Source organism: Pannonibacter sp. I15F10I1 (assembly GCF_900185665.1).
In the GTDB taxonomy this organism is placed as follows: Bacteria; Pseudomonadota; Alphaproteobacteria; order Rhizobiales; family Stappiaceae; genus Pannonibacter; species Pannonibacter indicus.
Map to the genome: position 1 here is coordinate 229,267 of NZ_FYAN01000026.1, position 57,266 is coordinate 286,532.

The following is a 57,266-nucleotide window of genomic DNA, read 5'->3' on the forward strand; positions in this document are numbered from 1 at the left end:
GCGGCTCGGGCGGGCCGGAAAATTCCAGCCCGAGTTCCGTATCCGTGCGCCAGACAACGCGCACGGGCCGGCGGATATTCTCGCTGTCGATATAGAGCAGCAGCTCGTCCGGGATGAGATGGGTGTTATCGACCTTCACCATCACGCCCCCTTCAGACAGATTGCGGATCATGCCGTCGAAAACCCGGTCAAGATTGCCGAAGACCAATCTGGCCGATTTGAGCGCCCGCCGCCGCGGGCTGCTGCGCTTTTCCTCGTTCATGCGGATGCTCCCAGCCAATGCCCTTTGTTGGGTGCGTGTATCTGCTTGTTATATTTCAAGAATATTTCATTCGCTTCACATTGGAAAGGACAGTCTGCGAAATTGATGAATGACGTAAGGAGAGAAAAGCGCTGGTGAATTTCTGAAGTGTGCGTTTTACGCGTGTTTCACCTTGGATTGAGCTCTGCCTCGTCAGCCGGCCAAAAGAGAGCGTGATTCCGGATACGTTGCCCTTCAAAAAGCCGGATTGGCCGGATCTCGCCTCACTTGCGCCATCAAGCCATTGAAAAGAGCCGGATACAGGCGTTTGCCACAGGGCCGGTGACACTGTAATGTGGCGCCGCCTTGCGCGGGGTGTAAGGCCTCACACACAAGTCCAGATGTTTGCAGGAAGCTCGAACGCATGTCCGACATTTTCCGGGAAGTCGACGAAGATATCCGTCACGAAAAATTCCGTCGCCTTTGGGACCGTCTCGGCGTTTGGGTGATCATCCTGGCAGTTGCGATTGTGGCCGGAACGGCCGGATACCGCGGCTGGCTGTACTGGCAAGGCCAGCAGTCAATGAAGGCCGGTGATGCCTATATCGCGGCTGTGCGCCTGGCGCAGGAGGGCAAGGCCGAGGAGGCGGAAGCTGCCTTCGCCGCCTTGGGATCTGCCACCGGCGGCTATCCGGTGCTGGCAAAATTCCGCCTCGCAGAGAGCCTTGCGGCCTCCGGCAAGGCGGATGAAGCCGTCGCCGCCTATGATGCGCTGGCTGCCGATTCGTCCGTTGAATCGGTTCTGCGTGGCCTGGCTGCGGTGCGCGCCGGCTACATTGCCCTCGATACGGCTGATCTTGCGGCGCTGAAGGCACGGCTGGAGCCCCTGACGGCCGAAAACAATTCCTGGCGGTTTGCGGCCCGCGAAATCCTTGCCTTCGCGGCCTGGAGCGCAGGCGACATGGATGCTGCAACCGAATATGCCAGCCAGATTACGGACGATGCCGCTGCGCCGCGCGAAATTGGGGCGCGGGTTTCCATTCTCACCAAGGTGATCCGTGGCTCACAGCCCAGCATTGCCGACAAGGGAGAGACGAACTGATGTTGCGTATGACCAAGCCCTCCCGGCAGTTTGCCAGCGTTTTTCTGGCTGCCACGCTTCTGGCGGGCTGCTCCTCGGTGTCTGAATATACCGATGCCATCAATCCCTTTGCGACCAAGCAGAAGATTCTTCCCGGCGACCGTCAGCCGCTGTTTCAGGGTGCTGATCCGTTGGAGCAGACCGCAAACCGCTCCGCCAGCATCGGTTCCGCCACGGGCGGTCAGGACTGGCCGCAGGCTGGCGGCAATGAAAGCAATGATCCGGGCAATGTTGCCGTGTCCTTCAGTGGCCAGCAGGCCTGGCGCGCCTCGATCGGCAGTTCCGGCGGCGGCCTGACGTCTTCGGGCATGCGCACGGCTGCAAGGCCTGTGGCCTCTGGCGGGCGTCTGTTCGTCTACAAGCCTACGGGTGAGGTGATTGCCATGAGCACGGGCGGCGCCCGTGCCTGGACGAAGAACCTGCGTCCGGCCGACGAGAACGGCATTGCCTCCGGCGGCGGTGTTGCCGTTTCCGGCAACCGTGTCTTCGCCGCAACCGGCTATCGCTCGCTGGCTGCGCTGGACGCCGGATCGGGTCAGGAATTGTGGTCCGTCGAACTCAGCGCCCCGGCGCGCGGCGCCCCGGCGGTTGGCGGTGGCCATGTCTTCGTCGTGACGCAGACCAACGAGGTCTATGCGGTCAAGCAGGACGATGGCACCGTGGCCTGGACCTATTCCGGCATTCAGGAAAACGCAGGATTGCTGACGGCCGCGTCCCCGGCCGTTTCGGGCGGAACCGTGGTGGTGCCGTTCTCCTCCGGCGAGATCATGGCCTTCGACATCCGCAAGGGCGAGCCGATCTGGGCTGAAGGCGTTTCGCGTGCCTTCCGTACGCTGGCGGTGTCCACGCTGACGGATGTTGCCGCGAGCCCGGTCGTCTCCGGCGGCACGGTTTATGCCACGGGCGTCGGCGGCAAGATCGTCGCTGCCTCGCTCAGGACGGGTGAGCGCCAGTGGGAGCAGAACGTAGGATCGGTGCACACGCCGGTCGTCTCCGGTAATGCCATTTTCATGGTAACGCTGGATGACAAGATGGTTGCTCTTGACCGCAAGACCGGTGACGCTCTATGGCGGGCAGATCTGCCGCAGCTTGACAACAAGAAGAAGCGGCGCAACTGGGCGGGCCCGGTGCTGGCGAACGGCACATTGGTGGCCTTCTCCAACGATGGCCGCATTGCCCTTGTGGACGCTGCCAGCGGCCAGATCCAGAGCGTGCGTGACATTTCGGCCAAGGTCTTCGTGACCCCGATTGTTGCCGGCGGCCGGATCGTGGTGCTGGAAGGCGACAGCGGCATCGCCGGATTCAACTGATAGATGGGCCGCAGGGATTGCGGCCTGAGGAGTAAGGGGCTTGGGCGCTACCGTAGCCATTATTGGCCGTCCGAATGTGGGCAAATCGACGCTGTTCAACCGGCTGGTCGGCAAGCGCCTGGCGCTTGTCGATGACACGCCGGGCGTCACCCGCGACCGGCGGCCGGGCGAGGCGCGCCTGGGCGACCTGCGCTTCACCATCATCGACACCGCAGGCCTTGAGGATGCGGACGCAACGAGCCTTGAAGGCCGCATGCGCGCCCAGACCGAAGAGGCCATCGCGGAAGCTGATGTCGTTCTGTTCGTCATCGACGCCCGTGCGGGCGTAACGCCGCTTGATGCGCATTTTGCCGCCGTTGCCCGCAAGAGCGAGACACCGGTGATCCTGCTGGCCAACAAGGCGGAAGGCCGGGCAGGCGAGGGCGGTCTCTACGAGGCTTTCTCGCTGGGTCTTGGCGAGCCGGTGGCCATCTCCGCCGAACATGGCGAGGGTCTGGCCGGTCTCTACGAGGCGCTGCTTCCCTATGTGGAGCAGGTCGAGGAAGAAGAGCAGGCGGCCAAGGACGAGGCAGACTTTTCCGTTGAACTGGACGAGGACGGCAATCCGCTTCTGCCGGAAGCAGCTCCCGCGGGCACCAGCGAGCGCCCGCTGCGGGTGGCCATCGTCGGGCGTCCGAATGCGGGCAAGTCGACGCTGATCAACCGCATGCTGGGCGAAGAGCGCATGCTGACCGGGCCTGAAGCCGGCATCACACGCGATTCCATCTCCGTCGACTGGCTGTGGCGCGAGCGCCATCTGAAGCTGTTCGACACGGCGGGTATCCGCCGCAAGGCGCGTGTGCAGGAGAAGCTGGAAAAGCTCTCCGTTGCCGACGCCTTGCGCGCCATCAAGTTTGCCGAAGTGGTTGTCGTGGCGCTGGACGCGACCAATTCCTTCGAGAAGCAGGATCTGCAGATCATCGAGCTGGTGGCCCGTGAAGGCCGCGCGCTGGTGATCGCCATCAACAAGTGGGATCTGATCGAGGACCGGGAAGCGGCCTGGGCCGCCATCAAGGACGCGCAAGACCGCTATCTCAACCAGATCCGCAACGTCCAGATCGTCACCATGTCCGGCCTGCAGGGGCAGGGCATCGACCGGCTGATGGAAGCGGTGTTCAACGCCTATGAGGTCTGGAACTCCCGCATTTCAACTTCGCGCCTCAACCGCTGGCTCCTGAAGATCCTCACCCACCATCCGCCCCCGGCGGTGCAGGGACGCCGCGTCAAGCTGCGCTACATGACCCAGGCGAAAACCCGTCCGCCGCATTTCGTTGTGTTCTGCTCGCGCCCCGAAGAGCTGCCGGAAAGCTACACCCGGTATCTCGTGAACGGCCTGCGCCAGACCTTCGACATGCCGGGCACGCCGATCCGTCTCAGCTACCGCAAGGGCGAAAATCCCTATGCGGGCAAGAAAAAGAAAACCCGTTAGGCCCCGGCAAGGGCCCTTGCGAGGCCGGGGCATCCGCTCCGGCCTTTTCTGTGACCTCTTTCCTCTCCCATCGGGGCGCCTCAGCCCCGCACACCATCTGCAACCGAATGACATGGGGACCGCGATGACGACGACGCAACGCATGGAGTTTGCCGTTGGCCTCGCCCGCCGCGCAGGCGCGCTTGGCCTTGACTATTTCCGCAAGCTGGAAACGCTGACCATCATCAACAAGGGCCATCAGGACCTTGTGACGGAAGCCGACCGTAACGTGGAGACGCTGGTGCGCGACGAGATCGCAGCCGTCTTCCCGGGCGATGGCATCGTCGGCGAGGAGCATGGCCGCGTGGAAGGCTCGTCCGGCTACACCTGGGTGATCGATCCGATCGATGGCACGGCGAATTTCGTTGCCGGTATTCCGCAGTGGTGCGTCATCATTGCCTGCGTTCACAACGGGGAGACCGTCATCGGGGTCATCCATGATCCGGTGTCGGGTGAAATGTTCGCCGCTGAGCGCGGCAAGGGGCTGACGGTCAATGGCCGCCCGGCGCGGGTCTCCGCCAGCACCAGCCTCAAGACCGGCTCTGCCGGTGTCGGCTTCAGCGGCCGCAACAAGGTCTGCGGCGCCGTGCAGCTGATCGATGCGCTGGTGGACCGGGGCGGCGTCTTCTTCCGCAATGCCTCCGGCGGGCTGATGCTGGCCTATGTGGCCGCCGGCCGCCTCATCGCCTATGGCGAGTCCAAGATGAACGTCTGGGACTGCCTCGCCGGTCTCCTGATGATCGAAGAAGGCGGCGGCAAGGTCACGGGATTTGACGTGGATGCGTCCATCGCCACGGGCGTGCGCGTCATCACCGCTTGCCCGGGTGTCTATGACGAATGGTCCGGCATGTGTGAGGCAGTCTTCCCGCCGCTGGCAGCGCACTGAGGGCCAGCTTGAACGAAAAAGGCCGGAGCGATGCTCCGGCCCGAAAGATCTCTCCGCATTCGTCATGCCATGACTTGATCATGGCATCCACTCTGTAGCCTGTCCGCTCAGGCAGCGCCTCCGGAACGCTTGCTGCATCATCCCGCTCCTCATGTGATGAGATGATGCGGCATGGATGCCATGATCAAGTCATGGCATGACGGAGGAAGGGGTAAGGCAGTAGATATTCCAGCTGCTTATGGCGTGCCTGCGCAAAGTTTTTGAAGCTGCGCATGAGGGTGATCTGAAAGCAACGAGGCCGGAGCGGTGCTCCGGCCTGAAAAATCTCTCCGCATTCGTCATGCCATGACTTGATCATGGCATCCACTCCGTAGCCTGTCCGCTCAGGCAGCGCCTCCGGAACGCTTGCTGCATCATCCCGCCCCTCATGTGATGAGATGAAGCGGCATGGATGCCATGATCAAGTCATGGCATGACGGAGGGAAAGGGTGAGGCAAGAAGCAGAAAGCCCTCCGTTCCAATCCCTTACGATGCGACCTGCACAAAATCCTTGAAGCTGCGCGAGGGGTGGTCGTAGAGGCGGCCGCCGTCCGTGAAGGTGGGCAGCGTCAGCGGGATGATCGCCTTGGCCACGTCTTCGGGATGCGGCAGGGTCGCGGGGTCTTCGCCGGGCATGGCCTGTGCGCGCATGGACGTGCGGACGGGGCCCGGATTGACGAGGCTGATCTGCAGCGGCGTCTGGCGCGTCTCGGCGGTGTAGGTGCGCACCAGAGCTTCCAGCGCGGCCTTGGAGACCGAGTAGGGCCCCCAGTATGCCTTGCACTTGTGGGCGGCGCCCGAGGACAGGAACACGGCGCGTCCGGCGTCGGACTGGCGCAGCAGCGGATCGAGCGAGCGGATCAGGCGCCAGTTGGCGGTGACATTGGCCGCCATCACCTTGTCCCAGGTCTTGATGTCCACATGGCCGAGCGGCGACAGGGTGCCGAGCACGCCCGCATTGCCCACCAGAATGTCCAGCTTCTTCCACCGTTCGAAAATGGCAGCGCCCAGACGGTCCAGCGCGTCATAGTCGGTGACATCGAGAGGCACGAGCGTGGTCTGGCCGCCTGCGGCCTTGATCTCGTCGTCCAGCTCTTCGAGGCCGCCTACGGTGCGCGCCACGGCGATCACATGGGCGCCGAGGCGGCCGAGTTCCCGGGCGATGAAATAGCCGATGCCGCGCGAGGCGCCGGTGACGACCGCAATGCGGCCGTCGAGGATCTTGTCAGTCATTGTGCCTTATCCAACTTCCACCAGACGCGGCGGCTTGCGGAACTCCACGTCATCCGACAGGTCGGTCAGCGGCGTCGGATAGTCACCGGTGAAGCAATGGTCGGTGAACTGCGGGTTCTCGTTGTCGCGGCCTTCAAGCCCCATGGCCTTGTAGATGCCTTCGATCGAGAGGAAGGCGAGGCTGTCGGCGCCAATGAAGGCGCGCATCTCTTCCAGATTGTAACGGGCGGCGAGCAGCTTTTCGCGCACCGGCGTGTCGATGCCGTAGTAGTCGGAGTAGCGGATCGGCGGGCTGGCGAGGCGGAAATGCACTTCGCGCGCGCCGGCATCGCGGATCATCTGGACGATCTTCAGCGAGGTGGTGCCGCGCACCAGGCTGTCATCAATGAGGATGACGCGCTTGCCTTCGATCTGCGCCCGGTTGGCCGAATGCTTCAGCTTGACGCCGAGGGTGCGGATCGACTGGGTGGGTTCGATGAAGGTGCGGCCCACATAGTGGTTGCGGATGATGCCCAGCTCGAAGGGAACGCCCGATTCCTGGCTGTAGCCGATGGCGGCGGGGACGCCGCTGTCCGGCACCGGAACCACAACATCAGCGTCCACGTGGCTTTCGCGGGCCAGCTGTGCGCCCATCTGGCGGCGCACGTCATAGACCGAACGGCCGCCGACGACGGAGTCGGGCCGGGCGAAATAGACATATTCGAAGATGCAGGGGCGGGCCGGGCGGCGGCCGAAGGGGAAGTAGCTCTCGATGCCGCCGGAGGTGCAGACGATCACCTCGCCGTTCTCGATCTCGCGGATGAACTTGGCGCCGATGATGTCGAGCGCGCAGGTTTCGGAGGCAAGGATCGGAGCACCGTTGAGGTCACCCAGCACCAGCGGGCGGATGCCCAGCGGGTCGCGGGCGCCGATCAGCTTCTTGCGGGTGAGGGCCACCAGCGAATAGGCGCCTTCCATCTGCTTGATCGCCTCGATGAAGCGGTCGACGATCTTCGGCTGGCGGCTGCGGGCGACGAGCTGCAGCACCACTTCGGAATCCGACGTGGACTGGCAGATGGCCCCGTCGCGGATCAGCTGGCGGCGCAGCGTCAGGCCATTGGTGAAGTTGCCGTTGTGGCAGATGGCGAAGCCGCCGCCATCCAGCTCCGCAAACAGCGGCTGCACGTTGCGCAGGGCCGGTTCGCCGGTGGTGGAGTAGCGCACGTGGCCGACAGCAGCGGAGCCTGCGAGGCGCTTGATCGTCTCGGCGCTGGAGAAGTGATCGCCGACGAGGCCGAGATGGCGCTCGGAGCGGAACTGCTCGTTATCGTCATAGGTGACGATGCCGGCCGCTTCCTGTCCGCGATGCTGCAGGGCGTGCAGGCCAAGGGCGGTCAGCGCGGCGGCATCTTCATGCCCCAAAACGCCGAACACGCCGCATTCTTCACGCAGCGTGTCCCCGTAGATGTCGTCCGTATCATCGGAACGGAACTGTTTCCCTGCGCCCTGGAAGTCGGTCAGACCGGACATGGCGAAGCTCCTTGAGAGGTTGTGCGGCCAGCCTTGCTGGCAAAAAGATCAGTTTCCGGTGCCGCTGGTCGTCAGCTGGTCGATGCCCTGACGTTCCGCGGCGCTGTAGCCGGTATTCTCGTTGCCGCCCTGAGGTTGGCCCTGAGCTTGGCCTTGGGGCTCATCGGCATTGCGGCGGCTGGAGCGGTTGAACTCCTGGATCGTCTTTTCCGGATCCTCCGGAAGGGCGGCCTGCAGCTGCTGGCCGATCGAGGTCAGCAGGTCACGGGACTTGGCCTGAACCACCCACTGGGGCTGGCGCTCCGCCGGAACGAACCAGTTGAAGAAGGCAAGACCGACGACAACGAGCAGCATACCGCGTGCGGCGCCGAAAACGAAGCCGAGCGTGCGGTCCAGCGCGCCGATGCGGCTGTCGAGCACGAAATCGGAAATGCGCATGGTGATGTAGCTGACGATGATCAGCGTCAGCAGGAACACGCCCGCAATGGCAGCGCCGAGGGCGACATAGTCATTGCTGATGTACTGCTTTGCATAAGGAAGCACGTATCCATAGAGCATATAGGCCGCGACGGCTGCCGCCACCCATGAACCAATGGAGAGAACTTCACGGACAAAGCCGCGCACCATCGCCAGAACGGCGGAAATCAGCATGATGACGAGAAGAATTCCGTCGAGGAGCGTGATTGGCATCGTCCGGTTTTACCCTTGTAGCCCGCAGTCCCGGCAGCCGCTTGCGGCGCCTTGCTGCTGTCAGTCGTTCCGCACATCCCGGGCCCCGCCGCCGGCCCGCCCGCTGCCCTTGGCAGCAATCTTGGCGATGAAGGCGCTCAGGTCCTGTATTCCTTCCGCGCTCAGCTCCGGCCCGGTCCCATCCTTGATGTTTCCGGCCGGGCAGATGGCGCGGTCAAAGCCGAGCTTCTGCGCTTCCTTCAGTCTTGCCTGTCCCTGGGCCACCGGCCTGACGGCGCCCGAGAGGCTTACCTCGCCGAAATAGACGCAATTCACCGGCAGGGCAAGCCCGCTGAGTGAAGAGACCAGTGCAGCGGCCACGGCAAGGTCTGCGCCCGGCTCGTTGATCCTGAGGCCGCCGGCCACATTCAGATAGACATCGTGCTGCGAAAAGCGAACCCCGCAGCGCGCTTCCAGCACGGCCAGGATCATCGACAGGCGGGCGCTGTCCCAGCCGATCACGGCGCGGCGGGGCGTGCCGAGCGGCGAGGGGGCGACGAGCGCCTGAATTTCAATCAGCAGCGGGCGCGAGCCCTCAAGCCCGGCAAAGACCACCGAACCCGGTGCATTGGACGAGCGTTCGCCGAGGAAAAGCGCTGAAGGGTTGGCCACTTCCTGCAGGCCCGCGCCTGTCATCTCGAACACTCCGATTTCATCAGTGGCACCGAAACGGTTCTTCACCGAGCGCAGGATGCGGTACTGATGCGCGCCGTCACCTTCGAAATAGAGCACCGCGTCGACCATGTGCTCCACCACACGGGGGCCTGCGATCTGGCCGTCCTTGGTGACATGGCCGACGAGCACCATGGCGGTGCCGGATTTCTTGGCATAGCGGACCATGGCCTGCGCCGAGGCGCGCACTTGCGTCACCGTGCCGGGAGGCGAATCCGCCAGCTCCGTCCACAGCGTCTGCACGGAATCAAGGATCAGCAGCGCAGGGGGAGGACCGGCTTCCAGCGTCGCCAGAATGTCCTCGACGCTGGTTTCGGAGGCGAGCGCTACGGGCGCATTGGCAAGGCCGAGGCGTTCGGCGCGCAGCCGCACCTGATCGATCGCCTCTTCGCCCGAGATATAGACCGAGCGCAGGCCCTTGTTGGCGAGTGCGGCGGAAGCCTGGATCAGCAGGGTGGACTTGCCGATGCCCGGATCACCGCCCACCAGCAGGGCCGAGCCCTTGACGAAGCCGCCGCCGGTCACCCGGTCCAGCTCCTTGATGCCGCTCTGGAAGCGCGGGGCTTCCTTGGCCTCGCCCGAAAGGCAGACCAGCGGCACGACGCGGCCACGGGTGACCTTGCCCTTGGAGGGGCCGCCGCCGACGCCGCTGCCTTCGGCCTCCTCGACGATGGTGTTCCATTCGCCGCAGGATTCGCAGCGGCCGGTCCATTTGCCCGTGATCGCACCACAGGCCTGGCACACAAAGGATGAGCCGCGGCGGGCCATGTCAGTCTCCGGTCGTCCCGCCGTCCAGCGGCCCGTAGATGCGCGCGTGGCGGCTTCCAAGGCCCGTCAGCAGTTCATAATCAATCGTTCCGGCCGCCGATGCTGCCGCCTGAAGGCTGGCGTTGGGGCCCAGAAGCTCCACATAGGTGCCCCGGCGCAGCTTGTCTGCCGGAACATCGGTGGCATCCACAGCCAGCATGTCCATGGAGATCCGGCCAAACAGAGGCAGGACGTGACCATCAACCCAGGCCGATGCGCCCGGCTTGCCGTCGGCGCTGCCTGCGCCCCTGAGGAAACCGTCGCCATAGCCGCAGGACAGCATGGCAATGCGGCTGTCGCGCTCCGCCGTGCGGGCAAGGCCATAGCCGACGCCTTCGCCAGCCGGGACCTTGCGGACCTGCAGCACGCGGGCCTCAAGACGGATCACCGGTTCAAGCTTCAGGGGCGGATGGTCGATGATCTGGCCGCCGTAGAGCGCAATGCCGGGGCGCACCAGATCGAAATGGAACTCCGGTCCCAGAAACACGCCCGCCGAATTGGCCAGCGAGCGCGGCACGCCGGGGAAATGCGCGCTCATCGCCTCGAAAGCGGCAAGCTGCGCCTTGTTCATCGGATGGGCCGGTTCCGGCGCACAGGCCAGATGGCTCATCAGCAGCGACGCGGTGAAAGCTTCCAGCAGCGTGCCATCCGCCGCCAGCCGCTCGCATTCGGGGGCGTTGAGGCCGAGCCGGTTCATGCCGGTGTTGATGTGGATGGCCGCTTCCAGCTTCACCTTGCGCTCGCGGCAGAACAGCGCCCATTCCTCGATTTCCGGCAGGGACCCCAGCACCGGCCGCAGCCTTGCCTCGGCCAGCAGGGGAGCTGCGCCCGGGAACAGGCCGTTGAGAATGTAGATGACGGCGCCGGGCGCTGCCTGACGGGCAGTGACGCCTTCCTGCGGCGTAGCCACGAAGAAGGTGGAGCAGCCGGCCTCCGCCAGATGCTTTACCGTGACGGCAAGGCCACAGCCATAGGCATCGGCTTTCACGGCGGCGGCGCACTGGGTGCCGGGCGTGAGCTGGTCCTTCACACGGCGCCAGTTGCGCGCGATGGCGAGCGGATCGATCGTCAGACGGCTGCCGGCCGGGATGACGGTTTGCCCGTGACTGGAGCTTGTCATGCTCTGCGGGTCCTGTGTCATGAAGCCAAAAGCAAGGCAGAGCCCTCACGCAGCGGTTTCCACGCGGAGCGGCGAATCGGGACCTTGCCCATATCTGCGGCCATCATAGACCGGCTGGCGGGCTTTTTTCCAAGTCTTCGGACGCATGTGCCGGATGCGTCCTGTCTGGACATCGCACCGGGAAACGCCCGTATCCGGTGCTTGCGAACGAAGGGGCGCCCTCCAGTTCTCTCGGGCGTCACCCCGGGCCGAACGGAGTGAGGACCCGGGGACCACTCATTTCCAGAGAGATGCCGTTTTCCTGAGGCGGGCCAGCTGTGGTGTTCCGCACAAGCCTTTGGACAGCGCCTCAACCTTGCCGCTCAACCTTACCGCTCCGGGAGCGAGTGGTCCCCGGATCTCAGCTTCGCTTCGTCCGGGGCGGCGGCCCAGGTGTGTGGTGACGCTGTGCCAACATCTGCCTCTGAGTGGCTTGCCGGACGGGTTACTCCATCCGCTCGGGCATATAGTCTTCCTGCGCCAGATCCGAGAAGCGGGTGAATTCGCCCTGGAAGTGCAGCTGTGCCGTGCCGGTCGGGCCGTGACGCTGCTTGGCGATGATGACTTCCGCCTTGCCCTTGACGCGCTCGAACTTGTCCACCCAGGCCTCGTATTCGGGCGTGCCTTCCTCGGGCATGGTCTTGGACAGGTAATATTCCTCGCGGAACACGAAGAGCACCACGTCGGCGTCCTGCTCGATGGAGCCCGATTCGCGCAGATCCGACAGCTGCGGGCGCTTGTCTTCACGCGATTCCACCTGACGGGACAGCTGGGAGAGGGCGATGATGGGAACGTGCAGTTCCTTCGCCAGCGCCTTCAGGCCCGTCGTGATTTCGGTGATTTCCTGCACGCGGTTGCCGCTGTTCTTGGACGAGCCGGAGAGCAGCTGAATATAGTCGACGATGAGCAGGTCGAGGCCGCGCTGGCGCTTGAGGCGGCGGGCACGGGCCACCAGCGAGGCGATGGAGATGCCACCGGTCTGGTCCACGTAAAGCGGCACGGTCTGCATGTGTTGGGCAGCGGCTGCCAGTTTCTCGAAATCGGCCTCGGAAATGTCGCCGCGGCGGATCTTCGAGGAGGAAATCTCGGTTTGCTCGGAAATGATACGGGTGGCCAGCTGTTCGGCCGACATTTCCAGCGAGAAGAAGCCGACGACACCGCCATTCACCGTCTTCAGCGAGCCATCCGGCTGCTCTTCGGCCTGATAGGCCTGGGCGACGTTATAGGCGATGTTGGTGACGAGCGAGGTCTTGCCCATGGCGGGACGGCCGGCGAGCACGATCAGATCCGAATGCTGCAGGCCGCCCATCAGCCGGTCAAGGTCGGTCAGGCCGGAGGAAATGCCCGACAGGGCGCCTTCGCGGTTGTAGGCCGCGTGGGCCATGTGGATCGTTTCGGTCAGCGCATCGCCGAAGGTGACGAAGCCGCCTTCGCTGCGGCCGGTTTCCGCCAGTTCGAACAGCCGCCGCTCGGCGTCGTCGATCTGCTGGTTCGGCGGCATGTCGATGGGCGCGTCATAGGCGATGTTGACCATGTCCTCGCCGATGCGGATCAGGTTCCGCCGGACGGCAAGGTCATAGATGATGCGGCCATAATCTTCCGCGTTGATGATCGAGGCGGCGTCGGCGGCAAGGCGCAGCAGGTACTGCGTCGCGCTCAGATCCGCGATCTTGATGTCGGCGGGATAGAAGGTCTTCAGCGTGATGGGCGAGGCGGTCTTGCCTGCGCGGATCAGCTGGCCGATCTTCTCGTAAATGTCCTTGTGCGGCGGCAGGAAAAAGTGGTGCGGCTCCAGAAAGTCGGAGACGCGGTAATAGGTCTCGTTGTTGACCAGAATCGCACCCAGCAGCTGGCGCTCAGCCTCCGCGTTATGCGGAGCGACGCGCACGGTCTCGCTCGCGGTTTCGATCTTCTGGATAGTGCCCTTCATGTGGTCCCCCGGTCGCGGTCATATTTCGTTTACCGGGGTTAAGGGCGCAGGAAAAGGCCGCAGTTCAGGGGAGGCAATTATCCTCAGCCTGCGCAAGATCAACGGGGACAAGTCATCTCGCGCCTTGACTGGTGCATGTGGACAAGGGCTGGGGGCAGGCTGTGGATATCCTGCGCACATATTGGCCGGAAGCCGCGTCAGCGCGCCCATAAAACAGGCAAAGAAAAAGGCGGCGCCCCGGAAGGCACCGCCTGATCTTGCGCCGGGCAAACCGGGCCGGAGAGGATTACTCCTCGTCTTCGGCCTCGACTTCACCTTCTTCGGCTTCTTCGTCTTCCTCGAACTCGAAGCTGTCCTGCTCGCGCAGGGTCAGGTTCTCACCGGCTGCCTGACGCTCGGCTTCGTCAGCGGAACGGGCAACGTTGATGGTGATGGAGACTTCGACTTCCGGGTGCAGGGCGATGGCGACCGTGTGCAGGCCGATCGTCTTGATCGGCTCGGACAGGTGCACCTGGCCGCGGGAAACGCTGAAGCCGCCAGCGGTCGCCACGGAGGCGATGTCGCGGGTGGAGACGGAGCCGTAGAGCTGGCCGGTTTCGGCAGCCGAACGGATCACGATGAAGCTCTGGCCGGCCAGCTTTTCGCCAACGGCCTCGGCGTCCTTGCGGCGCTCCAGGTTACGGGCTTCGAGCTGAGCACGCTCGGCTTCGAACTTGGCAAGGTTTGCCTTGTTGGCGCGCAGCGCCTTGCCCTGCGGCAGCAGGAAGTTACGGGCGTAACCGTCGCGCACGCGCACCTTGTCGCCCATCTGGCCAAGCTTGGCCACGCGTTCCAGAAGAATGACTTCCATGGGATTTCTCCAGTCGGTCTGTCCCGCCTCTCGGGCGGTTAGAAGCCGGTCCACAAACCCGCCGGCCCCAATCCGGGATGCCGGACCCTCAAGAGTCCGGCGCGGCCCGCAGCAGGTGCTGGCAGGCCGCGTCTTTCAGATCAGGCGTGAGCCGTGATCTCAGCTGATGACGAAGGGCAGCAGCGACAGGATGCGGGCGCGCTTGATGGCGCGGGCCAGCTCACGCTGCTTCTTCGCGGAGACCGCGGTGATGCGGCTCGGAACGATCTTGCCACGCTCGGAAATGTAGCGCTGCAGCAGACGGATGTCCTTGTAGTCGATGACCGGAGCACCCTCGCCCGAGAACGGGCAGGTCTTGCGGCGGCGGAAGAACGGACGGCGCGTCGGGATCTGTGCGATTTCAGGCATGTCAATTACTCCGCTTCTGCACGGCGGGGAGCGCGTTCGCTCCGCTCACCACGGGGCTCACGGGCCGGGCGGTCGCTGCCGAACTTGTCGTCGCGGCGGCGGCGGTCATCACGGTCGCGCTTCTGCATCATGGCAGACGGCTCGTCATCGTGGGATTCGACCTTCAGGGTCATGAAACGAAGGATGTCTTCGTTGATGCCCATCTGACGCTCCATTTCGGCAACCGCGGCATGCGGAGCTTCGATGTTCATCAGGGTGTAGTGGGCCTTGCGGTTCTTCTTGACCCGGTAAGCCAGCGCGCGCAGGCCCCAGTTCTCGATCTTGCCGACCTTGCCACCGTTGGCTTCGATCAGACCCTTGTACTGTTCAACGAGTTGCTCGACCTGCTGGGTCGAGATGTCCTGGCGCGCCAGGAACACGTGCTCATAAAGCGGCATGTGTGTCTTGCCTTTCTCTAGCGTCTATCCGGGAAAACCTGGCGCAAAGCCTCAACGTGCCTACGGAAAGGTACGTAAAGTCCTACGAGAGCGGAGACACGGGAAGACGGGAGTTTGACGCCCCTGATGCTTGCGCATCCTTCCGTTCAGCCACCAGCCAAGGTTCCGGATAGTGGCGCTGTATATAGAAGGCGCCCGCAAATGCAAGCGCAGACTGCATCAAATCACAGCCGGCGAACGGAGCGGAGCAGGGCGCCGGCTGGCCTCTCGTCAGCGTTTCGGCCGCATGCTGCGGGCAGTTTCCCACGGACTTTGGCCGCTTTCGCTGCGGTGCGGGGGGCATATGCTCTTGACATGGCCCTGTCTGCCAGACCATAGCGGCGGATCATTTTGCCGCAAGAGGGCGGCGGGGACATATCGAATGGCGGGTTTCTCCGCCCGTCTGTCTTCCCGTCCCTTGCATCATGAGTTGAGAACAGCCGGCCGCTCCAGAGCCGGTGCCAAGCGACGGAGGCCGCGCATTATGGGCGTTGCATTCATTTTCCCCGGTCAGGGCAGCCAGGCCGTGGGCATGGGCAAGGAACTGGCGGAAGGCTCCGCCGAGGCACATGCCGTCTTTGCAGAAGTGGATGAGGCGCTCGGCGAGAAGCTCTCCGAACTCATGTGGAATGGCCCCGAGGACCAACTGACTCTCACGGCCAATGCTCAGCCCGCGCTGATGGCCGTCAGCCTTGCGGCGCTGCGCGTGATGGAAGCGCGCGGCATCGACCTCAAGGCCTCTGCGTCTTATGTCGCCGGTCATTCGCTCGGCGAATATTCCGCTCTTGCGGCTGCTGGGAGCCTGTCCATCGGTGATGCGGCCCGTCTGCTGCGCCTGCGCGGTCAGTCCATGCAGGCTGCCGTGCCGGTGGGCGTTGGCGCCATGGCGGCGCTGCTCGGCCTTGATTTTGATGTTGCCCGCGAAGTTGCGGCGGAAGCCAGCGCTCCGGGCGAGGTCTGTGAGGCGGCCAATGACAATGCTCCGGGGCAGGTTGTGGTCTCCGGCCACAAGGCGGCCGTGGAGCGGGCGCTTGAAATTGCCAAGACCAAGGGCGGGCGCCGCGCCGTGCTTCTGCCGGTGTCCGCGCCCTTCCATTGCTCGCTGATGCAGCCCGCTGCCGATGCCATGGCTGAGGCGCTGGCGGGCGTGACCATTCATGCGCCGAAGGTGCCGCTGGTTGCCAACGTGCTGGCGCGCCCGGTGACGGATCCGGCGGAAATCCGCAGCCGTCTGGTGGAGCAGGTCACCGGTACGGTGCGCTGGCGCGAATCCATCGAGTGGCTTGCGGGCGAGGGGATTGATACTTTCGTCGAGATCGGCGCAGGCAAGGTTCTGACCGGCATGATCAAGCGCATTGCCAAGGATGCGGGCGGCCTTGCCGTCAACACGCCGGGCGATGTGGATGCCGTGCTGGAGCGCCTGAACGGCTGACAGCGGATCATATGCGGCGCTGCCGTGGCCTTTGGCCGGGCTGCACCGCTGACAGGAAACTGGAAGGAAACATCACGATGTTCAGCTTGACCAACAGGACGGCTCTCGTCACCGGCGCCACCGGCGGCATCGGCGAGGCCATTGCCCGCGCGCTGCACGCACAGGGCGCCACCGTGACCCTGTCCGGCACGCGCGCTGAAAAGCTGGAGGCGCTGGCCGCCGATCTGAAGGAGCGGGTGCATGTCGTCCCCGCAAACCTTTCCGACCGCGCCGCCGTGGAAGCGCTGGTTCCGGCAGCGGAAGCAGCCATGGGCCAGATCGACATTCTGGTGAACAACGCCGGCATCACCCGCGACAACATCTTCATGCGCATGAAGGATGAAGAGTGGGATCAGGTGCTGGAAGTGAACCTCACCTCCAACTTCCACATCTGCCGTTCGGCCATCAAGGGCATGATGAAGCGCCGCCATGGCCGCATCATCGGCATTGCCTCCGTGGTTGGCGTCACAGGCAACCCGGGCCAGGCCAACTATGCTGCAGCCAAGGCCGGCATGATCGGCATGTACAAGTCCATCGCCCGCGAGATCGCCAGCCGCAATGTCACGGTCAACACGATCGCGCCCGGTTTCATCGAAACCGCGATGACGGACGTGCTGAACGACAAGCAGAAGGAATCGATTCTCGGATCGGTTCCGGCAGGCCGTTTGGGCACGGCTGCGGAAATTGCCGGTGCAGCTGTGTATCTTGCCAGCGACGAGGCAGCCTACATGACCGGCCAGACGCTGCATGTGAATGGCGGCATGGCCATGATTTGACTTTGGAATCCGTGTTTTACGCCATTGGCGGAAAACACGGGTCCACTCCAGGGGCGGCGGCTGGTCAAGCCTGATAAAGTGTGATACCTAGCCGCCGATTATTCTGGAAAGACTGACGGAATGGCTTGATTTCATGGGCCTTCCGTTGCTCTTGTCCGGGTAGCGCCCGTAAGCAGGCTGTGCGAAGACTGAGGTCCGGTTCATCCTGCAGCGTGTGTCCGGTTCGTAAAAACCACCGAGGTAAATAAAATGAGCGATATCGCGGAACGAGTTAAGAAGATCGTTATCGAGCACCTGGGCGTCGACGCCGACAAGGTCGTCGAAGCTGCAAGCTTCATCGACGACCTCGGCGCGGACAGCCTTGACACCGTCGAGCTGGTGATGGCCTTCGAAGAAGAATTCGGCGTCGAGATCCCCGACGATGCAGCCGAGACGATCCTGACCGTCGGCGACGCGGTCAAGTTCCTCGAAAAGAACGCCGGTTAATCTCCGGTTATTCGTGACCTGTGGGGGGAAGCGGCGACGCTTCCACCCGAAACATGTGCGGGCTGATGAGACGAGTAGTTATTACCGGTATGGGCATGGTGACGCCGCATGGTAGCGGCGTTGACGTGACGTGGAAGAAGATCCTTGAGGGCAAGAGTGCTGCGCAGCGCGTCAGCAACTTCGAAGTCGAGGATCTCGCCTGTAAAATTGCCTGTCAGATCCCGCGCGATCCGTCAGTCGAAGGGGCCTTCAATCCCGACGACTGGATGGACCCCAAGGAGCAGCGCAAGGTCGACGATTTCATCGTCTACGCCATGGCTGCTGCCGACCAGGCGCTCGCCGATGCAAACTGGAAGCCCGTGACGTACGAGGAGCAGATCCGCTCCGGCGTGCTGATCGGCTCCGGCATCGGCGGCCTGCAGGGCATCGAGGAAGCAGCCCATGTGCTGCGGGACAAGGGGCCGCGCCGCCTCAGCCCGTTCTTCATTCCCGGCCGTCTGATCAACCTGGCCGGCGGTCAGGTTTCCATCCGCCACGGCCTCAAGGGGCCGAACCATGCCGTCGTGACGGCCTGTTCCACCGGCGCGCATGCGATCGGTGACGCGGCCCGCCTCATCGCGCTTGATGATGCCGATGTCATGGTGGCTGGTGGCACCGAATCTCCGGTCTGCCGTCTTGCTCTGGCAGGTTTTGCCGCCTGCCGCGCGCTGTCGACCCTCTACAACGACACACCCGAAAAGGCCTCGCGCCCCTACGACAAGGACCGTGACGGCTTCGTCATGGGCGAGGGCGCAGGTGTGGTGGTGCTTGAAGAGTACGAGCATGCCAAGCGCCGCGGCGCGACCATCTATGCCGAAGTCATCGGCTATGGCCTGTCGGGCGATGCCTATCACATCACGGCTCCGTCCGAAGATGGTGACGGCGCTTACCGCTGCATGAGCGCAGCGATGAAGCGTGCCGGCATTACGGCAGCCGATATCGACTACATCAACGCCCACGGCACCTCGACGATGGCTGACACCATCGAGCTGGGCGCTGTCGAGCGTCTGGTGGGTGATGCGGCGGACAAGATCTCCATGTCCTCCACCAAATCCTCCATCGGCCACCTTCTGGGTGCTGCCGGTGCGGTCGAGGCGATCTTCTCTGTCCTCGCCATCCGCGACAACATTGCGCCGCCGACGATCAACCTCGACAATCCGTCCGTCGAGAGCCGGATCGATCTGGTGCCGCATCAGCCGCGCAAGAAGCAGATTGATGTTGCCCTGTCGAATTCCTTCGGCTTTGGCGGCACCAATGCTTCGCTGATCCTGCGGCGCGTCGAGGGCTGACAGCCCTCCCGTCACGATTTCCTCGTTTCGCCGCATTGACAAGGTTAATCCCTTGATCTGCGGCGGAGCCGGGCGGTGTCACAGAACCGGGCCGGAGTGCTTCCGGCCATCTGGCCGCAGTTGAACGAGAGGGGAGGGGCTGACGGCCGTGCCGTGCGGGTCTCCCTCACACCCTTGACAATCTGCTGCGGGCCCTCTTTGCGGGGCGCCGGGGGCGGCAGGATCCGAAGGAGCGAGCGACCATGCGTGTCAAGCCAAAGAGCCCACGCGAGGCCATCCAGCCCGACCGGGCGCCAGAACCGCCCCAGCGGTCGCGCCATGCGCGCAATCCCATTGTCATCCTGATCAATCTGGTGCTTTCCAGCGCCGTCATCCTGATTCTTGCCATTGGTGCAGGCATCTACTGGGGCAAGCAGGAGTTCGATGCGGCTGGTCCTCTGACGGAAGACAAGACCGTGATCATTTCCTCCGGCCAGGGCCTCGGCGGCATTGCCGATATCCTCGAGCGCAATGGCGTGATCACCGATGGTCTGGTGTTCAACCTGGGTGTGCGGGCCTACAAGAATGCGGCCCGGCTGAAGGCCGGTGAATACGAGTTCAAGGCCGGCTCCAGCATGCGCGACGTGATGACGGACCTGGTGGAAGGCAAGGCGGTGGTCTATTCCGTCACCATCCCCGAGGGCTGGTCCACGGCGCAGGTGATCCGGCGTCTGCGCGAGAACGAGATTCTCACCGGCGAGATCACGGACATCCCGCCGGAAGGGGCGCTGCTGCCTGAGACCTACACATTCACGCGCGGGGCCTCGCGTCAGCAGATCCTCAACCAGATGCAGGCGGCGCAGACCAAGCTTCTGGCGGAAATCTGGGCGCGCAGGGTTGAAGGCCTGCCGGTGCAGACGCCCGAAGAGCTGGTCATTCTGGCGTCGATCGTCGAGAAGGAAACGGCTCGCGCCGATGAGCGCCCGCGCGTTGCCGGTGTCTTCGTCAACCGGCTGAACAAGTCGATGCCGCTGCAGTCTGACCCGACCATTCTCTACGGGCTTTATGGCGGCGACGCGTGGACCACCGACCGCAGTGCCATCACCCGCGCCGATCTCGACAAGAAGACCGAATACAACACCTATCAGATCCGTGCGCTGCCGCCGGGGCCGATCGGCAATCCGGGCCGTGCGGCCATGGAAGCGGTGTCCAACCCGTCGCGGACGAAGGATCTCTATTTCGTTGCCGATGGCACCGGCGGTCACGTCTTTGCCGAAACCTATGAGCAGCATCAGGCCAATGTGCGCAAGTGGCGCGAGATCGAGCGCGCCCGCCGGGCACAGCAGGCCGGTGGCAACGGTGCCGCCGCCAGCGAGGCCGCTCCCGAGGCGCCCGCGCCGGAAGAGGCTGCTCCGGCAACACAGAACTGAACCGGCAGGAGACAGACGGCGGGCCCGCAGCTTGTGCTTGCAGCCCGGCGTCTGTCTCCTGAACCGGTTCCGGGGGGAAGGATCAGGACATGGCTTTGTCCAGCATGACCGGCTTTGCCCGGGTTGAAGGATCTCATGGCGCGGTGCGCTGGCACTGGGAACTGCGCTCCGTCAACGGCAAGAGCCTTGATCTGCGCTTCCGTCTGCCTCCGGGCATGGAAGATCTGGAAGCGCAGCTGCGCGAGCGCTGCGGCAAGGCTCTGGCCAGAGGCAATGTCTCCATCTCCCTGTCGCTGCAGCGGGACCAGGGCGATGCAGTTCTCACCATCAACGAGGCAGCGCTCGAAGCCGTTCTGCATGCGGTGCAGCTGCTGAAGCGGCGCCTGCCCGAAGCCGTGCCGCCGAGCCTTGATGGCATCCTCGCCCACAAGGGCGTGCTGGAACTGCGCGAGCCGGAGGAAGACGAAGAGGCCCGTGCGGCTTTGATTGTAGCGCTCGCCGGGTCCTTCGATGAGGCGCTGAAGGCGCTTGCCGCCATGCGCAAGGCGGAAGGTGCGGCCATCGGCGCCGTGCTGGACGGCCAGCTGGCCGCCATTGCCGCAGCAACGGATGCAGCCGAAAGGCATCCGGCGCGCACGGTAGAGGCCATTCGCGACAGGCTTGCCGCACAGGTTTCGGCGCTGCTGGAGGCTGCGCCCGCGCTGGAGCCGCAGCGGCTGCATCAGGAGGCGGTGCTGCTGGCGACCCGCGCCGACATCCGCGAGGAGCTGGACCGGCTGGCCGCCCATGTGGCTGCCGCCCGCAAGCTTCTGGCCGATGGCGGGCCTGTGGGCCGCAAGCTCGATTTCCTCGCACAGGAATTTAACCGGGAAGCGAATACGCTCTGCTCGAAATCCAATGACGTGGCGCTGACGGCCATCGGCCTTGAGCTGAAATCCGTCATCGACCAGATGCGTGAGCAGATCCAGAATCTGGAGTGATCAATGGCCGGCAGCAAGTCCGCCCGTCCCGCCGGGACATCCGTTACCGCCGATGAGGCCGAGGCACACCGCCGCGGCCTCATGCTCGTTCTGTCCTCGCCTTCGGGCGCGGGCAAGTCGACGATTGCCCGCAATCTGCTGGGGCAGGAGACAAGCCTGTCCCTGTCCATCTCCGTGACGACGCGCCCGCGCCGCACTAGCGAGATTGACGGCGTGCACTACCATTTCATTTCCCGCGAAAAGTTCGAGCTGATGCGCGACCGGGAAGAGCTGCTGGAATGGGCCGAGGTGCATGGCAATTACTACGGCACGCCGCGCGATCCGGTGGAGCAGGCGCTGCGCAGCGGCCGGGACGTGCTGTTCGACATCGACATCCAGGGCACCTTCCAGCTTTATGAGCGGATGCGTGAGGATGTGGTGTCCATCTTCATCCTGCCGCCGTCCATTGCCGAGATGAAATCCCGCCTGCACCGTCGTGCAGAAGATGCTGATGACGTGATCCTGAGGCGGCTAAAGACTGCTGTCGGCGAGATGCGCCACTGGAGCGAATATGACTATGTGGTCGTCAATGACGATCTCAGCCGCGCGTTCCTGGCGGTTCAGTCCATCCTGCGCGCCGAGCGCCACCGCCGCTCCCGCTCCGCCGCCATCGGCCCCTTCATCGACGGCATGGTGGACGACCTGCGCCGCGAGCTGGGCGAGGCCGGTGCGAGCGATGCCGAAGGCTGATTTTTTCCTTCATTTGAAACGAAACAGGGCTCCGCATGCGGAGCCCTGTTTGTTTTGAAAGAAATGAAATGACTTTCCTCCGCGCTGTCCCGGCCTTGTACCGGGACCTGTCAGGGGCGCAAGGAGCCCGCCCTGCCAAAGGCGTCTTCAACCTGCCACACTCAGCCCGCCATCTGCGGAAGACTGATTTCTTGCACCCAGCCGCCGAAATCGCTGCGGGCCCGCTGGGTCATGGCGAGCTTGCGGGCCTTGGCCTTTTCCGCCCCGCGCAGGCGCTTGCCGTCTTCGCCCTTGTTCGGGGCTTCCACCGGCGGGAACAGGCCGAAATTGACATTCATTGGCTGGAATGAGCGCGGCGCGCCTTCTTCCTCATGCACAAGGTGGCCGCCGGTGATATGCGCCAGCAGCGCGCCCATGGCCGTGGTGGCGGGCGGCGGCGTCAGCTCGCGTCCTTGGGCGGCCGCAGCGGCAAACAGCCCGGCCATGCAGCCGACGGAGGCCGATTCCACATAGCCTTCGCAACCGGTGATCTGGCCGGCAAAGCGCAGGCGCGGATCGGCCTTCAGCCGCAGCGTGCCATCGAGCAGCTTCGGCGAATTGAGGAAGGTGTTGCGGTGCAAGCCGCCGAGACGGGCAAAGACGGCGTCTTCCAGCCCCGGGATCATGCGGAAGATCTCGGCCTGCGCGCCATATTTCAGCTTCGTCTGGAAGCCGACCATGTTGTAGAGCGTGCCGAGCGCATTGTCCTGGCGCAGCTGCACCACGCCATAGGCCTTGACGGTCGGGTTATGGGCGTTGGTAAGGCCCATCGGCTTCATCGGCCCATGGCGCAGGGTTTCGCGGCCACGCTCCGCCATCACCTCGATGGGCAGGCAGCCGTCGAAATAGGGGGTGTTGGCCTCCCATTCCTTGAATTCGGTCTTCTCGCCTGCGATCAGCGCATCGATGAAGGCCTCGTACTGGGCCTTGTCCAGAGGGCAGTTGATGTAATCCTTGCCCGTGCCGCCCGGACCCACCTTGTCATAGCGGGACTGGAACCAGGCCACATCCATGTTGATGGAATCAAAATGCACGATCGGGGCAATGGCGTCGAAGAAGGCGAGCGAATCCTCACCCGTGCGCGCCAGGATCGCTTCCGACAGGGCCGGAGAGGTGAGGGGGCCGGTGGCAATGATCACATTGTCCCAGTCCTCCGGCGGCAGGCTGGTCAGCTCGCCGCGCTCGATGGTGATCAGCGGGTGCGAGGTGAGCATCTGAGTCACCGCTTCCGAAAAGCCGTCCCGGTCCACCGCCAGCGCGCTGCCGGCGGGCACCTGATGGGCATCGGCCGCCTGCATGATCAGCGAGCCTGCCTGACGCAGCTCCCAGTGCAGCAGGCCGACGGCGTTGTAATCCGCATCGTCGGAGCGGAAGGAGTTGGAGCAGACCAGCTCGGCCAGCCCGTCCGTCTTGTGGGCATCGGTTGCCCGCACCGGGCGCATTTCATGAAGAACAACCGGAACGCCGGCGCGGGCGATCTGCCAGCTTGCTTCCGAACCGGCGAGACCGCCGCCGATCACATGAATGGGTTTCGTCACGTGGCTCTGCCTGTGCTTGTGCTGAAAAGGGGCTGGACCGGACATATGTCCCGGCGGCCGGTCCTGCGGCGCCAGTCCGCGCTGCGGTCCTGCATCTCAAGCCCCTGATACCTGCATGACAGAGGCGATGCAACGGAAAGCCGCCGTTGAACCTGAGCCGGGGCGGTCTGGCGTTTGGCGGGACGGGGGCGTTTGACGTAGGCTGCGCAGAGAGAGGTCCGGAGACTGGCGCGGACGGGCAGCGCTCCGGCTGAAAAGGAAGGCGGCACATGCAGACCAAGGCAAGGCACCTGCGCCTCAGCAAGGCAGGACGCGCCCTTCAGATGCTGCTGGCGGCCGCGATGCTGGCGGGCTGCGCGGCGCAGGCGGAGCTGGGGCCGGAGACCTGGTACCGCGACCGCAAAGCGCTGCTCCCCCGGGAGGACAGGCTCTACATCTGTCACGGCTTCGGCTGCACCTACAAGGCGCCGGTGGATTTTTCCGGCGCGGACAAGCGGAAGCTTGCATCGATTCTCGCCTCAGGCAAGGAATCGCCTGCGGCAGAGCGCAGGGCCGTGTCCAGGGCCGTGCAGTGGCAGGAAGCTCGTGTGACGGCAGCGCTTGGAACCGCACCGGATATTGGCGGCCTCGACATGCGCAATGCCGGTGTGCCGGGTCAGATGGATTGTATCGACGAGGCTAGCAACACCACCAGCCTGCTTCTTTATGCAGAACGCGCGGGGCTGTTGCGCCACCATCGTGTCGCATCGCCCGTGGCGCGCGGCTTCCTGCTGGACGGGCGCTATCCGCATGCCACGGCGGTTCTGCGGGAAAGCGCGGGCGGTCAGGCCTATGCCATCGACAGCTGGGTGCGCGCCAATGCCGAGCCGCCTGTGGTGCAGCCGCTCGAAAGCTGGTTTGCCGCAGCAGGTGCCTGGTGATGAAAATTTGAAGGGGTGCTTAAAACGAGAAAAGCGCTCGCCGATGGGAGGAGGAGTTCGGCGAGCGCTCTTTCCAGAGCCGGTTCGGGAGGAGGAGAACCGGCTTGTTCCGGACCGCAGGTGGGAGGAGGAGTCCTTTGGTCCGGGAGAACTGAGGCACCGCTTGGCGCCCCGTTGTTGAGTATGTTGTACCGCGGGCCGGGCGATACCGCCATGCACAATTCTGCATGGCTGGCCTGCTTATGCTGCAGAGCAGCGAAAACAGGGTTGGGGCTGCGTCTTAGCGCATGGCCCCGCGGGCGACGGAGGCGATGTCCGCGCGGGAGATGCCGATGTCGCTCAGCTCACGCGAGGACATGCGGGCCAGCTCTTCATAGGTGGCGCGGTACTTCTTCCACGAGCGATACTTGGAGACGATGTCGTGCAGCATGATTTTATCCGTTCTTTGCTTTGTCTTTGAAGCTGTGGCAGCGCTCTTGTTGGCGTTGCATCTTGTGACCCTTATCTAGGCCTGTTCGCCGGTTTCAGCTATGGGGGCTTCAACATGCCTGCCCTGCAGGCAATGCAATGCATGATTAATGTGCATCTGCACAGGTGAAGGGCATGTGGCCGGATTGTGGCGAAGCCCTCCGCCGCAGGGCGGAATCAGGGCCGCGCACCTGCCGTAGAGTTGCTTTGCCGGAAGGGAAAGCGGCGGGCGGAGGGAAGGGCAGGGCGGACAGCAAAAAGGCCGCCGGCAAATCTGCGGCAGCCTGACATGAGAGCTAGCGATTTGATTTGAAAGACGTATCGAACGTCAGACAAACGAACGCCCGCCAGTGGGAGGAGGTACTGGCGGGCGCTGTTTCAGCAGGCAGGGTTTGGGAGGAGAAGAACCCCGCCGGCACACAGTCACAAGGCTTGGGAGGAGGAGAGCCTGTGACCGCGATCTCGATTACATGCTGGCGCGGCGTGCGATGAAGCGGATATCGCCGCGGCCAATGCCCAGGTCGCTGAGTTCGCGATTGGACAGACGGGACAGCTCGTCCACCGTGCGGCGGTAGTTGACCCAGGAATTGTACTTGCGAACAACAGTGTCGATCATTTTCGTGTTCCTTGAACCGTCTGGAGCGTCAGCTGTCGGCCCGCGGCCGGTTTGGCCATTGTGCGGTGCAGCGCCGTTCCGATGTCCAAGAGATAGTCCGTTTTCGCATTTGCGAGAAGTGGAAGTTTGGCATGTCAGTCATGCGAATTATGCAAGGCGGAAAAACAAACGATGATGAGCGGTCATCAGGCGAGGTGAAGGGCATTTAAACCGATAAAATTGCAGGAATTTGCGCTGCAGCAGGAAATATGCAGGAGGCCTTCGGTTGTGTCCCGATTGCGTGGTGCCGCAAGACTTGTGTTGCAATGCAGCGATAGCCGGATTCGCGCTTGCCACATGCGCCGGGTGCATGGCGTGAGCCACATTTCAGAAGCTGCCACAAGGGATTCATAGTCAGGGATCTGCGGCCTTGGAGCCCTCCCGGGCCGCCGCTTCAGCCCGCGGGTCAGTCTGCTTGCTCGCGGAAGAGATGCCGGAAACTGCTGAAAACAGCCCGAACCGGCACCCGGCAGGCCTCACGCCTATACCGCCCGTCATGCCGGTCCCCCGGAGACCTCCCGCTGCGAGCCGTCCCCGGATCTCCGCTTCGCTCAAGGCGGCCGGCGGCCGATATGCGGCGCGTCTGTGCGTCCTCAGCCTCCGGCGTCCGCTCCCGGAAGGGGGGGCACCCGCTCAGAGGCGCCCTTTCCTTGTCACTCGGCTGCGGCGGTCCGTTTCTGCGGGCGGCGCTCCAGCAGCTCCTTGAGGAACTGCCCGGTATGGCTTGCGGGATTCGCGGCCACATCCTCCGGACGGCCTTCGGCCACCACCGTGCCGCCGCCATCGCCGCCCTCAGGACCGAAGTCGATCAGCCAGTCCGCCGTCTTGATGACCTCGAGATTATGCTCGATCACCAGCACCGAATTGCCCTGCTCGACCAGTTCGTGCAGCACTTCCAGCAGCTTGGCCACATCATGGAAATGCAGGCCGGTCGTCGGCTCGTCCAGGATATAGAGTGTGCGGCCGGTGGACCGGCGTGACAGTTCCTTGGCCAGCTTCACACGCTGTGCCTCACCGCCGGAGAGCGTCGTCGCCTGCTGGCCCACCTTGATATAGCCGAGCCCCACCCGCGCCAGGGTTTCCATCTTTTCGCGCACCGCCGGAACGGCCGAGAAGAATCCCGCCGCCTCTTCAACGGTCATGTCGAGCACGTCGGCGATCGACTTGCCCTTGAACTGCACTTCAAGCGTCTCGCGGTTGTAGCGCTTGCCCTTGCAGACGTCGCAGGTGACATAGATGTCCGGCAGGAAGTGCATCTCGATCTTGATGACGCCATCGCCCTGGCAGGCTTCGCAGCGGCCGCCCTTGACGTTGAAGGAGAAGCGTCCGGGCTGATAGCCGCGCGCCTTTGATTCCGGCATGCTGGCGAACCATTCACGAATCGGCGTGAAGGCCCCCGTGTAGGTCGCAGGATTCGAGCGCGGGGTCCGGCCGATGGGCGACTGGTCGATGTCGATCACCTTGTCGAGATGCTCCAGCCCCTCGATCCGGTCATGCGGGGCAGGGTTCTCGCGTGCGCCGTTGAGCCGCCGTGCGGCCGACCGGAACAGGGTGTCGATGAGGAAGGTGGACTTGCCGCCCCCCGAGACGCCGGTGATGCAGGTGAAGGTGCCAAGCGGAATTTCCGCCGTGACATTCTTCAGATTGTTGCCGCGCGCGCCGATGACCTTGATCTGGCGCTTCTTGTTGATCTTGCGCCGCTCTGCGGGCAAGGCGATGCCGCGCGTCCCGCTCAGATATTGCCCTGTGAGCGAATTCGGGTCTGCCATGATCTGCGCCGGCGTGCCCTTCGCAACGATCTGGCCGCCATGGACGCCCGCGCCCGGCCCCACATCCACCACATAATCGGCCGTCAGCACCGCATCCTCGTCATGCTCCACGACGATGACGGTGTTGCCGAGATCGCGCAGGTGGCGCAGCGTGTCGAGAAGCCTTGCATTGTCGCGCTGATGCAGGCCGATCGACGGCTCGTCCAGCACATAAAGAACGCCCGTCAGGCCGGAGCCGATCTGCGAAGCCAGACGGATCCGCTGGCTTTCGCCACCCGACAACGTGCCGGAATTGCGTGACAGCGACAGATACTCCAGCCCCACATCATTGAGGAATTTCAGCCGCTCGCGGATTTCCTTGAGAATCCTTGCGGCAATTTCCTGCTGCTTGCCGTTGAGCGCCTCATCCAGCCCGTTGAACCAGGCCCCGGCATCGCGGATCGACATGTCCGCCGCGTGGCCGATGTGCTTGCCGCCAATCTTGACGGCGAGGGCCTCGGGCTTCAGGCGGTAGCCGTTACAGGCCGGGCAGGGGTGGTTTGACTGGAAACGCTCCAGCTCTTCACGGACCCAGGCCGAATCCGTTTCGCGCCAGCGCCGCTCGATATTGCCCAGAACGCCTTCGAAGGTCTTCTTTGCGCGGTAGCTGCGCACACCGTCGTCATAAACGAACTCAAGCTCGGTCTTGCCGGTGCCGTACAGCACCGCATGGCGCACGTCATCCGGCAGCTCGCGCCAGGGTGTTGCCATGGACACCTTGAAATGCCGGCAGATGGCTTCCAGCGTCTGGGCATAATAGGGCGAGGTCGAACCGGTCTTGGCCCAGGGCAGCACCGCGCCCTCGCGCAGCGACAGGCTCTGATCGGGCACCACAAGGTCAGCCTCGAAGGCCAGTGTCGTGCCAAGGCCGTCACAGGACGGGCAAGCGCCGAAGGGATTGTTGAAGGAGAAGAGGCGGGGCTCGATCTCGGGGATGGTGAAGCCGGACACCGGGCAGGCGAATTTCTCCGAAAAGATGATCCGCTCATGGGTTTCATTGCGGTTCTGCAGCACCGCATCCTTGCCGGTGGCGATTTCCAGCGGCTTGTCCGCAAACTCGGCAATGGCAATGCCATCGGCCAGCTTCAACGCCGTTTCGAAGGAGTCTGCAAGACGGCCTGCAATGTCCTCGCGCACGACGATGCGGTCCACCACCACATCGATGTCATGCTTGAACTTCTTGTCGAGGGCCGGGGCCTCGGAGATCTCATGAAACTCGCCGTTGATCTTGACCCGCTGGAAGCCCTTTTTCATCAGCTCGGCCAGTTCCTTGCGGTACTCGCCCTTGCGCCCGCGCACCACCGGAGCCAGCAGGTAAAGCCGGGTGCCTTCCTCCAGCGACATGACCCTGTCGACCATCTGGCTGACGGTCTGGCTCTCGATCGGTAAACCCGTCGCCGGCGAGTAGGGGATGCCCACGCGCGCAAACAGCAGGCGCATGTAGTCATAGATCTCGGTGACCGTGCCCACCGTCGAGCGCGGGTTGCGCGAGGTGGTTTTCTGTTCGATCGAGATGGCGGGAGACAGGCCGTCGATCTGATCCACATCCGGCTTCTGCATCATCTCCAGAAACTGGCGGGCATAGGCCGAGAGGCTTTCGACATAGCGGCGCTGGCCTTCCGCATAGATCGTGTCGAAGGCGAGAGACGACTTGCCCGAACCGGACAGGCCCGTCATCACGATCAGCTTGTCGCGCGGCAGGTCCAGATCAACGTTCTTGAGATTGTGCTCGCGCGCGCCGCGGATGGAAATCATCTTGTCACGGCTGAGGCCCGTCAGGGCAGATCCCTGTTCCTTGCTCTGCGGTTCGGCGGCGGCATCCTTGGCCATCGGTATCGTCCTGAACTTGCCCGGCGCGGGCATGAAAACTGGCAGCAGTTATAAGCGCCGCACAACAGGCCTCAACTGGCAAAATGCTGTGCGGGTGAGAATGTCCTGGCCTGTTCCGGTCAGGCGCGGTGGAAGGCTCGTGAAAAAATCAGCCTGAGAAAAGCCTGAGCTGCGGCGATGGTTCGTGCTTGACCGGCAAGGACGGACCCGTCTGTCCGGAATGTTCCGTCTGTCTCATCTGCGGTCCTTCCTTCGCATCTTCAAGGGCAGGCCTTTGACAATCTGCGGCTTGGCCTACGTTTTTTGCGGGTCTGCCGGATCACATTTCGTAAGGAACGTAACAGGAACAAAAATCTGAAGCAAGCCGCATCTCCGCGAAAAACTGCTGTCGTGCCTCTTTTCCGGTGGGGCCGGGTCTTTTCCGCCAAGGCAGGAAAATGGCTCTTGACGACAGGAACAAAAAAAGAACAATCTATGCCAGCAGCGGCTTGAAAGCGGCCAGCTTTGTGGACAACGCGGCGCAGCCGGGCAGAATGGTTCGCATGAGGGGCGAAGAGGCGTTAGGGTCGCCCGATCAACCGGTTTCTGCTGCCGTCCAGAAGGGCGCCTGATCTGGCTTCCGGGCCGGAAGGGGCGTGTTTCCAGGCTGTTCTTGTGAGCAGCGGGCAGGCGCAGGGCGGCGCCGGCCTTGGGCTGTGCCCGTGCCGGGATTGGACGACAAACGACAGACAAAAGCAGGAGCCACTGGTATGGCGGGTAGCGTGAACAAGGTCATTCTGGTTGGCAATCTGGGGGCGGATCCCGAGATCCGCCGCACGCAGGATGGCCGTCCCATCGCCAATTTGCGCATTGCCACGTCCGAGACGTGGCGGGACCGCGGGTCGGGGGAGCGGCGCGAGCGCACCGAATGGCACCGGGTGGTGATCTTCAATGAAGGCCTTTGCAAGATCGCCGAGCAATATCTTCGCAAGGGCGCGAAGGTTTACATCGAAGGGCAGCTGCAGACCCGCAAATGGCAGGACCAGAGCGGCCAGGAGCGCTTCTCCACCGAAGTGGTGCTGCAGGGCTTCAACTCGGCACTGACCATGCTGGACGGGCGCGGTGAAGGCGGCGGCGGCGGTGGTGGTGGCGCACTGCCGGATTACGGCTCAGGCGGCGGCTATGAAGGCGGCTCCAGCGGTGGCGGCGGCTATGGCGGTGGTTCGAGCGGCGGCAGCGGTTACGGTGGCGGCTCCAGTGGCGGCGGCGGGTATGGCGGTGGCTCTGGCGGCTCCGGTGGTGCAGGCGGCGGCTATGGCGGCGGCATGGACGACGAGATCCCGTTCTGACGGAGTGTTGCGGAAGCCTACGGATGGCTGGACCTGATGGCCGCCCTTGCAGAGAAATGCAGGGGCGCGCCGGGGCCGGGCATCCGCTTCAAACTGTTGTGAAGGTTGGGTTTCATTAACCATCTGGTTGCTGCGGGCAGGGTAGCTTTGCGCTCTGCCAGCGGAACAGTCTGCAGGGTCTGAACGTTCGGAAACCGGGCTCCATCTGCCGGTCCGCCGTTCCTGTGACACCGGTCACAGCGGCAAGATCTTATACCTGCGAGGCTTTGTGGACTGCCCCGGCATCATTGAGCGGATTGGCCCCGGGGGCGAGTGGCCGGTCCTCATCTGATTTCGAGCTTGAGGCCTTTTGAGACCATGCGTCATACGCTGCAGCCCGCACGTTTCCTCTCCACACTTCTGGCAAGCGCTGCCATTGCTTCCCTCACGCTGACCGCCAGCGTTCAGCCTGCCGATGCGTTTCTGGACCGGATTTTCGGCGGACGTCCCGTGGACGAGCCCCAGCCTGTTCAGCCGGCACCGGCGCCGGTGCTGGACAAGGCCGTGATCGCCGCCAACAAGGTCTCCGCTCCGAAATATTACACGTACAAGGCCGATCAGCTGGCGGCCTTCTCTCTGAAGGCGCTGGCCGTAAGCCCCCAGCCCGCAGCAGCTCAAACGGCCGGCGGTGCCACGTCCGGTGAGACTGGCACAGCGCTGACCGTGTCCGCTCAGCCCGTTGCACCTCAGGCCGTTGCACCTCACTCTGTGGCTGACCAGACCGGCAGCATCGCTTCGCCGGCCGTTCAGCCGGAGCCCGCCGAGGATAAGGCGGCTCTGGCCTTTGACGCGGCACGCCCGGCCTTTGCTGCGCTCAGCTTCAAGGCCTTGCCGGAAGTGGCAAAGGTGGTCGAAGCGTTCTATGCGCAGGAGCCGCGTTTCATCTGGGTCGAAAATGGTGCGCCCGGTGCCCGGTTTGCCGCGCTGAAGTCCGAGCTGGAGCGGGCAGGGGATTTCGGGCTGGATCCGGCCGATTACCGGGTCGAGGCGCCTGCGCTCACCGGCCTTGAGCCGGCGGCCCGCGATGCGGCTCTGGTGGATTTTGAGGTCAAGGCGTCCATCGCGGCGCTGACCTATGTGCTGGATGCGCGCCGTGGCCGTGTCGATCCGAACCGCATCTCCGGCTATCACGACCTGCCGCGCCACAAGGTGGACCTGACGGCCGAGGCGAAAGGACTGGCGGCGGCTGCCGATGCGGGACAGTACCTGCGCTCGCGCCAGCTGGCATCGCCCCAGTTCACCGCGCTGGTTGAAGAGCTGGCGCGGCTGAAGCGCGAGACCGCCGATACCCCGCAGGTGGTGATTGCGGCCGGCACGCTGCTGAAAGCCGGCAAGTCCAGCCCCGAGGTGAAGAATGTGGTCGCCGCCATCCGCCTGCGCGGCTCGGCGGCGCTTCTGGAGGCGCACAAGGATCTGCTCGACACCTATATGGGCGAGGAGCTTTACAGCGATGCCATCGCCGGTCTGGTCAAGGCCTATCAGGCCGAAACCGGGCTCAATGCCGATGGCGTGGTGGGGGCGGGCACCATCCAGGCGCTGACGGGCGAAAGCAACGCCTCGAAGATCGCCAAGGTGGAACTGGCGCTGGAGCGGATGCGCTGGCTGCCGGAAAACCTGGGCGAGCGCCGCGTCTTCATCAACCAGCCGGCCTTCACGGTTGCCTATTTCGAGCCGGGCAAGACGCCGCTGGAAATGCGCGCGGTCATCGGCAAGAAGTCGAACCAGACCAACTTCTTCTACGACACCATCGAGACGGTGGAATACAACCCCTATTGGGGCGTGCCCTATTCGATCATCGTCAATGAGAAGCTGTCGAAGCTGCAGCAGGATCCGGCGTGGCTCGACAAGGCCGGATATGAGGTGACGACGGCGGCGGGCAAGCCGATTTCCTCGGCCAGTGTCGACTGGCATGCGGTGGCCACCGGCAAGATGCGGGTCAACGTGCGCCAGCGCCCAGGCGATGACAACGCGCTTGGCGAGCTGAAGATCCTCTTCCCCAACAAGCACGCCATCTACATGCATGACACGCCGTCGCGCTCGCTGTTCAAGAAGGACATGCGCGCCTTCAGCCACGGCTGCGTGCGCCTTGCCGACCCGCGCGCCATGGCCGCCGCCGTGCTGGGCAAGACCGAGGCGCATGTGGCCAGCCGCATTGCCACAGGCAAGAACAACTCGGAAGACGTTGCCGGGAACATCCCGGTCTATATCGCCTATTTCACCGCCTGGCCGCAGACGGATGGCAGCATCGGCTATTTCGGCGATGTCTATGACCGCGACGCCTATCTGCAGAAAGCCCTCGAGGCCACCCGCAAGGCGCGGGGAACGGCGGAAAGCTGAGATCTGAACGCATAGAACTCATGAAGGCGGCCCAACCGGGGCCGCCTTCAGTTTATTGACAGACACGTCACCTCTCCATCGTCATCCGGCCAAGCCCAGGACGCGCCAGGACCAGTGAGCCAGGACCAGTGAGCCGGCGGGCAGAAGGTGATGACGCACGAAGCCGTAACGCTCGTCCGCCACACGGTCCCGGACGCTCTTCACGCATCCGTTGTTACCGTCTGCTTGCCGATGACCTGCAACGGTCCTTGCCGGTCGGCGGAGCCCGTCTGATTGGACAGTCTGCCAAGCAGGCGGCATGAAAGGTCCCCCGCGAATGGGCAGCCTGCGTGACGTCACCACGCAAGCCGCCAATCTTTCGGGGATTGTTCCTGTCGTGGTCTGCGCCCTCCCGGAGCCGGGCGATGCCGCGAGCATGGTGTTTGGGATCACGGGGCGTTCGTTCCGCGGAGCCTATAGGCCAACTGGGGCCTGCTCAGTCCAAGCAACTCGGCGGCGCGTGCCACGTTTCCGGCAGCCCGGTCCATGGCGAGCGCATAGAGCATTCCGTTCAGACGCTGCACATCAAAACCGTCGGCATCAAACGCCATGCGGGCGGCGGTCTCAAGAGATCCGGCCGAAGCCGTGGGCGCCATATAGGCGCGGAGTTCAGCCCAGGCTTTTTCAACCGGGGCAGCTTCGATCTGCTGCGACGGCGATGCCTCCATCATCGCCTTGCCGATGATCGTTTCAAGGGAAATCAGGTTCTGCTGCAGAGGCAGGTCCGATAGAACGCGTGCCGCTGCTGGGCTCAACTCCCGGACGGGCGCGTGGATTCTCGCGGCAATCGTCTCGGCCATGCTATGCGCAATTTCCGGGATATCGCTGCGGCGCGCCGACAGCGGCGGCATCACCACGCAAGTTGCCGTCAGGATGCATCGAAGTGCAGGACGCAGACGGCAATCGGCGCTGAAGTCTGCCGGTGAGGCTTCGCTCAACATGATCAGCAGAGGGCTGCGGCGCAGCAGATCAGGGGCGGCGCGCAGATGGTTCTCCAGCAGGATCTGAGGGCCTGGGTCCAGCGCTTCGGGATCCTGCAACACAAGCACCTGGCGCGTACCCGACCGGTTTGCAGGTGGCGTGAGCAACGCAAGCAGTTTCTCCTGCGTCAATCCATGTCCAGGCACGAAGTCCAATGTCCTGGTGCCCGGAGCCACAAGCTTGGCGAGATAGCCGGCAGCGATGGCCTTGCCACTGCCGGCCGGCCCGCTGATCAGCGCCGGCAAGCCCGACGCGGCAATTCTCTCAAGCTGGCCGCGCACCGGTTCCACCACCACGGCTTCGAGCCGCGCAATTCCATCCTTCGGGTTCGCCCGCGGACTGGCCCGCTGCGGCCGCGTGCGGACTTCCTCACTGAGATACCGCGGCATGATCTGCTGGCGGAACAGCTGGACCGTGAGATCATCCTCTCCCCAGACCTCCGCCGGTTTTCCGACCACCCGGCAGTGCTTGTGGCCCATCGCCTTGCACTCGGTCTCCTTGTAGACAATCAGTTTACCGAGCGCGTGGGTGGCGTAGCCGGATGCGTAGCCGACCAGCGACCAGCAGACCGGCTCACTTGCGTCGCCATAATGTTTGCGGTGTTCGGAGGCTTCGGCGCTTTCATGCCAGAGGAACTCGCCCGAGAATTTGCCCTTCTTGAAGTCGAAGTCATTGTGGACGGTTTCCACGCGGGTAACGCCGCTGACGGTATGCAGCCTCGTGCCGGCGGTAAAGGCATCACCCGGATCAAGATTGGGCCAGGATGCCTGGACAAAACGGGAGTCTTCGACACCAGCCTGAAAGCCGAGCCGCAGCAGAAGCACGAACGCATCCTCGCGCCCGTAGTTGCGCACGATCTCCTCACGCAGATGGCTGAGAAAGCTCGTCCGCTGCAGGACCATCCTGGCGTCGCCGAGACGCAGGACCCCATTCACCGGACTGAAGACGAGATGCGCCAGCAATTCGCGCAAGGTAGGCCTTCCACCCCGGTCGAGAAGCGCCTCCTGACCGCTGTTGATCTTCATGATGACCTCCCGTTCATCAACCGCACCGACTGGCTCGATCGAGCCATAAAGTGACGAAATAATAAACCGGTTTCATCATTTCATTCATTGCAAGGCTGATAAACGGGCGGCTGGTCCTGTCATTTTTGCGCTGCAGCGACGATTTTAGATGTTTTGAATCAATAGCTTGAGTTCTGTCTTCAATGTTCCTGGAGTTTCGCGGAATTATCCCGTTGACCCTCTCCTGACCTGAAATCCAGAGTGATCTTACTTGCTGAGACAAGGAAAACCGGGAGGAGATTTTCCATGACCAAGCTGGCGCAGATCGTCAGACTGCCTGAAGAACCGCATCACCAGACCATTCTGAAATATGCCCGCGAGGGCGCTCATATTCCGGGTGATGATGCCCGCAACCCCTGGGTTCCCTTCGGCGACAGCGCTGCGATCAAGCACTTCTGTTTCGACGTTCGGACCAACTCGGTCGCCAATATTCTCTGGGTGAAGGGCGGCGGCCGGATCGGTACGCACCGTCACCGCGGGGTCGTCTCGGCTCTGACGCTGGAAGGCTCTTTCGCCTATTACGAGTATAGCTGGGTCGCACGGCCGGGTGATTTCATCTACGAGCTGCCGGGTACTGACCACACGCTTTATTCAGACGATCCAAACGGCGTGAAGGCCATTTTCTGGATCAATGGCCCCATCGAATTCTACGACGACAAGGGCCAATACGATTTCACCGCGGATGTCTTCTGGTTCATCAACCACTATACGAGCTACTGCGAGGAAAAGGGCATTCCAATCAACCAGGAAATGTTCATCTGAGATCTTCCAGACATCAACGGATTGCTCGCATGTCATTGCAGAAAATGTTCGATGTGGCCGGAAAATCGGCCATCGTCACGGGCGCAGCCAGCGGACTTGGCCGCGCTTATGCGGAAGTACTGGCCGAAAACGGCGCCAAGGTCTGCCTGTTCGACATCAGCCGGACCGAACTCGACAACACGCTCGGCGCGCTTCGCCGGGCGGGGGGAAATGTATGGGGCGCCAATGTCTGGGGACAGGCTGTGGATGTCACCGACCGGACCAATATGGAGGAGGCCTTCGCCCGCGTCTTTGCCGAGCATGGCAGCATCGATATCGTCTTCGCCAATGCCGGGATCGATGCGGGGCCGGGCTTTCTGACGCCAGAGGGCGAGCGCAATCCGCATGGGGAGATCGACAATCTCGAAGACGAGCATTGGGACAAGGTCATCGCCACCAATCTGACGAGCGTCTTCAACACGATCAAGCTGTCTGCGCGCTACATGAAACAGTCGGGCGGCGGGCGTATCATCGCCACATCATCCTGTGCCGCCCTCTACAACGACGGAATCGTCGGCACACCCTACATGCCGGCCAAGGCCGGCGTGGCGCATCTGGTTCGCCAGGCCGCCATGGAACTGGGCCGTTACAACATTCTCGTCAATGCCATCGCACCCGGACCGTTCGTGACGAATATCGCAGGTGGAAGGCTGCGGAACGCCGCCGACCGGGCGGCCTTCGAGAAATGGTCGGTCCTGCATCGCGTGGCCGAGACCTCCGAGATCAAGGGGCTCGCGCTCTATCTGGCATCACCGGCCTCGTCTTACGTCACGGGCGCGCAAATGGTGATCGACGGGGGGCTGCATCTACGGCCCGGAGATTGATTCATTCGGGGCGGCGGGCATGGAGGAGATGACCCGGCGCCGTTTTTTCAGCAACGGGAGGGGAGCATGAAAACTTTACTGGAAGGCATCAACGGGACGCGGTTTTCGCGCCGCACTGCATTGAAAACCATGGGGGCAGCTGCCGCGACTCTCGCCATGCCCGGCCTGGTCCGGGCATCCGGCGGCAAGATCAAGGTCGGCTTCATCAGTCCACTGACAGGTCCGCTTTCGCCATTCGGCGAGGCCGACAGCTACACGCTTGACATCGTCAGGGAACTGCTGGCGAACGGCATCCAGAACGATGGAAAGACCTATGAGGTCGAGATCCTGGTGCGCGACGCCCAGTCCGATCCCAACAAGTCGGCGGAACTCGCGGGCGAACTGATCCTCAACGACAATGTCCAGCTTCTGATCCCTGCATCCACCACCGACGTCATCAATTCGGCCGCCGATCAGGCCGAGCTCAACGGCGTGCCCAGCATCTCGTCCGCCGCGCCATGGCAGGCTTTTGTGATGCCGCGGGGCGGCGATAAGATGCCTTTTGACTGGACCTATCACTTCTTCTGGGGGCTTGAGGACGCGCTCGCAACCTTTGTCGGCCTCTGGCAGTCGCTGGAGACGAACAGGAATGTCGGCATGCTGTTTCCGCGCAATGCGGATGGCGAAACCTGGGGCAACCGCGATTATGGTCTGCCGCCAGCTGTCGAAAATGCCGGTTTCACGACCATCGTGCCGAGCATGTTTCAGCCGCGCACGAATGATTTCTCCGCGCAGATCTCCGAATACAAGAGGGGCGGCTGCGATATCGTTGGCGGCATCACCTATGTGTCGGACCTCAAGACCTTCATCACGCAGGCCAGCCAGCAGAAGTTCAATCCGAAGGTGGTCACGGTCGCCGCAGCCCTGCTGTTCCCTTCGGGCGTGGAGGCGATGGGGCCGCTCGGCGAAGGCATGAGCTCGGAAGTCTGGTGGACGCCGGCCTTCCCGTTCAAGTCGTCGCTGACCGGCGAAGACAGCCGCGCCGTGGCCAATGCCTGGGAAAGCAGGATGAAGAAGCAATGGATCCAGCCGCTGGGTTATGCCCATGCGCTGTGGGAAGTTGCCATTGACGCCTTGAAACGCGCGCGGGATCCGCTGGACCGGACTTCCATCCGCGACGCGTTGAAGGCGACCGACCTCAACACGCTGGTCGGCCCGATCAAATTTGGCTCCGGGCCGCATGCCAATATCTGCAAGACACCGATCTTCGGCGGCCAGTGGGTGAAGAGCGACAAGTGGATGTACGATCTGAAGATCGTCGACAACTCCGTCAGCAAGCTCATTGAGCCCGAGGCCCAGCTTCAGCCGATCAAATGGTCGTGACGCTGTGAAGCGCTTCCGGACACCCTGAACAGGATGTCCGGAAGCGCCGGTTTCAATGCACAAGAGAGCATGTGATGGCGCAGATCATTCTATCGGGCCGGGGAATATCCAAGTCCTATGGTGCCCTGAGGGTCCTGCATGACCTGGATATCGACGTCCACACCGGGGAGATCCTCGGAATTCTGGGACCGAACGGGGCAGGCAAGACCACGCTGTTCAACATGATCAGCGGTGACGTGACGCCGGATTCCGGCGAGGTCGTGTTCAAAGGCGAGAGGCTGCGGTCCGAGCCGGCACACAAGCGCTGCCGCCGTGGCATTGGCCGGACCTATCAGATTCCGAAGCCTTACGCCGGCATGACCGCTTTTGAAAATCTCATGGTCGCTGCCATGTTCGGCGCATCCTTGAGCGAAAGGCAGGCGAATGCCTTTTGCGCAGCGATCCTTGAGGAATGCGGCCTGTCGGCAAAGGCCAATCTGGCAGCCGGATCGCTCACACTTCTCGACAGGAAGCGCCTTGAACTGGCGCGGGCATTGGCAAGCAACCCGGCACTGCTGCTGCTCGATGAAATCGCCGGGGGGCTTACCGAAGAAGAATCCCGCCAACTGGTTGAACTCGTCCGGAAGATCCGGGAGCGCAACATCACGATCATCTGGATCGAACACGTGCTCAACGCAATCATGGCGGTGGCCGACCGGCTGCTGGTCCTGAATTTTGGCGAGAAAATCGCCGAGGGGCCGCCGAAGGAGGTGATTGCCAATCCGGATGTCCAGCGCGTTTACATGGGGATCGAGGCATGACAGCGGCGCCACCTCTTGTTGCAACACGGAACCTCATGGCCCGCTATGGCGATTTCCAGGCCTTGTTTTCGGTGAACTTCAACATCTCCGCCGGAGAGACCGTTGCCCTCATCGGCGCCAACGGTGCCGGCAAATCGACATTCCTGCGGGCGCTCATGGGGCTGCTGCCCGTTGACCGCGGCATGGTTCTGTTCGAGGACCAGCCGGTTGGCGGCAGTCAGCCGCATCACATGGTTCAGCTTGGCGTCGCCATGGTGCCGGAGGGACGGCGCCTCTTTGCCGGAATGTCGGTCGAGGACAATCTGAGGGTTGCCATCGATCATGCCCGCAAGACCAGCAGCAGGATCTGGACACTGGAGCGCATCTACAAGCTCTTTCCGGTTCTGCGGGAAAGGCGCAGTGCCCAGGTCGAAAAGCTGTCGGGGGGACAGCAGCAGATGGTGGCCATCGGGCGCGCGCTTCTCGCCCAGCCCCGGCTTCTGCTCTGCGACGAAATCTCGCTTGGCCTTGCGCCCAAGGTGATCCGCGAAATCTACGAGGTTTTGCCGGAAATCGCCCGCACAGGCACCTCCATCGTGCTCGTGGAGCAGGATGTGATGCTCGCCCAGAGCGCCTCCAACCGCCTGTACTGCATGCTCGAAGGGCATATCACGCTCGAAAGCATGTCGTGCGACGTCACCCGCGCGGACATCGCGCAAGCTTATTTCGGAGCTGGTCATGAAGTGGCTTGATGCCTTGATCCAGGGCGTTCTGCTTGGCGGCATGTATGCCCAGTATGCGCTCGGCATGGCGCTGATGTTCGGTGTCATGCGCCTCGTCAATATCGCGCATGGCGATCTGGTCGTGCTGCTGGCGCTGATCGGCATATCCGCCTCCGTCGCCTTCAGCATGGGACCGCTGCCGCTGGTTCTGGTTCTCGTGCCCCTGGCGGCGCTGATCGGCTGGGGCCTGCAAAAACTCGTGCTCAACAAGGTGGTCGGCGGAGATCCGCTGCCTTCCCTGATCGCCACCTTCGGTCTTTCCATCGCATTGCAGAACCTGATGCTGGAGATCTGGTCGGCTGACACCCGCTCGATGCAGGGGGGAGGCATCGAGGCGGCCTCGGTGGATATCGGCGGCATCTATATCGGCCTGCTGCCGTTGCTGATCCTGATCGCTGCAACGCTTCTCACGGGAGGGCTTGACCTCCTCATGCGCCGTACGCGTTTCGGCCGCGCGCTGCGCGCTGCCGCTGCTGACACCGAGGCAGCGGCCATGACCGGTGTGAACCCGCTGGTCGTCTATGCCTATGCCACGGCCATTGCCGTGGGCATTCTCGGCCTATCAGGCGTCTTCTTCGCGCTGCGCGCCACCGTGTCGCCCGCCGATGGCCCGGCCCAGCTGATCTTCGCCTTCGAGGCGGTCATCATCGGCGGCATGGGCTCGATCTGGGGTGGTTTCGCCGGCGCGATGGTGCTCGGCATTGCCCAGGCCATCGGCTTCCGCATCGATCCGGGCTTTGGAACGCTGGCGGGCCATCTTGCTTTTCTGATCGTTCTTGCCACCCGCCCGCAAGGCCTGATGAGCAGAGGCTGACCCCATGACCACCGCAAATACAGCTCTTCCAACCGCTGCCGGCATGGCTGGTCCCGATGTGACGGTGATCCGCCACACAGGTTCCAGCCGGGTTGCTGCGGCGTCCTGCATCGTCCTTCTCGCCGCGATGATCACAATGCCCTGGTGGGGGCATTCAGGCCATATACGCTGGGTGGTGGAATTTTCCGTCTACCTGGCGATTGCCCAGATGTGGAACCTTCTGGCCGGTTATGCCGGTCTCGTCTCCGTCGGCCAGCAGGCCTTTGTCGGCGTCGCCGGGTACACGGTGTTCGTGCTTGCCTCCAATTTCGGCATCAATCCATTCCTGGCTGTCTGGCTCAGTGTCCTCGTGCCGGGGCTGCTCGCGCTTCCGGCCTATGCCCTGCTTCATCGTCTCGACGGGCCCTATTTTGCCATCGGCACCTGGGTGGTGGCAGAGGCGGTGATGCTGATCGTGTTGAATATCGATTATGTCAACGCGGGCTCGGGCATGACGCTTCGTGTGATGAGCCAGTATTCTCTTCATGAGCGCCAGGTTGGAATTCTCTGGCTTTGCGCCTCGATGCTGTTTGTGACCGTGGGCGGCAGCTACTGGCTGCTGCGCTCGCGCCATGGGCTGGCGCTCAGGGCGATGCGCGACAATCCGGTTGCCGCCGAAAGCCAGGGCGTCAACGTCAAGAGACTGCGGTTCCTGATTTTTGTGGCCGCGGCCATGGGAACCGGACTTGCCGGTGCGATCTACTACATGGCGCAGTTGCGCATCACGCCGGCCGCCGGGTTCAATCCAAGCTGGGCGAACATCTGCATCTTCATCGTCATGGTCGGCGGTATCGGAACCATCGAAGGCGTGCTGGTGGGGGCGCTGATCTATTTCGTCGCCGACCGCTTCTTTGCGCAATATGGCGCGGTCTACATGGTGGTGCTCGGCCTGATGACGCTGCTGACCGCCCTTTATGCCCGTCAGGGCGTATGGGGCCTGATCTCCAGCCGCATCCACATCCCGCTGTTCCCCGTTGGCCGCAAGCTGGTCACACCTCAAGCAACCAGGACCGGGAGGACGTCATGAAGGCCGCGCTTTTCGACAGGATCGGTAAACCGCTCGTCATCGGCGATGCCGAGGATCCGAAACCGCGGCGCGGGCAGGTTCTCTTGAAGGTTTGCCGCTGCGGGATTTGCGGCAGCGATCTGCACATGACCTCGGAGGAAGTCTTCGGCGTTCGCAAGGGCGATATTCTCGGCCACGAATTTTCCGGGGAGATCCTCGAGACCGGCGGCGATGCCTTCGGGCTGAAGGTGGGCGATCAGGTCAGCGTTGCGCCCATTCGCGGATGCGGGAGCTGCGCCTCATGCCTGCGCGGTGAACCCGCATGGTGCGAAAAGATGACCCTGATCGGCGGCGGCTTTGCGCAATATGCGGCCGTCGAGGCGCATCAGTGCCGGCGGCTGCCATGGGGGATTTCCGCGGCCGATGGCGCGCTGGCGGAGCCGCTGGCCGTGGCGCTGCATGGCATTGCCCGGTCAGGGATGAATCCGGGCGATACCGTTCTGATCGCCGGTGCCGGCGCGATCGGCCTTGCGGTCGCCTTCTGGGCGCGGCGCATGGGCGCGCGCAAGGTTGTTCTGGCGGATCTGACCGATTTGCAGGCAGAGCGTGCGATGACCCTCGGGGCCACCGGCTTCGTGATTTCGGGCCCGGACATGGCAGACAGGGTTGCTGCCGAATGCGAGGGACCGCCGGACATCGTGTTTGAATGCGTCGGCCGGCCCGGCCTGATCGACCATTGCATCGGACTGGTCCGCCCGCGCGGCAAGGTCGTCGTCCTGGGGCTTTGCACGGCGCCGGATCATCTGGATTCCTTCCGGGCGATCTCGAAGGAAGTAACGGTCGTCATGTCCGTCTTCTTCAACATGCACGAATTCGCCAATGCCATCGACGCCCTGGATTCGGGCCGCTTTGCGCCGCAGAACCTGATTTCCGAGGTGGTGGGACTGAACGCCATGCCCCTGGCGTTCGAATCCCTGCGCCAGCGCACAACGCAGTGCAAGGTCCTGGTCGATCCCTTCGCTGAGCAGATGGCCATGCTGTGACCATCACCCCTTGCGCGGCCACAGCCCGCCGCGCAAGGCCCATTCCCCGCAGTGCCGCGAAGGGCATCGGCAGAAACCGGTCTCGCCTGCGCCCACCCGCACCTCCACCGCGCCGCCCCGGCCTGGAAGTCTTCGGCATGCCGGGGCCTGTCATGGTCCTCAAAGCTCCCAATAGGTCATCCCGGCCTCCGAGCCGGGACCGGAGAGCCGGGGTGCTAGTGGAGCGTGACGGGAAGCCCCGGCTCACCGCTCCCGGATCTCCGCTGCGCTGCGTCCGGGATGATGATGGAGGGGAGGGGGCTGACCTGTCGGGAGTTACATTCTCTACAGTTTTCCTGCCATTGCGTCCCTTACAGGTCCCGGCACAGGACCGGGACGGCGCGGAGTGTGGGATGGTGCTGGTGCCCGCCTAACCCGCTCTTGGATCGGTTTTTGTTATTGCTTGCGCTTTACGGATGGGACACGGCTTGCGGACGAAAGCTGTCACTGCCGCCACCTGCTCGAGCCGGTCGGAAACTTCCACCGGCAGAAGCCGAGGCCAACTTCTACGCAGCTCTCGGAATTGAAACCATGGCCGCGTAACTAAACGAAATCGGCCTCCGGCAAACCCAGCGCTGCTTGGTGATCACCAAACGTCAAATCAAAGTTTATTTATTTTGCTCTAAACTCTTCAGTTTGGACGAGAATGGCGATATATTCTCGGTTGCATTATAAGAAATTAGGGAGATAGCCCCTGATTGTACTAGGCTTTCGAAGCGATCCAGCGACACCGCGTTATGCAATTGTCGATGGTACTACAATACCGTTGGTGCTCCTCAATGTAGACGCCGAAAGTCGTCTACGCTTCCCCGCCGATTGCGCAGAGGATGCCGCAAAGGTGACCTGGCTCTATCGTGAGTTTGAGCGGATTTTCCATACACATCCTGATATAGCCCGCGTTGTCATCAAGAAGGGTGAGTTTACGCAGGGTGATAACAACGCGAAACGCGTTGCATCGTATCAGGAAGCCGCGCTGCTTCTCTATTGCGGTCTGCACAACAAGCCTGTTGTTACGAAGATATACGCTTCTCTCGGCACAAGGAGCGCTCAGGTTCGCGACCACGCTATTGCGCGTGTCGGTCAGACGACACGCTACTGGGACAGCAAAATGGCCGACGCGATTATAGCGGCATGGTGGGGGGCGAGTAACCCATGAACCTCGTCCCTGCCGCCCTGCCGATCACGAACGGTACCACGTTCTACAATAAATATCGCCTGATGCGGCCTATCGGGCGTGGTTCTTTCGGTGAGGTCTGGCTGGCACAGGATCAGGCGGTAAATCACGAGTACGCAATCAAGGTCCTGAATGCTGGAATTGGCATCGACGAGCGTCTGCGCGAAGCTCAGGTTGGTCATGCGTTCACGCACAACAATCTTGTGCGGGTGCATCAGGCTGATGTTGCTACCGACGGTAAAGTGGTCATCGCAATGGATTATTTTCCAGAGGGTTCAATAACGACTCTCGCAAATCCGCGAAACTTTTTGCCGTTGCCGACTGCCTTGCGCACGGTAATCGATATGCTTCAAGGGTTGGAGCACCTGCATCTTCACAACTTCTTCCACAACGACGTGAAACCGCAGAACATTTTGCGCGGTCGGCAAGGTCAAGCTAAACTTGCCGACTATGGAATCGTCGGCATTTCAGCTACCGGAGCGCCCGTTCAACCTTCGAGTTGGTATGTGCTTCACGCCGCCCCAGAGACGGTTGCAGGCAACGGCATCGAAGCGCGCACAGACATTTTCCAGACCGGCCTTACCCTTTTTAGATTGCTGGTTGGTCTTCCTGCCCTCGAAGCGAAGTTTAACACGCTTGGTGATGCTGCTTATGCTGATGCACTTGCGAGGGGATCGCTAATCACCCGCGCAGACTTTCCGCCCTTCATCCCGAATGCGGTTTGCCGTGCGGTCATGACATCAATTGCCCCAAATCCCGCCAAACGCTTTCAGTCGGCATTAGATATGAGGCGCGCGCTCGAAAAACTCTCGTATTCGGGACACTGGACAGTTGATGCCACGGGAATGCTACGCGGCGAAGATGCGCGGCACACCTATCGGTTTGAGCAAACGCCTGCAGTTGGATCGAACGCTTCCGTTTCCGCTTTCAAGACAAATCGGACTTCGGGCCGGGAAACTCGCATTTCCCAATTCACCGATAAGAACCTCAGCAAACCCGAGGCAGGCAAACTTATCGTCAGCTTTCTCAAAGCCGTCGTGGATGGGAAAGTGTTATGACCGTCAAAATTTTCGACTTCGGTCAGGCACTCAAAAACGCTGACATATACGGCAAGAAGCACCTTCTGATTGGCAACGGCTTCAGCATCGCCTGCAAGCCGGACATCTTTGCATATGGCTCTCTCTTCGAAGAAGCCAAGAAGACCATGTCCAACGAACTGGTCACGATCTTTTCGGAGATGGCCACTCAGGACTTCGAAGAGGTCATTCGTGCGCTTCAGAACGCCGCTACGATCGTCAGTGTCTATAGGCCAAAATTCGTAAAGACTAAGGGGCGGCTGCTGGCCGATGCCGATAAGCTCAAGACTGATCTTATCCAAGCCGTCGCAGGCCGTCATCCGGCCCGGCCAAGCGACATCTCAGATGAGCGCTATGCCGCTTGCCGCACCTTTCTCTCAAACTTTGTCGGCGAAGGAGCGAGCGGTAAAATTTATACGATGAACTACGACCTGCTGCTCTATTGGGCACTGATGCACGAAGAAGAAGATGTGCTGGCACGTATTCAATTGAATCACGATGATGGATTCCGAAAGGATCAAGAAGACTACGACGCACCTTATGTCGAATGGCAGGGTGAAGGAGCCGCACATGGCCAAAACATCCATTATCTGCATGGAGCGCTTCACTTGTTCGATGCGGGTTACCAGCTACAGAAGTACACGTGGGTGAATACCGGGAAGGCGTTGGTTGACCAAGCAAATGAAGCTTTGACAAAGAACTTGTTCCCAGTTTTTGTGGCAGAGGGCGACAGCAAGAGCAAGCTGACGAAGATCCAGCACAGCGCCTACCTTCACCACAATTTCAAAAGCTTCGCCAGCGTGTGTCAGACGAAATCAAGGGAAGGCACGGCGTTATTTGTATATGGCCACTCGTTCGCGAAGACTGATTCCCATGTTCTAAATATGATTGGTCGCGGGAAGATCGTTCATCTGTTTGTCAGCCTTTACGGCGACCCATCCAGTAAAGCGAACCAAAAAATCCGCGCTAACGTTGATCAAATCGTCGGGCTGCGACCGCGAACTTTTCCTGCACTGAAGGTTGAATACTTTGACGCGGCCTCGGCCAAGGTCTGGGGTTGAAACTCAGTTTTAACGAGAAACAAGTTTTAGACGCGAGAACCTAGAATAACCGATACGCTCTATATATCATCATCTTCTTAGGCATCTGTAACAGATGTGATGTTGGACGTCATCGATGCAAGCGCCGCGTTGAATATTTTAGAGAGTGTTCTGATTTGGCAATTGCGGTGAATATCTTCTTCTCCAGTCTACACAGAAGTAATTTTTGAATAGAAGGAATTACCCACAAATTCTGGAAGTGGCGGTACAATTGCAGAGCGATAGTTTTTGCTTTGTTGAAGCAATAGCCAAGAGCTGCCAGTCAGCTCCCACTTCTAAAGCCGCTATCAGCGCCCAAAAACCCGCCCGCCGTCTCCGGCAAGCGGGTTTTTCCGTTTTCATGGCTTCCCCAAACCACCCGCTGGCTTAATCAGCCGGGGCGGTTCGGGGCAAACCTCACCCCCCTCAGCTGCACCCGCTCGTGGAACCACAGGTGTCGCACTTCAGGCAGGTGCCGTTGCGGACCATGGTGAAGTTGCCGCATTCGGAGCAGCTTTCGCCTTCGTAGCCTTTCATCCGGGCCTGGGCGATGCGCTCGGCTGCCAAGGAGCTGGGGGAAGAGGGGGCCGCTACCGGGGCGGGGGCGGTTTCGAGTTTGACGGCCAGTTCCGTGTTGCCCGAGCGGGCAAAGGCGGTGGCGACGGCGGAAGTCTGGGCGATGGGGGCGGTTGCGGTGCCCTTTACGGCCGGAGCGATGCCCCCTGCTGCTGTACCGTGCGCTGCGCTTTGACCGGCGAGCGAGCCGGCCGGTTCGCCGCTGGCGGAGACGAGGCGGAAGCGCTCGGTCTGGCCGCGCACGAGGCCGTGGGAGACGACGCCCTGTTCGCCGCGCCCTTCGCTGGCGCCCGCGCTGATGCCGGTGTTGCCGATGGCTTCCGGCGGCACGTGGGCAAGGTCATGACGGCCCAGGTAGGAGACGGCGAGCTCGCGGAAGATGTAGTCGAGGATCGACGTGGCGTTCTTGATCGCCTCGTTGCCCTGCACCATGCCCGCCGGTTCGAAGCGGGTGAAGGTGAAGGCGTCGACATATTCCTCCAGCGGCACGCCATATTGCAGGCCGAGCGAGATGGCGATGGCGAAATTGTTCATCAGGGAGCGGAAGGCGGCGCCTTCCTTGTGCATGTCGATGAAGATCTCGCCAAGGCGGCCATCCTGATACTCGCCGGTGGTGAGATACACCTTGTGGCCGCCGACGCGGGCCTTCTGGGTGTAGCCCTTGCGCCGGTCCGGCATCTTTTCGCGGGCACGGACGGTGCGCTCGATGATCCGCTCGACGATGCGCTCGGCGATGACTTCAGCCTTGGCAGCGGCGGGCTTGGCGGCAATTGCCTCGGCAGCCTCTTCCGCGTCCTCGTCCTCATCGGCGATGAGCTGGGAGTTGAGCGGCTGGGACAGCTTGGAGCCGTCGCGGTAGAGCGCATTGGCCTTCAGCGCCAGCCGCCAGGACAGCATGTAGGCTTCCTTGCAGTCGTCGACGGTTGCCTCGTTCGGCATGTTGATCGTCTTGGAAATGGCGCCGGAGATGAAGGGCTGGGCGGCGGCCATCATGCGGATGTGGCTTTCCACCGAAAGGTAGCGCTTGCCGGTCTTGCCGCAGGGGTTGGCGCAGTCGAAGACCGGGTAATGCTCCTTCTTCAGGAAGGGCGCGCCTTCCAGCGTCATGGCGCCGCAGACGTGAATGTTGGCAGCCTCGATCTCGGCCCTGGAGAAGCCGAGGAACGGCAGCAGCTCGAAGGCCGGGTCGTTCATCTGCTCAGCCGTGACGCCAAGGGCGGTCAGCTGTTCATCGCCCAGCGTCCAGCGGTTGAAGACGAACTTGATGTCGAAGGCCGACTTCAGCGAGCCCTTGAGCTTGGCAAGGCTCTCCTCGGTGAAGCCCTTGGCCTTGAGGCTGGACGGGTTGACGCCGGGCGCCTGATCCAGCGAGCCATGGCCGACGGCATAGGCCTCGATCTCGGCGATTTCGCTCGGCTTGTAGCCCAGCACCTCGAGGGCTTCGGGCACGGCGCGGTTGATGATCTTGAAATAGCCGCCGCCGGCCAGCTTCTTGAACTTCACCAGCGCGAAGTCGGGCTCGATGCCGGTGGTGTCGCAGTCCATCACCAGGCCGATGGTGCCGGTGGGGGCAATGACGGAGACCTGCGCATTGCGGTAACCGTGCTTTTCGCCCAGCTCCAGCGCCCGGTCCCAGGCCAGCTTCGACCGCTCGATCAGCACCTTGTCCGGGCAGGAGGCATGGTCCAGCGGCACCGGATTGGTGGAGAGCAGTTCGTAGCCCGCGGCCTCGCCATGGGCGGCGCGGCGGTGGTTGCGGATGACGCGCAGCATGTGGGCGGCGTTATCGCCATAGCCGGGGAAGGCGCCCAGCTCACCGGCCATTTCGGCGGAGGTGGCATAGGACACGCCGGTCATGATGGCCGACAGGGCACCGCAAAGGGCGCGGCCCGCATCGCTGTCATAGGGGATGCCGGAGGTCATCAGCAGGCCGCCGATGTTGGCATAGCCAAGGCCGAGGGTACGGAAGCGGTAGGACAGCTCGGCGATTTCCTTGGACGGGAACTGCGCCATCAGCACGGAGATTTCCAGAACCACGGTCCACAGGCGCACCGCATGCTCATAGGCGTCCACGTCGAAGGAACGGTCCTCGCGGCGGAACTGCATCAGGTTCAGGGACGCCAGATTGCAGGCCGTGTCGTCCAGGAACATGTATTCCGAGCAGGGGTTGGAGGCGCGGATCTCGCCCGAGGCCGGGCAGGTGTGCCAGTCGTTGATGGTGGTGTGATACTGGATGCCGGGATCGGCCGAGGCCCAGGCGGCATAGCCGATCTGCTCCCACAGCTCGCGCGCCTTCAGCGTCTTCATCACCTTGCCGTCCTTGCGGGCGGTCAGGTCCCAGGTGCCGTCATCTGTCACGGCCTTGAGGAAGCCGTCGGTGACGCGCACGGAGTTGTTGGAGTTCTGGCCGGCGACGGTCAGATAGGCTTCCGAATCCCAGTCGGTGTTGTAGGCGGGGAATTCGATGTTGGTGTAGCCCTGACGGGCGAACTGGATAACGCGGCGGATGTAGTTTTCCGGCACCATCATCTTCTTGGCGGCGCGGATCTCGCGCTTCAGGGCCGGGTTCTTGGCCGGGTCGAAGCAGTCGCCATTGTCCGCCTCGCAGTTGACGCAGGCCTTCATGATGGCGGTCAGGTGCTTCTGGCAGATCTTCGAGCCGGTGACGAGGGCGGCCACCTTCTGCTCTTCCTTGACCTTCCAGTTGATGTAGTCCTCGATGTCCGGATGGTCCACATCCACGACCACCATCTTGGCGGCGCGGCGGGTGGTGCCGCCGGACTTGATGGCGCCCGCCGCGCGGTCGCCGATCTTCAGGAAGCTCATCAGGCCGGAGGAGCGGCCGCCGCCGGACAGCTTTTCGCCCTCGCTGCGCAGGCGCGAGAAGTTGGAGCCGGTGCCCGAGCCGTATTTGAACAGGCGCGCCTCGCGCACCCACAGGTCCATGATGCCGTTCTCGTTGACGAGATCGTCCTCGACGGACTGGATGAAGCAGGCGTGCGGCTGCGGGTGCTCATAGGCGGTGGCGGACTTCACCAGCTCGCCGGTCTGGAAGTCGACATAGAAGTGGCCCTGGCTGGGGCCATCGATGCCATAGGCCCAGTGCAGGCCGGTGTTGAACCACTGCGGGCTGTTCGGCGCCACCTTCTGGGTCGCCAGCATGAAGCGCAGCTCGTCGTAGAAGGCCTGGGCGTCGGCTTCGCCGTCGAAATAGCCACCCTTCCAGCCCCAGTAGGTCCAGGTGCCGGCCAGACGGTCGAAGACCTGGCGTGCGTCGGTTTCAGAGCCGAAGCGTTCACCCTCGGGCAGGGCTTCGAGAGCGGCCATGTCGGCCTCGCGGCGCCACAGCCAGGAGGGAACGGTGTTCTCTTCCACCGGCTTCAGGCGGGCCGGAACGCCGGCCTTGCGGAAATACTTCTGGGCGAGAATGTCGGAGGCGACCTGCGAGAACTGGGCCGGAACCTGAATGTCCGCGAGACGGAACACGACGGAGCCATCCGGATTGCGGATCTCGCTCGTGGTCGTGGTGAAGTCGATCTCAGCGTAAGGGGACTGTCCATCCTTGGTGTAACGCCGTTCAATCCGCATTCCCATGCCCCCTTCAACGTGCCGGCCCGGCAGGCGATCCGCCTTGCGTCAGGCCGCAAAAATCCGTTGCCCGGGCGCAGCCGCATCCCGGACGTTCAATAGTGCCGCTACCCTGTCAATCGAGGCCCGGTTCAGAGCCGGGCTCACTCTTTCAGTGAGGAATTCCCTGATCCTGCCACCCTGGTGGCCTGCCACTGGTGTTTCCGCATGCGGACGGCCAGAAGCCGGGTGCCGCGATGTCCAAGCTGCCAGCGCAACGGAAGGCGGCGCGCGGGAGGCCGCTGCCGCTGTCCATGATGCTGCCGGAAACCGGTTCTACTGGGCGGAAACAGACGCCAGTCTGCCCGCCGGAACACTCATCGTGACGTTCCGGACATTAGTGTGAATCATCGGTTACCGTCAAGTTTGTGGAACTATCGCTTGTGTGTAAAAATTGGCCGGCAATCTAAATCTAGTAGCTCTTGTGGAAATCGGGGAGAGCGGGGGAAAGCCGTGATTTGATGCAGGTCATTGCAATTTTGCATCAAATTGAAGCGCGCGAGGGGCCCAAGCGGTGACGATGCCAGCAATGCCTGCCATGTTGCTGATTGATGATGACAATTTGACGAAAAGGCCGCCACCGCATTTCAAGCGGGCTTAAGCGCGGCATGCGAGAAGAAGGGCGGTTCATCTCCGGCAGGGGCCCTGATTTCATGTCCAACCATCATGCGGCCTATGGCCTGACCTTCGAGGAACTCGACGTGGTTGTCGTCGAGGATTCAAGGCAGATGCAGACCATTCTTCGCTCGATACTTCTAAGCTTCAAGGTCGAGCGGGTTCGGGTGTTCGATACGGTGGATGCGGCGCTGGAATCCATGCTCACCGAGCCGCCCAATCTCATCATCTCCGACTGGCGCATGGAACCGGCGACGGGCTACCAGATGTTGCGGCTGATCCGGCACAAGAACATGGCACCGCTCTGTTTTGTGCCGCTGCTGTTCGTCACCGCCCATGGCACGCGGGCTTTTGTGGAGAAGGCCTTCCGGGCAGGGGCGCATCATCTGTTGGCCAAGCCCGTTTCGCCCTCCATGCTCCACGCCCGGCTGAACTGGCTGCTCAATGATGCAAGGGAGATGATCCCTGACAAGAACGGTTTTTACTCCATTGAAGGCGTTGGCCTTTTGCTGGAGCAGCAGGCGGACAAGATGAAGACGCTGGATGGTGCACGCGCCTATCACCAGCGGGCGACCCGCCGCTATCAGGAAGTGAAGGAGACGGTGGAGCACGTCTTCAACGAGGATGGCTCGAACGCTGCTGCGGCGCTTGATTCGCAGGCCGGACGCATGGCGGCCGTTGCCCGGACCGCCCCAAAGCCGGTGCAGAAGCCGAAGACGGACGAGCCGAAACCGCCGGTGCCGGGGCCGCGATTCGCTGCGCTGCGCAAGGCTCTGAGATAGCTGCAGCGCCAGGCGGCCGGTTTCCTGTTCCGGCGCTGCGGCGAAGCGGCGCAAAATGCCGCAGCCGTGTGGACGGGCCGGAGAATTCCGGCTACATGTTGCCGCAACATCGGGCTGCAGTGGCAGCCAGTCCTTTTCGGGGGCGGCAGTTGGTCCGCCCGATTCGGAGCAGACAGCGGATGAAGACCCTTCTCCTGCAAATCTTCACCTGGTGGAACGGCCAGACCATGGGCACCCGGTTCTTCACCTGGCGCAAGGGCGAGCTTGTCGGTCAGGACGAGTTCGGCAACACCTATTACAAGGAGCGGGGCGGCAAGAAGCGCTGGGTCATCTATAATGGCCTTGCCGAAGCCTCGATGATCCCCCCGGGCTGGCATGGCTGGATGCATCACCGCGTCGATACGCCGCCGACGGAAGAGAACTATCACGCCAAGTCCTGGCAGGCGCCGCATCACGGCAACCGCACCGGCACGCCGGAGGCTTACCGCCCGAAGGGCTCGATCCTGACCCCGGAAAAGCGCCCGGAAGTGACCGGCGACTATCAGGCCTGGACGCCTGGCCAGTAATGGGGCCAGCAACTGGGCCAGTAAGCCGCGCAGTGCTGCCTGAATTCGAAGAACCCGCTGGTGTGGTCCGGCGGGTTTTTTTGTTGTGCGGGGGGCGAGGCCCTTGCCTCCTCTCGGCCGTCGCCCCGGCCAAGCGGAGCGCGAGCCGGGGCCTACTCATTTGCAGAGCGCTACCGCTGCGCCGAGCCTTGCGGCAGTCCCTGCTAGCCCTGCGAGCCTCAGCTTTGGAAACATGTCATCGCTGCTCTGGAAGCGAGTGGTCCCCGGCTCGGTGGCCGGGGCGACGGCCCAGGCGAGATGGAAGGCACAGAGCCCCTTACAGCCCCCTCTGCAGAGCCCCCCGCACAACAAAAAACCCGCCAGATTGCTCTGACGGGTTTTGATACGCCGTGAACGGCTTTCGCCGGACAAATGACGGGGATCACTCCTCGTCTTCGTCCAGATCTTCGGCAAACTCCTCGCCCGTGTCCGCCGGGGGCGGCGGCAGGACGGGGAGGGCGTCAACGCCGAGGCGCTTGTCGAGATAGGTGCCACAGCGCAGCATCAGTTCCTCGACGCTGTTCTCGAAGAAGTGGTTCGCGCCGGGCATCGTCTCGTGATCGATGACGATGCCCTTCTGCGTCTTCAGCTTGTCGACGAGGTTCTGCACGTCCTTCTGCGGCACGACCTTGTCGTTATCGCCATGGATGAGCAGACCGGACGACGGGCAGGGCGCGAGGAAGGAGAAGTCGAAGAGGTTCGCCGGAGGGGCCACCGAGATGAAGCCTTCCACTTCCGGACGGCGCATCAGAAGCTGCATGCCGATCCAGGCGCCGAAGGAGAAGCCGGCAATCCAGCAGCCGCGTGCGTCGGGATGAACCGTCTGCACCCAGTCGAGGGCCGCGGCGGCATCCGACAGCTCGCCCTGGCCGTGGTCGAAGGACCCCTGCGACCGGCCGACGCCACGGAAGTTGAAGCGCAGCACGGCAAAACCACGCTGGGCGAACATGTAATACAGCTGGTAGACGACCTGATTGTTCATCGTCCCGCCGAACTGCGGATGCGGATGCAGCACCAGTGCGATGGGCGCGTTCCGCTTTTTGGCGGGATGGAAACGGCCTTCCAGACGTCCGGCAGGGCCGTTGAAAATCACCTCGGGCATGAAGCGCGATGTCCTTTTCTCGTTTTCCGGGCCTTCTGGTCCGGAAAAAATGAGGAATTTGTACGTGGAATCCCTGAGCAGGAAACTTGACTCTGAGGTTCCGAGTTTCTAAAAGCTTCTTTAGAATGCTTCAAATTCGAATGCAGCCGCGTGAAGCGTGCCGGTTCGAATTCGGGCGCTTGGCGCACTTATCATCATGTGGGCGGGGAATTTCAAGTTTTCCGTTGACTTGACTTGAAAAAGAGGCGCTACCGGCCTTGTCCGAACGCCAGCAGGCGAAGAGGGCAAACCAGGCTGAATGGAGTTGGAACCGGGCCATGAACGGCGGAACCGAGCGGCTTTATCTGGATCACAACGCGAGCGCGCCTCTGCGCCCGCAGGCGCTTGCGCGCATGGTCGAGGTGCTGGGCGTCACGGGCAACCCGTCTTCGGTGCATGGGGAAGGGCGCAAGCTGCGCGGCGTCGTCGAGGATGCGCGCGAGGCGCTGGCAGCCATGTGCGGCGTCAAGGCCCGCTCTGTCATCTTCACCAGTGGTGCGACGGAAGCCAACGTGCTGGCCCTCAGCCCGCGCTGGCAGGGCAATGACGGTCCGGTCTATCTGGACCGGCTGCTGATGTCCGCCGTTGAGCATCCGAGCGTGCGCGCGGGCGGGCGCTTTGCTGCGCGCGAGATTTCCCATATCGCCACCGGCGAAAACGGCGTCCTGCGGCTTGATCATCTGGACGAGCTGCTGGCCGCTGGAGGCCCCGCGCTTGTGTCGGTGATGGCGGCGAATAATGAAACGGGCGTCATTCAGCCTCTGGCCGAAATCGGTGCAAAGGTGAAGGCCGCTGGCGGCATCTTCCATGTGGACGGCGTGCAGTTCGGTGGCCGCCTACCGGTGGATATTGCTGCATGGCAGGCGGATGCGGTGAGCCTGTCGGCCCACAAGATGGGCGGCCCGCAGGGCATCGGCGCGCTTGTGCTGCGCACATCTGCGCTGGCGCCTGCGCCGCTGCTGATTGGGGGCGGGCAGGAGCAGCACCGGCGTGCGGGCACGGAAAATGCCGCCGCCATTGCCGCCTTTGGTGCCATTGCGCGCGATGGCTCCACAATGCTTGAGGAATTTGCAAGTCTCGCAAGGCTTCAGGGGCTTCTCGAAGAGGGTTTGCGCCTTATATCTGGTTCAACGGTGGTGTTTGGCGCGGATGCGCCCCGCCTTGCGAACACGACGTGTTTTGCCGTTCCGGGCGTTCCGTCCGAAATGGCGCTTATGGCTCTGGACCTCAACGGCATCGCCCTTTCCTCCGGCTCGGCTTGCTCCTCGGGCAAGGTCGGCGCGTCGCATGTGCTCACCGCCATGGGCGTTTCGGAGGATCTGGGACGCTGTGCGCTGCGGGTCAGCCTTGGCTGGACGACGCAGGAAGCGGACATTGCCCGCTTCCTGGAGATCTGGGCCAGGGTGGCGGCCACGCTCAATCCTTCGGCAACCGGCAAGGCAGCCTGAAGATACGGCTTTGAAATTGCCCCGAACGGGGCCTGAAACCGCCCGCGGCCAGTTTTGTGCCGGCGGGCTGAACCTGAGATGACCCTGCCGCCGTAAAACGGGGGCAGGGAAGATGGACCGCCCCGCACTTGAGGGCGGCGGAATGGAGACAAAGACATGCCCGCTGTGCAGGAAACGATCGACCGGGTCAAAGCGATTGACGTCGACCAGTACAAATATGGCTTCGTCACCGACATCGAGTCGGAAACGGCGGCAAAGGGCCTTTCCGAGGAAACCGTGCGCTTCCTTTCGGCCAAGAAGAACGAGCCGGAGTGGATGACCGAGTGGCGCCTTGATGCGCTGCGCCGCTTCCAGACCATGGAAGAGCCCACCTGGGCCCGCGTCAGCTATCCGCCGATCGACCTGCAGGAGTTGTACTACTGGTCTGCGCCCAAGTCCGTTGAAGGGCCGAAGAGCCTTGACGAGGTGGACCCTGAGCTGCTGCGGACCTACGAAAAGCTGGGCATTCCGCTGCGCGAGCAGGAGATCCTTGCCGGCGTCGAGCCGAAGAACCGGGTTGCCGTGGATGCCGTGTTCGACAGCGTGTCCGTGGTCACGACCTTCAAGGACGAGCTGAAGAAGGCCGGCGTCATCTTCTGTTCCATCTCCGAAGCCCTGCGCGAGTACCCGGACCTCGTCCGCAAGTATCTCGGCTCTGTGGTTCCGGTGACGGACAACTATTATGCGACGCTGAACTCGGCGGTCTTCTCCGACGGCTCCTTCGTCTATGTGCCGGAGGGCGTGCGCTGCCCGATGGAACTGTCCACCTACTTCCGCATCAACGAGAAGAACACCGGCCAGTTCGAGCGTACGCTGATCATTGCCGACAAGGGCGCCTATGTGTCCTATCTGGAAGGCTGCACCGCGCCGCAGCGCGACGAGAACCAGCTGCATGCGGCTGTCGTCGAGCTGATCGCGCTGGATGATGCGGAGATCAAGTATTCCACCGTCCAGAACTGGTTCCCAGGCGACAAGGACGGCAAGGGCGGCATCTACAATTTCGTCACCAAGCGTGGTGACTGCCGTGGCAAGAACTCCAAGATCTCCTGGACGCAGGTGGAGACCGGCTCGGCCATCACCTGGAAGTACCCGTCCTGCATCCTGCGCGGCGACAATTCGCGTGGCGAGTTCTACTCGATCGCCGTTTCCAACGGCTATCAGCAGGTCGACAGCGGCACCAAGATGATCCATCTCGGCAAGAACACGTCGAGCCGTATCATCTCCAAGGGCATTTCCGCCGGCAAGTCGGAAAATACCTACCGTGGCCTCGTCTCGGCGCACCGCAAGGCGTCCAACGCCCGCAACTTCACCCAGTGCGACAGCCTGCTGATCGGGCAGGACTGCGGCGCGCATACGGTGCCCTATATCGAGAGCAAGAACGCATCGGCCGTCTTCGAGCACGAGGCCACCACCTCGAAGATCTCCGACGACCAGATGTTCTACTGCCTCGCCCGCGGCCTTTCGCAGGAAGAGGCGGTCGCCCTGATCGTCAACGGCTTCGTCAAGGACGTGATCCAGCAGCTGCCGATGGAATTCGCCGTCGAAGCCCAGAAACTGATTTCGATCAGCCTGGAAGGCAGCGTGGGGTAACATTCTTTCCTTCGTCATCCTCGGGCTTGTCCCGAGGATCTGCCAGGCTGGATCAGCATGTATGGGTTATGGGACGGGATCGGGAATGCCAAATCAAAACACGAGGACGTGGAATGACTGCAATCAGCCGGACCGGTCTTCGAGTGGAAACTGATGTAGACCCTCGGCACAAGCCCGGGGATGATGGAAGCAAGGCCTTGGCCAAACGCAATTGAACGCCGGATACAGGCAGACGCCCGGCATCCGGCTCCTGAGACTGATGACACACACCGGACCTTGAATCCGGACCGAAATGAGGACCATCTCAATGCTTGAGATCAAGAACCTGCACGCCCGCATCGCCGAAGACGGCACCGAGATCCTGCGCGGCATCGACCTGACCGTGAAGGCAGGCGAAATTCACGCCATCATGGGCCCGAACGGCTCCGGCAAGTCGACCCTGTCCTACATTCTGGCGGGCAAGGAAGACTATGAGGTCACCGAGGGCGAGATCCTGTTCAACGGTGAGAACCTGCTGGAGATGGAAGCCGACGAGCGTGCGGCTGCCGGTGTGTTCCTCGCCTTCCAGTATCCGATCGAGATCCCCGGCGTTGCCACGATGGAGTTCCTGAAGACCGCCCTCAACGCACAGCGCAAGGCGCGCGGTGAGGCGGAGCTGTCGGTTCCGGATTTCCTGAAGCTGGTCAAGGCCAGGGCGGCCGACCTCAACGTCACCATGGACATGCTGAAGCGTCCGCTCAACGTCGGATTCTCCGGCGGCGAGAAGAAGCGTTCGGAAATCCTGCAGATGGCGCTCTTGGAGCCCAAGCTCTGCGTGCTGGACGAGACGGACTCCGGCCTCGACATCGACGCCCTGCGCATCGTCTCGGAAGGCGTCAACAAGCTGCGCTCGCCGGAGCGGGC

Annotated in this window: 48 protein-coding genes (2 of these 48 only partly in view); 31 read left to right on the forward strand and 17 right to left on the reverse strand. The window is 62.7% G+C overall.

Features of this window, described 5'->3' with window-relative positions; genetic code table 11:
• Positions 1 to 262 carry the 5' portion of a PilZ domain-containing protein gene (locus IF10I1_RS14365; protein ID WP_050473264.1) on the reverse strand. 14 nt of this gene lie to the left of the window's left edge, so the window shows 262 of its 276 coding nt (coding positions 1-262); the start codon lies at positions 260 to 262; its stop codon lies off the left edge, out of view.
• Between the two features lie 403 nt (positions 263 to 665).
• Here IF10I1_RS14365 and IF10I1_RS14370 point away from each other — a divergent pair, with 403 nt between their 5' ends.
• From IF10I1_RS14370 to IF10I1_RS14385, 4 genes are all read left to right on the forward strand, one after another.
• The gene (locus IF10I1_RS14370) at positions 666 to 1,343 is read left to right on the forward strand and encodes a tetratricopeptide repeat protein (RefSeq protein WP_122520191.1); all 678 of its coding nucleotides are present in this window, start codon (positions 666 to 668) and stop codon (positions 1,341 to 1,343) included.
• Positions 1,343 to 2,692, forward strand: coding sequence for a PQQ-binding-like beta-propeller repeat protein (locus IF10I1_RS14375; RefSeq protein WP_244284724.1), 1,350 nt, complete (start codon positions 1,343 to 1,345; stop codon positions 2,690 to 2,692). The genes IF10I1_RS14370 and IF10I1_RS14375 overlap by 1 nt, the downstream gene beginning before the upstream one ends.
• A 40-nt stretch (positions 2,693 to 2,732) precedes the next feature.
• Complete coding sequence (gene der, locus IF10I1_RS14380; RefSeq protein ID WP_050473267.1) at positions 2,733 to 4,160, forward strand: ribosome biogenesis GTPase Der; 1,428 nt, start codon at positions 2,733 to 2,735, stop codon at positions 4,158 to 4,160.
• Between the two features lie 124 nt (positions 4,161 to 4,284).
• Positions 4,285 to 5,085, forward strand: coding sequence for an inositol monophosphatase (locus tag IF10I1_RS14385; protein WP_208977442.1), 801 nt, complete (start codon positions 4,285 to 4,287; stop codon positions 5,083 to 5,085).
• 525 nt (positions 5,086 to 5,610) lie between these two features.
• Here the strand turns inward: IF10I1_RS14385 and IF10I1_RS14390 are convergent.
• The 9 genes from IF10I1_RS14390 to rpsF form a co-directional block, all read right to left on the reverse strand.
• Entirely contained in the window at positions 5,611 to 6,357 is a 747-nt protein-coding gene (locus IF10I1_RS14390) for an SDR family NAD(P)-dependent oxidoreductase (RefSeq protein WP_122520188.1), read from the reverse strand.
• 6 nt (positions 6,358 to 6,363) lie between these two features.
• A complete protein-coding gene (gene purF / locus IF10I1_RS14395) occupies positions 6,364 to 7,866 on the reverse strand; it encodes an amidophosphoribosyltransferase (RefSeq protein ID WP_019966107.1) in 1,503 nt (500 codons plus the stop codon).
• A gap of 48 nt (positions 7,867 to 7,914) precedes the next feature.
• Positions 7,915 to 8,556, reverse strand: a complete 642-nt coding sequence (locus IF10I1_RS14400) for a CvpA family protein (protein WP_050473270.1) — start codon at positions 8,554 to 8,556, stop codon at positions 7,915 to 7,917.
• Positions 8,557 to 8,616: 60 nt separating this feature from the next.
• The gene (gene radA / locus IF10I1_RS14405; protein ID WP_186424551.1) at positions 8,617 to 10,035 is read right to left on the reverse strand and encodes a DNA repair protein RadA; all 1,419 of its coding nucleotides are present in this window, start codon (positions 10,033 to 10,035) and stop codon (positions 8,617 to 8,619) included.
• A gap of 1 nt (position 10,036) precedes the next feature.
• Positions 10,037 to 11,194 (reverse strand): alanine racemase, encoded by a 1,158-nt coding sequence (gene alr / locus IF10I1_RS14410; protein WP_208977441.1) that lies wholly within the window; start codon positions 11,192 to 11,194, stop codon positions 10,037 to 10,039.
• A 484-nt stretch (positions 11,195 to 11,678) separates the two neighbouring features.
• Positions 11,679 to 13,163: a replicative DNA helicase gene (locus tag IF10I1_RS14415; RefSeq protein ID WP_123194385.1), complete on the reverse strand. Its 1,485-nt coding sequence runs from the start codon at positions 13,161 to 13,163 to the stop codon at positions 11,679 to 11,681.
• Positions 13,164 to 13,449: 286 nt separating this feature from the next.
• Complete coding sequence (gene rplI / locus IF10I1_RS14420; protein ID WP_122520185.1) at positions 13,450 to 14,013, reverse strand: 50S ribosomal protein L9; 564 nt, start codon at positions 14,011 to 14,013, stop codon at positions 13,450 to 13,452.
• 159 nt (positions 14,014 to 14,172) lie between these two features.
• Entirely contained in the window at positions 14,173 to 14,421 is a 249-nt protein-coding gene (gene rpsR / locus IF10I1_RS14425; RefSeq protein ID WP_050473275.1) for a 30S ribosomal protein S18, read from the reverse strand.
• A gap of 5 nt (positions 14,422 to 14,426) precedes the next feature.
• Positions 14,427 to 14,858, reverse strand: a complete 432-nt coding sequence (gene rpsF / locus IF10I1_RS14430) for a 30S ribosomal protein S6 (RefSeq protein WP_019966100.1) — start codon at positions 14,856 to 14,858, stop codon at positions 14,427 to 14,429.
• A gap of 523 nt (positions 14,859 to 15,381) precedes the next feature.
• Here rpsF and fabD point away from each other — a divergent pair.
• From fabD to gmk, 7 genes are all read left to right on the forward strand, one after another.
• Positions 15,382 to 16,329, forward strand: a complete 948-nt coding sequence (gene fabD / locus IF10I1_RS14435; RefSeq protein ID WP_186393335.1) for an ACP S-malonyltransferase — start codon at positions 15,382 to 15,384, stop codon at positions 16,327 to 16,329.
• A 77-nt stretch (positions 16,330 to 16,406) separates the two neighbouring features.
• Entirely contained in the window at positions 16,407 to 17,144 is a 738-nt protein-coding gene (fabG, locus tag IF10I1_RS14440) for a 3-oxoacyl-[acyl-carrier-protein] reductase (protein WP_058899881.1), read from the forward strand.
• A gap of 249 nt (positions 17,145 to 17,393) precedes the next feature.
• A complete protein-coding gene (locus IF10I1_RS14445; protein WP_050473278.1) occupies positions 17,394 to 17,630 on the forward strand; it encodes an acyl carrier protein in 237 nt (78 codons plus the stop codon).
• Positions 17,631 to 17,695: 65 nt separating this feature from the next.
• Positions 17,696 to 18,958 carry a beta-ketoacyl-ACP synthase II gene (gene fabF, locus IF10I1_RS14450; protein WP_050473279.1) on the forward strand — a complete coding sequence of 421 codons (1,263 nt, stop codon included), beginning with the start codon at positions 17,696 to 17,698 and terminating at the stop codon, positions 18,956 to 18,958.
• A gap of 242 nt (positions 18,959 to 19,200) precedes the next feature.
• On the forward strand, positions 19,201 to 20,367 hold the full coding sequence (gene mltG, locus IF10I1_RS14455) for an endolytic transglycosylase MltG (protein ID WP_050473280.1): 1,167 nt from the start codon (positions 19,201 to 19,203) through the stop codon (positions 20,365 to 20,367).
• Between the two features lie 89 nt (positions 20,368 to 20,456).
• A complete protein-coding gene (locus IF10I1_RS14460) occupies positions 20,457 to 21,347 on the forward strand; it encodes a YicC/YloC family endoribonuclease (RefSeq protein WP_186393336.1) in 891 nt (296 codons plus the stop codon).
• Positions 21,348 to 21,350: 3 nt separating this feature from the next.
• Entirely contained in the window at positions 21,351 to 22,076 is a 726-nt protein-coding gene (gene gmk, locus IF10I1_RS14465; protein WP_186393337.1) for a guanylate kinase, read from the forward strand.
• Positions 22,077 to 22,237: 161 nt separating this feature from the next.
• Here gmk and trmFO read toward each other — a convergent pair whose 3' ends face one another.
• Positions 22,238 to 23,698 (reverse strand): methylenetetrahydrofolate--tRNA-(uracil(54)-C(5))-methyltransferase (FADH(2)-oxidizing) TrmFO, encoded by a 1,461-nt coding sequence (trmFO, locus tag IF10I1_RS14470; RefSeq protein WP_186393338.1) that lies wholly within the window; start codon positions 23,696 to 23,698, stop codon positions 22,238 to 22,240.
• Between the two features lie 224 nt (positions 23,699 to 23,922).
• Here trmFO and IF10I1_RS14475 point away from each other — a divergent pair, with 224 nt between their 5' ends.
• Complete coding sequence (locus tag IF10I1_RS14475; protein ID WP_186393339.1) at positions 23,923 to 24,573, forward strand: hypothetical protein; 651 nt, start codon at positions 23,923 to 23,925, stop codon at positions 24,571 to 24,573.
• Between the two features lie 280 nt (positions 24,574 to 24,853).
• Here the strand turns inward: IF10I1_RS14475 and IF10I1_RS14480 are convergent, their stop codons facing one another.
• The 3 genes from IF10I1_RS14480 to uvrA form a co-directional block, all read right to left on the reverse strand.
• A complete protein-coding gene (locus tag IF10I1_RS14480; RefSeq protein ID WP_019966090.1) occupies positions 24,854 to 25,003 on the reverse strand; it encodes a DUF1127 domain-containing protein in 150 nt (49 codons plus the stop codon).
• A gap of 504 nt (positions 25,004 to 25,507) precedes the next feature.
• Complete coding sequence (locus IF10I1_RS14485; RefSeq protein ID WP_019966089.1) at positions 25,508 to 25,657, reverse strand: DUF1127 domain-containing protein; 150 nt, start codon at positions 25,655 to 25,657, stop codon at positions 25,508 to 25,510.
• Between the two features lie 692 nt (positions 25,658 to 26,349).
• Positions 26,350 to 29,259 (reverse strand): excinuclease ABC subunit UvrA, encoded by a 2,910-nt coding sequence (gene uvrA, locus IF10I1_RS14490; RefSeq protein ID WP_186393985.1) that lies wholly within the window; start codon positions 29,257 to 29,259, stop codon positions 26,350 to 26,352.
• A gap of 512 nt (positions 29,260 to 29,771) precedes the next feature.
• Here uvrA and IF10I1_RS14495 point away from each other — a divergent pair.
• The 3 genes from IF10I1_RS14495 to IF10I1_RS14505 all read left to right on the forward strand — a co-directional run bounded on the left by IF10I1_RS14495 (position 29,772) and on the right by IF10I1_RS14505 (position 33,038).
• Positions 29,772 to 29,945 carry a hypothetical protein gene (locus tag IF10I1_RS14495; protein ID WP_186393340.1) on the forward strand — a complete coding sequence of 58 codons (174 nt, stop codon included), beginning with the start codon at positions 29,772 to 29,774 and terminating at the stop codon, positions 29,943 to 29,945.
• A 138-nt stretch (positions 29,946 to 30,083) separates the two neighbouring features.
• Complete coding sequence (locus IF10I1_RS14500; protein WP_050473285.1) at positions 30,084 to 30,662, forward strand: single-stranded DNA-binding protein; 579 nt, start codon at positions 30,084 to 30,086, stop codon at positions 30,660 to 30,662.
• Positions 30,663 to 31,019: 357 nt separating this feature from the next.
• A complete protein-coding gene (locus IF10I1_RS14505; RefSeq protein ID WP_186393341.1) occupies positions 31,020 to 33,038 on the forward strand; it encodes a murein L,D-transpeptidase in 2,019 nt (672 codons plus the stop codon).
• 428 nt (positions 33,039 to 33,466) lie between these two features.
• Here the strand turns inward: IF10I1_RS14505 and IF10I1_RS14510 are convergent, their stop codons facing one another.
• The gene (locus tag IF10I1_RS14510) at positions 33,467 to 35,083 is read right to left on the reverse strand and encodes a XylR N-terminal domain-containing protein (RefSeq protein ID WP_186393342.1); all 1,617 of its coding nucleotides are present in this window, start codon (positions 35,081 to 35,083) and stop codon (positions 33,467 to 33,469) included.
• Positions 35,084 to 35,368: 285 nt separating this feature from the next.
• Between IF10I1_RS14510 and IF10I1_RS14515 the strand changes: the two genes are divergently transcribed.
• The 11 genes from IF10I1_RS14515 (at position 35,369) to IF10I1_RS14565 (ending at position 45,922) form a co-directional block, all read left to right on the forward strand.
• Positions 35,369 to 35,884, forward strand: a complete 516-nt coding sequence (locus tag IF10I1_RS14515; protein WP_186393343.1) for a 2,4'-dihydroxyacetophenone dioxygenase family protein — start codon at positions 35,369 to 35,371, stop codon at positions 35,882 to 35,884.
• Between the two features lie 29 nt (positions 35,885 to 35,913).
• Positions 35,914 to 36,747 carry an SDR family NAD(P)-dependent oxidoreductase gene (locus IF10I1_RS14520; RefSeq protein WP_186393344.1) on the forward strand — a complete coding sequence of 278 codons (834 nt, stop codon included), beginning with the start codon at positions 35,914 to 35,916 and terminating at the stop codon, positions 36,745 to 36,747.
• Between the two features lie 66 nt (positions 36,748 to 36,813).
• The gene (locus IF10I1_RS14525) at positions 36,814 to 38,109 is read left to right on the forward strand and encodes an ABC transporter substrate-binding protein (RefSeq protein WP_186393345.1); all 1,296 of its coding nucleotides are present in this window, start codon (positions 36,814 to 36,816) and stop codon (positions 38,107 to 38,109) included.
• A gap of 74 nt (positions 38,110 to 38,183) precedes the next feature.
• Positions 38,184 to 38,909, forward strand: a complete 726-nt coding sequence (locus IF10I1_RS14530; protein WP_186393346.1) for an ABC transporter ATP-binding protein — start codon at positions 38,184 to 38,186, stop codon at positions 38,907 to 38,909.
• Complete coding sequence (locus IF10I1_RS14535; RefSeq protein ID WP_186393347.1) at positions 38,906 to 39,640, forward strand: ABC transporter ATP-binding protein; 735 nt, start codon at positions 38,906 to 38,908, stop codon at positions 39,638 to 39,640. Before IF10I1_RS14530 ends, IF10I1_RS14535 begins: the two co-directional genes overlap by 4 nt.
• A complete protein-coding gene (locus IF10I1_RS14540; protein ID WP_186393348.1) occupies positions 39,627 to 40,484 on the forward strand; it encodes a branched-chain amino acid ABC transporter permease in 858 nt (285 codons plus the stop codon). Before IF10I1_RS14535 ends, IF10I1_RS14540 begins: the two co-directional genes overlap by 14 nt.
• Before the next feature lie 4 nt (positions 40,485 to 40,488).
• Entirely contained in the window at positions 40,489 to 41,550 is a 1,062-nt protein-coding gene (locus IF10I1_RS14545) for a branched-chain amino acid ABC transporter permease (RefSeq protein ID WP_186393349.1), read from the forward strand.
• Positions 41,547 to 42,572: a zinc-binding dehydrogenase gene (locus IF10I1_RS14550; protein WP_186393350.1), complete on the forward strand. Its 1,026-nt coding sequence runs from the start codon at positions 41,547 to 41,549 to the stop codon at positions 42,570 to 42,572. Before IF10I1_RS14545 ends, IF10I1_RS14550 begins: the two co-directional genes overlap by 4 nt.
• Positions 42,573 to 43,449: 877 nt before the next feature.
• Positions 43,450 to 43,767 (forward strand): hypothetical protein, encoded by a 318-nt coding sequence (locus IF10I1_RS14555; RefSeq protein ID WP_186393351.1) that lies wholly within the window; start codon positions 43,450 to 43,452, stop codon positions 43,765 to 43,767.
• Positions 43,764 to 44,843 carry a serine/threonine-protein kinase gene (locus IF10I1_RS14560; protein ID WP_186393352.1) on the forward strand — a complete coding sequence of 360 codons (1,080 nt, stop codon included), beginning with the start codon at positions 43,764 to 43,766 and terminating at the stop codon, positions 44,841 to 44,843. Before IF10I1_RS14555 ends, IF10I1_RS14560 begins: the two co-directional genes overlap by 4 nt.
• On the forward strand, positions 44,840 to 45,922 hold the full coding sequence (locus IF10I1_RS14565) for a DUF4917 family protein (RefSeq protein ID WP_186393353.1): 1,083 nt from the start codon (positions 44,840 to 44,842) through the stop codon (positions 45,920 to 45,922). The genes IF10I1_RS14560 and IF10I1_RS14565 overlap by 4 nt, the downstream gene beginning before the upstream one ends.
• 444 nt (positions 45,923 to 46,366) lie before the next feature.
• Here the strand turns inward: IF10I1_RS14565 and IF10I1_RS14570 are convergent, their stop codons facing one another.
• Positions 46,367 to 50,104 (reverse strand): vitamin B12-dependent ribonucleotide reductase, encoded by a 3,738-nt coding sequence (locus tag IF10I1_RS14570; protein ID WP_186415515.1) that lies wholly within the window; start codon positions 50,102 to 50,104, stop codon positions 46,367 to 46,369.
• Positions 50,105 to 50,796: 692 nt separating this feature from the next.
• On the opposite strand from IF10I1_RS14570, the gene IF10I1_RS14575 reads away from it, so the two are divergent.
• Both IF10I1_RS14575 and IF10I1_RS14580 read left to right on the forward strand, forming a co-directional pair.
• Positions 50,797 to 51,540, forward strand: a complete 744-nt coding sequence (locus tag IF10I1_RS14575; RefSeq protein ID WP_123194376.1) for a PleD family two-component system response regulator — start codon at positions 50,797 to 50,799, stop codon at positions 51,538 to 51,540.
• Between the two features lie 179 nt (positions 51,541 to 51,719).
• Entirely contained in the window at positions 51,720 to 52,106 is a 387-nt protein-coding gene (locus IF10I1_RS14580) for an NADH:ubiquinone oxidoreductase subunit NDUFA12 (RefSeq protein WP_050475204.1), read from the forward strand.
• 421 nt (positions 52,107 to 52,527) lie between these two features.
• Here IF10I1_RS14580 and IF10I1_RS14585 read toward each other — a convergent pair whose 3' ends face one another.
• Positions 52,528 to 53,247, reverse strand: a complete 720-nt coding sequence (locus IF10I1_RS14585) for an alpha/beta hydrolase (RefSeq protein WP_186415514.1) — start codon at positions 53,245 to 53,247, stop codon at positions 52,528 to 52,530.
• 317 nt (positions 53,248 to 53,564) lie between these two features.
• On the opposite strand from IF10I1_RS14585, the gene IF10I1_RS14590 reads away from it, so the two are divergent.
• The 3 genes from IF10I1_RS14590 to sufC form a co-directional block, all read left to right on the forward strand.
• Positions 53,565 to 54,734 (forward strand): cysteine desulfurase family protein, encoded by a 1,170-nt coding sequence (locus tag IF10I1_RS14590; protein WP_186415513.1) that lies wholly within the window; start codon positions 53,565 to 53,567, stop codon positions 54,732 to 54,734.
• A 156-nt stretch (positions 54,735 to 54,890) separates the two neighbouring features.
• On the forward strand, positions 54,891 to 56,363 hold the full coding sequence (gene sufB / locus IF10I1_RS14595) for a Fe-S cluster assembly protein SufB (RefSeq protein ID WP_122520174.1): 1,473 nt from the start codon (positions 54,891 to 54,893) through the stop codon (positions 56,361 to 56,363).
• A gap of 307 nt (positions 56,364 to 56,670) precedes the next feature.
• Positions 56,671 to 57,266: the 5' portion of a Fe-S cluster assembly ATPase SufC gene (gene sufC / locus IF10I1_RS14600; RefSeq protein ID WP_058899867.1), read on the forward strand. It continues 160 nt past the right edge of the window; only the first 596 of its 756 coding nucleotides appear in the window; the start codon lies at positions 56,671 to 56,673; its stop codon lies off the right edge, out of view.

Excerpts from the sequence above, each read along its gene's own strand:
- trmFO (WP_186393338.1), bottom strand. The coding sequence starts at position 23,698 with ATGTCCGGTCCAGCCCCTTTTCAGCACAAGCACAGGCAGAGCCACGTG.
- IF10I1_RS14510 (WP_186393342.1), bottom strand. The coding sequence starts at position 35,083 with ATGAAGATCAACAGCGGTCAGGAGGCGCTTCTCGACCGGGGTGGAAGG.
- IF10I1_RS14385 (WP_208977442.1), top strand. The coding sequence starts at position 4,285 with ATGACGACGACGCAACGCATGGAGTTTGCCGTTGGCCTCGCCCGCCGC.
- IF10I1_RS14530 (WP_186393346.1), top strand. The coding sequence starts at position 38,184 with ATGGCGCAGATCATTCTATCGGGCCGGGGAATATCCAAGTCCTATGGT.
- rplI (WP_122520185.1), bottom strand. The coding sequence starts at position 14,013 with ATGGAAGTCATTCTTCTGGAACGCGTGGCCAAGCTTGGCCAGATGGGC.
- IF10I1_RS14390 (WP_122520188.1), bottom strand. The coding sequence starts at position 6,357 with ATGACTGACAAGATCCTCGACGGCCGCATTGCGGTCGTCACCGGCGCC.
- IF10I1_RS14475 (WP_186393339.1), top strand. The coding sequence starts at position 23,923 with ATGCAGACCAAGGCAAGGCACCTGCGCCTCAGCAAGGCAGGACGCGCC.
- IF10I1_RS14525 (WP_186393345.1), top strand. The coding sequence starts at position 36,814 with ATGAAAACTTTACTGGAAGGCATCAACGGGACGCGGTTTTCGCGCCGC.
- mltG (WP_050473280.1), top strand. The coding sequence starts at position 19,201 with ATGCGTGTCAAGCCAAAGAGCCCACGCGAGGCCATCCAGCCCGACCGG.
- IF10I1_RS14415 (WP_123194385.1), bottom strand. The coding sequence starts at position 13,163 with ATGAAGGGCACTATCCAGAAGATCGAAACCGCGAGCGAGACCGTGCGC.
- IF10I1_RS14520 (WP_186393344.1), top strand. The coding sequence starts at position 35,914 with ATGTCATTGCAGAAAATGTTCGATGTGGCCGGAAAATCGGCCATCGTC.
- IF10I1_RS14540 (WP_186393348.1), top strand. The coding sequence starts at position 39,627 with ATGAAGTGGCTTGATGCCTTGATCCAGGGCGTTCTGCTTGGCGGCATG.
- radA (WP_186424551.1), bottom strand. The coding sequence starts at position 10,035 with ATGGCCCGCCGCGGCTCATCCTTTGTGTGCCAGGCCTGTGGTGCGATC.
- fabF (WP_050473279.1), top strand. The coding sequence starts at position 17,696 with ATGAGACGAGTAGTTATTACCGGTATGGGCATGGTGACGCCGCATGGT.
- IF10I1_RS14585 (WP_186415514.1), bottom strand. The coding sequence starts at position 53,247 with ATGCCCGAGGTGATTTTCAACGGCCCTGCCGGACGTCTGGAAGGCCGT.
- IF10I1_RS14550 (WP_186393350.1), top strand. The coding sequence starts at position 41,547 with ATGAAGGCCGCGCTTTTCGACAGGATCGGTAAACCGCTCGTCATCGGC.
- IF10I1_RS14500 (WP_050473285.1), top strand. The coding sequence starts at position 30,084 with ATGGCGGGTAGCGTGAACAAGGTCATTCTGGTTGGCAATCTGGGGGCG.
- IF10I1_RS14570 (WP_186415515.1), bottom strand. The coding sequence starts at position 50,104 with ATGCGGATTGAACGGCGTTACACCAAGGATGGACAGTCCCCTTACGCT.
- alr (WP_208977441.1), bottom strand. The coding sequence starts at position 11,194 with ATGACAAGCTCCAGTCACGGGCAAACCGTCATCCCGGCCGGCAGCCGT.
- IF10I1_RS14580 (WP_050475204.1), top strand. The coding sequence starts at position 51,720 with ATGAAGACCCTTCTCCTGCAAATCTTCACCTGGTGGAACGGCCAGACC.
- IF10I1_RS14505 (WP_186393341.1), top strand. The coding sequence starts at position 31,020 with ATGCGTCATACGCTGCAGCCCGCACGTTTCCTCTCCACACTTCTGGCA.
- IF10I1_RS14495 (WP_186393340.1), top strand. The coding sequence starts at position 29,772 with ATGGCTCTTGACGACAGGAACAAAAAAAGAACAATCTATGCCAGCAGC.
- IF10I1_RS14480 (WP_019966090.1), bottom strand. The coding sequence starts at position 25,003 with ATGCTGCACGACATCGTCTCCAAGTATCGCTCGTGGAAGAAGTACCGC.
- IF10I1_RS14375 (WP_244284724.1), top strand. The coding sequence starts at position 1,343 with ATGTTGCGTATGACCAAGCCCTCCCGGCAGTTTGCCAGCGTTTTTCTG.
- IF10I1_RS14545 (WP_186393349.1), top strand. The coding sequence starts at position 40,489 with ATGACCACCGCAAATACAGCTCTTCCAACCGCTGCCGGCATGGCTGGT.
- IF10I1_RS14565 (WP_186393353.1), top strand. The coding sequence starts at position 44,840 with ATGACCGTCAAAATTTTCGACTTCGGTCAGGCACTCAAAAACGCTGAC.
- IF10I1_RS14460 (WP_186393336.1), top strand. The coding sequence starts at position 20,457 with ATGGCTTTGTCCAGCATGACCGGCTTTGCCCGGGTTGAAGGATCTCAT.
- IF10I1_RS14370 (WP_122520191.1), top strand. The coding sequence starts at position 666 with ATGTCCGACATTTTCCGGGAAGTCGACGAAGATATCCGTCACGAAAAA.
- IF10I1_RS14590 (WP_186415513.1), top strand. The coding sequence starts at position 53,565 with ATGAACGGCGGAACCGAGCGGCTTTATCTGGATCACAACGCGAGCGCG.
- fabG (WP_058899881.1), top strand. The coding sequence starts at position 16,407 with ATGTTCAGCTTGACCAACAGGACGGCTCTCGTCACCGGCGCCACCGGC.
- IF10I1_RS14515 (WP_186393343.1), top strand. The coding sequence starts at position 35,369 with ATGACCAAGCTGGCGCAGATCGTCAGACTGCCTGAAGAACCGCATCAC.
- rpsF (WP_019966100.1), bottom strand. The coding sequence starts at position 14,858 with ATGCCGCTTTATGAGCACGTGTTCCTGGCGCGCCAGGACATCTCGACC.
- IF10I1_RS14485 (WP_019966089.1), bottom strand. The coding sequence starts at position 25,657 with ATGATCGACACTGTTGTTCGCAAGTACAATTCCTGGGTCAACTACCGC.
- IF10I1_RS14535 (WP_186393347.1), top strand. The coding sequence starts at position 38,906 with ATGACAGCGGCGCCACCTCTTGTTGCAACACGGAACCTCATGGCCCGC.
- IF10I1_RS14560 (WP_186393352.1), top strand. The coding sequence starts at position 43,764 with ATGAACCTCGTCCCTGCCGCCCTGCCGATCACGAACGGTACCACGTTC.
- sufB (WP_122520174.1), top strand. The coding sequence starts at position 54,891 with ATGCCCGCTGTGCAGGAAACGATCGACCGGGTCAAAGCGATTGACGTC.
- rpsR (WP_050473275.1), bottom strand. The coding sequence starts at position 14,421 with ATGCCTGAAATCGCACAGATCCCGACGCGCCGTCCGTTCTTCCGCCGC.
- IF10I1_RS14400 (WP_050473270.1), bottom strand. The coding sequence starts at position 8,556 with ATGCCAATCACGCTCCTCGACGGAATTCTTCTCGTCATCATGCTGATT.
- fabD (WP_186393335.1), top strand. The coding sequence starts at position 15,382 with ATGGGCGTTGCATTCATTTTCCCCGGTCAGGGCAGCCAGGCCGTGGGC.
- uvrA (WP_186393985.1), bottom strand. The coding sequence starts at position 29,259 with ATGATTTCCATCCGCGGCGCGCGCGAGCACAATCTCAAGAACGTTGAT.
- IF10I1_RS14575 (WP_123194376.1), top strand. The coding sequence starts at position 50,797 with ATGTCCAACCATCATGCGGCCTATGGCCTGACCTTCGAGGAACTCGAC.
- purF (WP_019966107.1), bottom strand. The coding sequence starts at position 7,866 with ATGTCCGGTCTGACCGACTTCCAGGGCGCAGGGAAACAGTTCCGTTCC.
- IF10I1_RS14445 (WP_050473278.1), top strand. The coding sequence starts at position 17,394 with ATGAGCGATATCGCGGAACGAGTTAAGAAGATCGTTATCGAGCACCTG.
- gmk (WP_186393337.1), top strand. The coding sequence starts at position 21,351 with ATGGCCGGCAGCAAGTCCGCCCGTCCCGCCGGGACATCCGTTACCGCC.